Source organism: Enterococcus canis NBRC 100695 (genome assembly GCF_001544375.1).
Lineage (GTDB): Bacteria > Bacillota > Bacilli > Lactobacillales > Enterococcaceae > Enterococcus_H > Enterococcus_H canis.
Genome location: NZ_BCQJ01000011.1, coordinates 1 through 57,671, shown reverse-complemented (window position 1 = coordinate 57,671; position 57,671 = coordinate 1). Strand labels below are relative to the sequence as shown.

At 42.3% G+C, this 57,671-nt stretch carries 49 protein-coding genes, 1 pseudogene and 1 other annotated feature (1 of these 51 running past the window's edge); of the genes and pseudogenes, 32 read left to right on the top strand and 18 right to left on the bottom strand.

Translation table 11 applies throughout. The features are described from left to right. The 6 genes from ECA01S_RS12300 to kimA all read left to right on the top strand — a co-directional run. A protein-coding gene (locus tag ECA01S_RS12300; protein WP_067396011.1) for an ABC transporter substrate-binding protein crosses the window boundary here: on the top strand, positions 1–45 show its 3' portion. 1,248 nt of this gene lie to the left of the window's left edge; 45 of the gene's 1,293 nt are visible here — the last part of the coding sequence; its start codon lies off the left edge, out of view; its stop codon occupies positions 43–45. Between the two features lie 113 nt (positions 46–158). Further along, entirely contained in the window at positions 159–1,073 is a 915-nt protein-coding gene (locus tag ECA01S_RS12295; protein WP_067396008.1) for a carbohydrate ABC transporter permease, read from the top strand. 1 nt (position 1,074) lies between these two features. Next, a complete protein-coding gene (locus ECA01S_RS12290) occupies positions 1,075–1,920 on the top strand; it encodes a carbohydrate ABC transporter permease (RefSeq protein ID WP_067396006.1) in 846 nt (281 codons plus the stop codon). A 4-nt stretch (positions 1,921–1,924) separates the two neighbouring features. Beyond that, positions 1,925–4,027, top strand: a complete 2,103-nt coding sequence (locus ECA01S_RS14580; RefSeq protein WP_067396003.1) for a glycoside hydrolase family 36 protein — start codon at positions 1,925–1,927, stop codon at positions 4,025–4,027. 112 nt (positions 4,028–4,139) lie between these two features. Then, positions 4,140–5,798 carry a MutS-related protein gene (locus ECA01S_RS12280; protein WP_067396001.1) on the top strand — a complete coding sequence of 553 codons (1,659 nt, stop codon included), beginning with the start codon at positions 4,140–4,142 and terminating at the stop codon, positions 5,796–5,798. A 201-nt stretch (positions 5,799–5,999) separates the two neighbouring features. Then, entirely contained in the window at positions 6,000–7,832 is a 1,833-nt protein-coding gene (gene kimA, locus ECA01S_RS12275) for a potassium transporter KimA (RefSeq protein WP_067395999.1), read from the top strand. A 69-nt stretch (positions 7,833–7,901) separates the two neighbouring features. Here kimA and ECA01S_RS12270 read toward each other — a convergent pair whose 3' ends face one another. Next, a complete protein-coding gene (locus tag ECA01S_RS12270; protein ID WP_067395998.1) occupies positions 7,902–9,815 on the bottom strand; it encodes a BglG family transcription antiterminator in 1,914 nt (637 codons plus the stop codon). Positions 9,816–9,885: 70 nt separating this feature from the next. Continuing rightward, positions 9,886–11,802, bottom strand: a complete 1,917-nt coding sequence (locus ECA01S_RS12265) for a PTS fructose transporter subunit IIABC (RefSeq protein ID WP_067395994.1) — start codon at positions 11,800–11,802, stop codon at positions 9,886–9,888. 208 nt (positions 11,803–12,010) lie between these two features. Here ECA01S_RS12265 and ECA01S_RS12260 point away from each other — a divergent pair, with 208 nt between their 5' ends. After that, entirely contained in the window at positions 12,011–12,205 is a 195-nt protein-coding gene (locus ECA01S_RS12260; protein ID WP_067395991.1) for a hypothetical protein, read from the top strand. 63 nt (positions 12,206–12,268) lie between these two features. Here the strand turns inward: ECA01S_RS12260 and ECA01S_RS12255 are convergent, their stop codons facing one another. The 5 genes from ECA01S_RS12255 to ECA01S_RS12235 form a co-directional block, all read right to left on the bottom strand. Then, positions 12,269–12,922, bottom strand: a complete 654-nt coding sequence (locus ECA01S_RS12255) for an ABC transporter permease (protein ID WP_067396039.1) — start codon at positions 12,920–12,922, stop codon at positions 12,269–12,271. A gap of 14 nt (positions 12,923–12,936) precedes the next feature. Beyond that, positions 12,937–13,857, bottom strand: coding sequence for a glycine betaine ABC transporter substrate-binding protein (locus ECA01S_RS12250; protein WP_143139588.1), 921 nt, complete (start codon positions 13,855–13,857; stop codon positions 12,937–12,939). After that, positions 13,854–14,492 carry an ABC transporter permease gene (locus ECA01S_RS12245; protein ID WP_067395989.1) on the bottom strand — a complete coding sequence of 213 codons (639 nt, stop codon included), beginning with the start codon at positions 14,490–14,492 and terminating at the stop codon, positions 13,854–13,856. Before ECA01S_RS12245 ends, ECA01S_RS12250 begins: the two co-directional genes overlap by 4 nt. Positions 14,493–14,498: 6 nt before the next feature. After that, a complete protein-coding gene (locus ECA01S_RS12240; RefSeq protein ID WP_067395986.1) occupies positions 14,499–15,680 on the bottom strand; it encodes a betaine/proline/choline family ABC transporter ATP-binding protein in 1,182 nt (393 codons plus the stop codon). A 314-nt stretch (positions 15,681–15,994) separates the two neighbouring features. Continuing rightward, complete coding sequence (locus tag ECA01S_RS12235) at positions 15,995–16,885, bottom strand: VOC family protein (RefSeq protein WP_067395983.1); 891 nt, start codon at positions 16,883–16,885, stop codon at positions 15,995–15,997. Between the two features lie 135 nt (positions 16,886–17,020). Between ECA01S_RS12235 and queA the strand changes: the two genes are divergently transcribed. The 3 genes from queA (at position 17,021) to recQ (ending at position 23,233) form a co-directional block, all read left to right on the top strand. Next, positions 17,021–18,052, top strand: coding sequence for a tRNA preQ1(34) S-adenosylmethionine ribosyltransferase-isomerase QueA (queA, locus tag ECA01S_RS12230; protein ID WP_067395980.1), 1,032 nt, complete (start codon positions 17,021–17,023; stop codon positions 18,050–18,052). A gap of 673 nt (positions 18,053–18,725) precedes the next feature. Beyond that, the gene (locus tag ECA01S_RS12225; RefSeq protein ID WP_067395978.1) at positions 18,726–21,359 is read left to right on the top strand and encodes a cation-translocating P-type ATPase; all 2,634 of its coding nucleotides are present in this window, start codon (positions 18,726–18,728) and stop codon (positions 21,357–21,359) included. 128 nt (positions 21,360–21,487) lie between these two features. Then, positions 21,488–23,233, top strand: coding sequence for a DNA helicase RecQ (gene recQ, locus ECA01S_RS12220; protein WP_067395969.1), 1,746 nt, complete (start codon positions 21,488–21,490; stop codon positions 23,231–23,233). Between the two features lie 60 nt (positions 23,234–23,293). Here recQ and ECA01S_RS12215 read toward each other — a convergent pair whose 3' ends face one another. Beyond that, on the bottom strand, positions 23,294–23,998 hold the full coding sequence (locus ECA01S_RS12215) for a DUF975 family protein (protein ID WP_067395965.1): 705 nt from the start codon (positions 23,996–23,998) through the stop codon (positions 23,294–23,296). A 192-nt stretch (positions 23,999–24,190) separates the two neighbouring features. On the opposite strand from ECA01S_RS12215, the gene tgt reads away from it, so the two are divergent. From tgt to ECA01S_RS12195, 4 genes are all read left to right on the top strand, one after another. Then, positions 24,191–25,336, top strand: coding sequence for a tRNA guanosine(34) transglycosylase Tgt (tgt, locus tag ECA01S_RS12210; protein WP_067395962.1), 1,146 nt, complete (start codon positions 24,191–24,193; stop codon positions 25,334–25,336). 88 nt (positions 25,337–25,424) lie between these two features. Then, the gene (gene yajC, locus ECA01S_RS12205) at positions 25,425–25,766 is read left to right on the top strand and encodes a preprotein translocase subunit YajC (protein ID WP_067396034.1); all 342 of its coding nucleotides are present in this window, start codon (positions 25,425–25,427) and stop codon (positions 25,764–25,766) included. A gap of 351 nt (positions 25,767–26,117) precedes the next feature. After that, a complete protein-coding gene (adhE, locus tag ECA01S_RS12200) occupies positions 26,118–28,718 on the top strand; it encodes a bifunctional acetaldehyde-CoA/alcohol dehydrogenase (protein WP_067395960.1) in 2,601 nt (866 codons plus the stop codon). Between the two features lie 143 nt (positions 28,719–28,861). Next, positions 28,862–29,341 carry a hypothetical protein gene (locus ECA01S_RS12195; protein WP_067395957.1) on the top strand — a complete coding sequence of 160 codons (480 nt, stop codon included), beginning with the start codon at positions 28,862–28,864 and terminating at the stop codon, positions 29,339–29,341. An 83-nt stretch (positions 29,342–29,424) separates the two neighbouring features. Here the strand turns inward: ECA01S_RS12195 and ECA01S_RS12190 are convergent, their stop codons facing one another. Continuing rightward, on the bottom strand, positions 29,425–31,326 hold the full coding sequence (locus ECA01S_RS12190) for a PfkB family carbohydrate kinase (RefSeq protein ID WP_067395954.1): 1,902 nt from the start codon (positions 31,324–31,326) through the stop codon (positions 29,425–29,427). A 208-nt stretch (positions 31,327–31,534) separates the two neighbouring features. Here ECA01S_RS12190 and ECA01S_RS12185 point away from each other — a divergent pair, with 208 nt between their 5' ends. From ECA01S_RS12185 to ahpF, 9 genes are all read left to right on the top strand, one after another. After that, a complete protein-coding gene (locus ECA01S_RS12185; protein ID WP_067395951.1) occupies positions 31,535–32,167 on the top strand; it encodes an ECF transporter S component in 633 nt (210 codons plus the stop codon). Positions 32,168–32,172: 5 nt separating this feature from the next. Next, the gene (locus ECA01S_RS12180; RefSeq protein WP_067395949.1) at positions 32,173–32,937 is read left to right on the top strand and encodes an energy-coupling factor transporter transmembrane component T; all 765 of its coding nucleotides are present in this window, start codon (positions 32,173–32,175) and stop codon (positions 32,935–32,937) included. A gap of 17 nt (positions 32,938–32,954) precedes the next feature. After that, on the top strand, positions 32,955–33,821 hold the full coding sequence (locus ECA01S_RS12175) for an energy-coupling factor ABC transporter ATP-binding protein (protein ID WP_067395946.1): 867 nt from the start codon (positions 32,955–32,957) through the stop codon (positions 33,819–33,821). After that, the gene (locus ECA01S_RS12170) at positions 33,805–34,617 is read left to right on the top strand and encodes an energy-coupling factor ABC transporter ATP-binding protein (protein ID WP_067395944.1); all 813 of its coding nucleotides are present in this window, start codon (positions 33,805–33,807) and stop codon (positions 34,615–34,617) included. The genes ECA01S_RS12175 and ECA01S_RS12170 overlap by 17 nt, the downstream gene beginning before the upstream one ends. A 51-nt stretch (positions 34,618–34,668) precedes the next feature. Continuing rightward, a complete protein-coding gene (locus ECA01S_RS12165; protein ID WP_067395942.1) occupies positions 34,669–36,111 on the top strand; it encodes an MFS transporter in 1,443 nt (480 codons plus the stop codon). A 19-nt stretch (positions 36,112–36,130) separates the two neighbouring features. Next, positions 36,131–37,078: a nucleoside hydrolase gene (locus ECA01S_RS12160; RefSeq protein WP_067395939.1), complete on the top strand. Its 948-nt coding sequence runs from the start codon at positions 36,131–36,133 to the stop codon at positions 37,076–37,078. A gap of 51 nt (positions 37,079–37,129) precedes the next feature. Further along, the gene (rbsK, locus tag ECA01S_RS12155) at positions 37,130–38,053 is read left to right on the top strand and encodes a ribokinase (RefSeq protein ID WP_067395937.1); all 924 of its coding nucleotides are present in this window, start codon (positions 37,130–37,132) and stop codon (positions 38,051–38,053) included. 353 nt (positions 38,054–38,406) lie between these two features. Further along, a complete protein-coding gene (gene ahpC, locus ECA01S_RS12150) occupies positions 38,407–38,970 on the top strand; it encodes an alkyl hydroperoxide reductase subunit C (RefSeq protein WP_067395934.1) in 564 nt (187 codons plus the stop codon). A 12-nt stretch (positions 38,971–38,982) separates the two neighbouring features. Next, positions 38,983–40,515 carry an alkyl hydroperoxide reductase subunit F gene (ahpF, locus tag ECA01S_RS12145; RefSeq protein ID WP_067395932.1) on the top strand — a complete coding sequence of 511 codons (1,533 nt, stop codon included), beginning with the start codon at positions 38,983–38,985 and terminating at the stop codon, positions 40,513–40,515. A 62-nt stretch (positions 40,516–40,577) separates the two neighbouring features. On the opposite strand, the gene ECA01S_RS12140 is transcribed toward ahpF, so the two are convergent. From ECA01S_RS12140 to ECA01S_RS12110, 7 genes are read right to left on the bottom strand one after another with little or no spacing between them, the layout of a single operon-like run. After that, on the bottom strand, positions 40,578–41,090 hold the full coding sequence (locus tag ECA01S_RS12140) for a GNAT family N-acetyltransferase (RefSeq protein WP_067395929.1): 513 nt from the start codon (positions 41,088–41,090) through the stop codon (positions 40,578–40,580). A gap of 22 nt (positions 41,091–41,112) precedes the next feature. Further along, the gene (fni, locus tag ECA01S_RS12135) at positions 41,113–42,141 is read right to left on the bottom strand and encodes a type 2 isopentenyl-diphosphate Delta-isomerase (protein ID WP_067395927.1); all 1,029 of its coding nucleotides are present in this window, start codon (positions 42,139–42,141) and stop codon (positions 41,113–41,115) included. After that, positions 42,138–43,214 (bottom strand): phosphomevalonate kinase, encoded by a 1,077-nt coding sequence (locus ECA01S_RS12130; protein WP_067395924.1) that lies wholly within the window; start codon positions 43,212–43,214, stop codon positions 42,138–42,140. Before ECA01S_RS12130 ends, fni begins: the two co-directional genes overlap by 4 nt. Positions 43,215–43,216: 2 nt before the next feature. Continuing rightward, the gene (gene mvaD / locus ECA01S_RS12125; RefSeq protein WP_067395922.1) at positions 43,217–44,185 is read right to left on the bottom strand and encodes a diphosphomevalonate decarboxylase; all 969 of its coding nucleotides are present in this window, start codon (positions 44,183–44,185) and stop codon (positions 43,217–43,219) included. Next, positions 44,175–45,113, bottom strand: a complete 939-nt coding sequence (gene mvk, locus ECA01S_RS12120) for a mevalonate kinase (RefSeq protein ID WP_067395919.1) — start codon at positions 45,111–45,113, stop codon at positions 44,175–44,177. The genes mvaD and mvk overlap by 11 nt, the downstream gene beginning before the upstream one ends. A gap of 12 nt (positions 45,114–45,125) precedes the next feature. Beyond that, positions 45,126–46,478 carry a tripartite tricarboxylate transporter permease gene (locus ECA01S_RS12115; RefSeq protein ID WP_143139589.1) on the bottom strand — a complete coding sequence of 451 codons (1,353 nt, stop codon included), beginning with the start codon at positions 46,476–46,478 and terminating at the stop codon, positions 45,126–45,128. Continuing rightward, positions 46,479–46,703 carry a hypothetical protein gene (locus ECA01S_RS12110; protein WP_067395917.1) on the bottom strand — a complete coding sequence of 75 codons (225 nt, stop codon included), beginning with the start codon at positions 46,701–46,703 and terminating at the stop codon, positions 46,479–46,481. 282 nt (positions 46,704–46,985) lie between these two features. Here ECA01S_RS12110 and ECA01S_RS12105 point away from each other — a divergent pair, with 282 nt between their 5' ends. Then, positions 46,986–47,642: a deoxynucleoside kinase gene (locus ECA01S_RS12105; RefSeq protein WP_071858951.1), complete on the top strand. Its 657-nt coding sequence runs from the start codon at positions 46,986–46,988 to the stop codon at positions 47,640–47,642. A 178-nt stretch (positions 47,643–47,820) separates the two neighbouring features. Here ECA01S_RS12105 and ECA01S_RS12100 read toward each other — a convergent pair whose 3' ends face one another. After that, positions 47,821–48,453, bottom strand: coding sequence for a pentapeptide repeat-containing protein (locus tag ECA01S_RS12100; protein WP_067395912.1), 633 nt, complete (start codon positions 48,451–48,453; stop codon positions 47,821–47,823). Between the two features lie 49 nt (positions 48,454–48,502). Then, positions 48,503–49,537, bottom strand: a pseudogene (locus ECA01S_RS12095) (FUSC family protein). A gap of 288 nt (positions 49,538–49,825) precedes the next feature. Here ECA01S_RS12095 and infC point away from each other — a divergent pair. The 8 genes from infC to ECA01S_RS12055 all read left to right on the top strand — a co-directional run. Continuing rightward, positions 49,826–50,347: a translation initiation factor IF-3 gene (gene infC, locus ECA01S_RS12090; protein ID WP_067395910.1), complete on the top strand. Its 522-nt coding sequence runs from the start codon at positions 49,826–49,828 to the stop codon at positions 50,345–50,347. A 49-nt stretch (positions 50,348–50,396) separates the two neighbouring features. Further along, complete coding sequence (gene rpmI / locus ECA01S_RS12085) at positions 50,397–50,597, top strand: 50S ribosomal protein L35 (protein ID WP_067395907.1); 201 nt, start codon at positions 50,397–50,399, stop codon at positions 50,595–50,597. 75 nt (positions 50,598–50,672) lie between these two features. Then, complete coding sequence (rplT, locus tag ECA01S_RS12080) at positions 50,673–51,032, top strand: 50S ribosomal protein L20 (protein WP_067395905.1); 360 nt, start codon at positions 50,673–50,675, stop codon at positions 51,030–51,032. Positions 51,033–51,329: 297 nt separating this feature from the next. Next, positions 51,330–51,566 (top strand) — a binding site (T-box leader). Positions 51,567–51,610: 44 nt separating this feature from the next. Then, a complete protein-coding gene (locus ECA01S_RS12075; protein WP_067395903.1) occupies positions 51,611–52,459 on the top strand; it encodes an SAM hydrolase/SAM-dependent halogenase family protein in 849 nt (282 codons plus the stop codon). Next, on the top strand, positions 52,456–53,007 hold the full coding sequence (locus ECA01S_RS12070; protein WP_067395900.1) for an ECF-type riboflavin transporter substrate-binding protein: 552 nt from the start codon (positions 52,456–52,458) through the stop codon (positions 53,005–53,007). Before ECA01S_RS12075 ends, ECA01S_RS12070 begins: the two co-directional genes overlap by 4 nt. Positions 53,008–53,020: 13 nt before the next feature. Further along, the gene (locus ECA01S_RS12065; protein ID WP_067395898.1) at positions 53,021–54,724 is read left to right on the top strand and encodes an ABC transporter ATP-binding protein; all 1,704 of its coding nucleotides are present in this window, start codon (positions 53,021–53,023) and stop codon (positions 54,722–54,724) included. Then, positions 54,714–55,547, top strand: coding sequence for an energy-coupling factor transporter transmembrane component T family protein (locus tag ECA01S_RS12060; RefSeq protein WP_067395895.1), 834 nt, complete (start codon positions 54,714–54,716; stop codon positions 55,545–55,547). The genes ECA01S_RS12065 and ECA01S_RS12060 overlap by 11 nt, the downstream gene beginning before the upstream one ends. 183 nt (positions 55,548–55,730) lie before the next feature. Beyond that, positions 55,731–57,671 (top strand): glycoside hydrolase family 3 protein (locus ECA01S_RS12055; RefSeq protein ID WP_067395893.1); only part of this gene is annotated, 1,941 nt, incomplete at its 3' end.

Sequence of the window (57,671 nt, the reverse complement as noted above, 5' to 3'; positions counted from 1 at the left end):
AAAATCAATGAAGCCTTGAAAAATCAAGAGGTTCTTGGTGAGTAATTCGCTTTTAAATCAGGGGAATGTCGTAGCACTTAGGCATTCCCTTTTGATTAAAGCTGGACAAAAAGTTGTAGATATAGTCTGTAGCAACTAGAACAAATGGGGGATTAAAAATGGAAGCGAGTAGAAAACTCTCGAAAGAGACGGGAAATCGAATCAATTCATTAGTATATATGGCACCAGCCATCATCTTTATGATTTTTCTAATAGGCATCCCATTGATACAAGTTATTTGGGATAGTTTTCATGCGAAAAGCCTAACGAATCCAAATTTAAATGACTTTGTCGGTTTGGAGAATTTTAAGAAGGTATTTGCGGACGATTTATTTACTAATAATTTAAAGAATACAGTGGTTTGGACCGTCGTTTCAGTCATTGGCGAACTGATTTTAGGTTTGTTTGTAGGGATTGCTTTGAACCAAAAAATACGAGGTCGGGTAGCTTTCCGCAGCATGATTATTGTGCCTTGGATCGTTCCTATCGCAGTGGCAGGCTTGACATGGACATGGATGCTAAATCCGGATTACGGTATTTTCAACTATTTACTTGTAAAAACGGGTCTGATTGAGCAATCAGTTTATTGGTTGGGAAATAAAGCAACGGCACTTTTAACTGTAACTTTTATTAACATTTGGCGGACCTTTCCGTATTGGGTCATTAGTATTTTAGCGGGGCTGCAATCGATTCCAGACGATCTATATGAGGCAGCTTCTATAGATGGCGCCAATTTAGTCAGTCGGTTCTTTAATGTTACGCTGCCAGGAATCAAAAATGTGTTATCAACATTGATTTTCATGCACATTGTTTGGACGTCAGTCAACTTCGACTTTATCTGGATCACGACAGAAGGTGGGCCAAACTACGCATCAGAGACATTACCAATTATGATTTATCGTTATGCGATGAAAAATTATGATATCGGAAAATCATCTGCATTGTCGGTCATTATGATCGTTATACTATTGGCACTTTTTGCTATTATGCCAATTTATCGCATCATTCGTAAAAAAGCTAAGGGGGCACAATAAGATGATTAAAAGCAAAGGTGAAAAAATTTTTACTAAAACAGCAACCTATATCATTTTGATTGCTTGTTCAATCTTTTCATTTTTCCCGTTTTTATGGATGCTCTCCACTGCATTGAAACCAGACACAGAGATTTACTCGACTACGCCATCGTTTTGGTCCAATAATTTTAGTCTACAAAATTTCCAAGAAGTACTGCAGGAATCAGATTTTCTGATTTTCTTTAAAAATAGTTTCATTGTATCTCTGATTACTACCTTGATTGGATTAGTGATTGCAGTATTGGCTGGTTATGCCTTGAGCCGTTATGGCCGATATAAATCAATTAAAGTCGCGGGTATGTCACTGACAATCAGTCAGATGGTACCAGGTGTACTTTTATTGATTCCCATCTATATGATTTTTAAAGGAATGGGCTTGATTAATACCTACGCTGCTTTAATTCTGGCTTATTCAACCTTTGTAATTCCCTTAAGCACCTTCATGATGAAAGGCTTCTTCGACAGCGTACCTCTTTCACTAGAAGAGTCTGCCGAGTTAGATGGAGCTTCTCGTTTTAGAACCTTGGTGCAGATCATCCTCCCCGTTTCGATTCCTAGTTTAGTTTCGACAGGACTATACACCTTTGTCACCGCTTGGAATGAGTATATGTTCGGGTATGTATTGATTAATGACGTAGCACATCGCACATTAACACCAGGTATTACGCTGTTTAGAGGTCAATTTACAACGGACTGGGGTAATTTGATGGCGGCAAGTGTCTTGGCCGTAATACCTGTAACCATTATTTTTGTCTTCTTACAACGGTACTTGATTTCAGGGCTGATGTCAGGGGCAGTGAAAGGATAGCAAAATGAACGAACTAATTTATCACAAATTTACACTTGGACAGACTCAAATAGTTTTTGCGGAAACGCCACAAAAGCAGTTACGGTTACTACACATGGGACCTGATCAGTTTGATGAGACCGTCTCACTTGATCCAGAGTTTGTAGCTGCTAGTACATTAGTAGAAATACAAATAACAGGCCTCAATCAACCAGATCATAAAGGCAATAAATTGGGAAATACTTTGGTGGGTAGGAATCTTGTTTTAGATAAGTTGACTCAAAAAGGAAATATACTTGAGATTACACAGAGTTATCAGCAAGATAGTATCCAGCTAACGGTTGTGACGACCCTAATAAAAGACCCTAATGCTGAAGTGTTTACGTGGCAGCATGTTACAACCAATCAAGGAAAAGAGATTGGTTTAGAGTATGTAACGACATTGAACGTGATAGGTCTCAACAATGGCGCTATTTATCATCGTTATAGTGAGGATGTATTGTACATTCCACATAATTCTTGGCAAGGAGAATTACAGTGGCGTCATCAGACGCTAAAGGAGTATGGCCTAGAATATTGTCTAGATGGTGAAAAATTGCAAGATGCGACAAAAGTAGTGGAGGTTACGAATGAAACCTCTTGGTCCTGTTCACAATTTAGCCCAATGGGTGTAGTTTATTCGCCACATCTTGACCAAACAACATTTTGGCAGATTGAGCATAATGGGGAATGGCACTGGGAATTGACGGATGCGGGCTTTGGTAAATATTTGGCAATTCGTGCAGGTGGACCGACCGAACCAACTAATCATTGGTGGAAAAAGTTGCAAAATGGCGAGCAGTTTACTACAATCCCAGTAGCCTATGGGGTAATTAAAGGTAGTTTTGAACAAGCGATGCAACAGTTGACCACACATCGCCGTGATATTCGCCGCAACAATCAGGATAATCAAAAGTGTCCTGTTATCTTTAATGACTATATGAATAGTTTAATGGGGGATCCAACAACTGCTAAAGAATTACCAATGATTGATAAAGCAGCTCAGATTGGCTGTGAATATTACGTGGTAGATTGCGGGTGGTATTCGGACGGCTATTGGTGGGACAACGTTGGTGAGTGGTTACCTTCCAAAGAACGGTTTCCAGAAGGCATCGAATTTCTAATGAATTATATTCGTGATAAAGGCATGGTTCCAGGACTATGGTTAGAAATTGAAGTTATGGGAATCAATAGTGACTTTGCTAATTCACTACCAGATGAATGGTTCATTTGTCGCCACGGGGAACGAATTCGTGACCATAGCCGCTATCATTTAGATTTTAGACACCCAGATGTTCGTAGCTATGCCACGAGTGTAGTTAAACGCTTGGTTGATGAGTATAAAGTTGGCTATATCAAAATGGACTACAATACACCGACAGGAATTGGCAGTGATATTCAAACAGACAGCTTTAGTGATGCATTGCTGCAGCATAACCGAGCCTACCTAGCTTGGCTGGATGAAATTTTTACAGCATATCCTGAGTTGATTATCGAAAATTGTGGTAGTGGTGGGATGCGACATGATTATCAAATGTTAGCACGTCACAGTATCCAATCTGTAACAGACCAGACGGATTATTTACGTAACGGTGCCATTGCGGCAGTGTCAGCAACTGCGGTAACACCTGAACAAGCCGCAATTTGGAGTTATCCTTTACAGGATGGCGATACTGAGGAAGTTATTTATAATATGATCAATGCCATGCTTTTCCGTATCCATCAAAGCGGTCATTTGGCAGAATTATGTGACGAGCGCTTAGCACTGGTTGCAGAAGGAATTACCACATACAAAACTTTTCGAGAAGTGATTCCGACTAGTCAGCCTGTCTGGTATACTGGTCTACCGCATTTGGATGATGAATGGTTCACTTGTGGTTTAGAGACGTCAGAAGCGATTTACCTAGCAGTGTGGCGAACAAACAGCCTTCAAAATCATTTTGACATTCCTTTACCAACACCGATTACTTCAGTAAAATTGCTTTATCCGCAAAAGGACCAAAAAACACAATACCTGTATACAAGTCAGCAATTATCGGTTTATTTCCCAGATAATAAAATGGCACGATTGTATAAATTGCAGAAGTAGGGGTATAGCAGCTGTCCACTTATACAGAGGGCCGGCTGCTTTTCTGTTCTTGCTAAAATAACGTTGTCCTCTCCGTTAAACTAGCGTACACTGTCAGCAAGGAGTGTGGCAGATGGAACAACAATTATTTGTGATTGGTATTATTCTAGCGCTAGTTGTGATTATTTCAGGTTTAGAAAGTTGGAATCGTGTCCAGTTACGCAAGCGCGTCCGCAATGAGTGGGGCAGACCACCGCGGCAGGCTCGTTTTGGCGATAAAGAAGAGAGCTTGAAGGCAGCTTGGCAGTTGATGAAAAAAGCGCAGCCCACTGATGCCGAAATAGATGACTTAACGTGGTATGATTTGAAAATGTGGGAAGTTTTTCAGCAGATCAGTGCAACTTATTCTAGTGTGGGATCAGAAGCTTTGTATTATCGCCTGCGAAATTATGACTTTTCGTCAAAGCAGTTAACGCGTTTAGAGCAGTTGATGAACTACTACAGCCAGCACCCGCAAGTACGGGAGGAACTGCATTATCAATTTGCGCGTCTTGGTAAAAAAGATAACAATTATGTGCAAGATTATTTAATGAACAGTGAGCATCGCAAGCTAGGGCAATTGCCCTTTTACATTCTCTGCGGCTGTTTACCAATAGTGGGCATCCTTTTGCTGGTTTTAGGTCAGATGGTAGGAATTTTTGTTTTACTGGCGAGCGTCTTGTTTAATGCGGTTTACTATCAGACGAAAAAAGCGCGGCTAGAGCGGGAGCTGGCAAGTATGGGCTACTTAGTACAAACAGTGGCGGCCGCAAAGCGTATCAGCAAAAGTCAGACGCCGTTTCAAGCGGAACTGCAACAAAATTTGCGTCCTATTCAAAGTATCACCAAGTTTGCCTTTTCTTTTCAAGCTAAAACGGGCACGGATATGGAATGGGTGATGGATTATCTCAATATGATTTTCATGTTGCCGTTTATCTCTTATCATTTTGTGCTGAGTAAAATTCAGCATCACCAAAGTGAAGCATATGCTTTGTGGCAGTTATTAGGTGAATTAGAGGTGGGGATTGCGGTCTTGAATTATCGCCAATTTATGCCGGATTGGAGCCAACCTACGTTTACGAAAGCGATGACTATGCAGGGAATCGAGGCTTATCATCCGCTGGTATCAGAGGCTGTGGCCAATCCAGTTCTATGGCGCCGCAATACCTTAGTGACTGGATCAAATGCTTCGGGGAAATCCACTTATGTCAAAAGTGTCGCAATCAATGCTTTATTGGCACAAACCATCAATACTGCCCTGTGTCTGGAATTACAATTACCGCATAGTCAAATTCTGACTTCTATGGCGATTGAAGATGATGTTTTGGCAGGAGACAGCTATTTTATTGCCGAGATCAAATCTTTGAAACGGATCTTGACCGCATTGGCCCAAGGTAAGCCGTGTCTGTGTTTTATCGACGAAATTTTGAAAGGAACCAACACCATCGAACGGATTGCTGCTTCCGCCGCTTTTATCGACGATCTTAAGACACAACCGGTCTTAGCTTTTGTGGCGACTCACGATATTGAGTTGACGGAGATTTTAAAGCATAGCTGTGACAATGTCCATTTTGAAGAACAGGTGGATGATGCGGGCGTTCACTTTGATTATCTATTAAAAGAGGGACCGGCGACGAGCCGTAACGCCATCCGTTTATTGGAAGTTTTACAGTTTCCAAAAGCTATGACTGCTAAAGCCACGGCCGAGGCGGAAGATTTTGAAAATCAGAAACAGTGGCGTGTTTTTCCATAGAGCCTTTAGGGCTCTTTTTTGGTAGAATCAGAGGCTTTGTGGTTCAATAGAAATAGCGGGTTTCACGGGTTAAGAACCATTAAGAAAAACCTTTGAAAATTTCGCTGAAAGCTTATGAAAAGAAGGTTGACTTTCTTTCAGAATAAGCGTAGCATACTGTCTTGTTTATGATTGAATTTGATGGAGTGGAGAGTGAAAAAAATGGACTTTTTGAAGCGGTTTTTGTTAGGGCGTCCGCTGAAATCAGCCGAAAATGATGATCAAAAATTGAGCCGATTCGCTGCTTTGGCACTACTTTCGTCTGACGCATTGTCTTCGATTGCGTATGGGACCGAGCAGATTGTGGTGGTATTAGTGACGTTGTCAACTGCTGCTATCTGGTATTCATTGCCAATTGCTGCTTTTGTTATTATTCTATTGGTTTCTTTGACATTGTCGTATCGCCAGATTATCCACGCTTATCCCCATGGCGGTGGCGCTTATGTGGTAAGTAGTGAGAATCTCGGGAAAAATATGGGCTTGTTAGCTGGGGGCTCGCTATTGATTGACTACATGTTAACCGTAGCGGTATCTGTTTCAGCCGGGGCTGAAGCCATTACATCGGCGGTACCAGCCTTATATGGCTATCAAGTGCCCATTTCAATTGTGATTGTGTTGCTGATTATGTTGATGAATTTGCGTGGCTTACGGGAATCTGCTAGCTTTCTAATGCTGCCAGTCTACTGTTTTATCGCCATTATCACCTTGTTGATCGTGGTGGGCTTGGCAAAAATTGTAATGGGTGTCGTGCCATTTCACGCAGCGGCAGTCCCAGGAGCTGTTATACCAGGCGTCACCGTGGCATTATTACTGCGGGCCTTCTCATCAGGGTCATCTTCTTTAACTGGGGTGGAAGCTATCAGTAATGCGGTGCCTTTTTTCAAGAAACCACAAGCGAAAAATGCCGCTAGTACATTAGCTATGATGGCGGGTATTCTCGGTTTCTTCTTTGTAGGAATCACGTTTATCAACTACTGGTATGGGATTGTACCAGAAGCCGAAGTGACGGTTTTGTCTCAAATCGGGAAAGCTGTTTTTGGTCATAATATTTTATACTATGCCTTGCAATTTGCGACGGCCTTGATTTTAGCCGTAGCGGCTAATACGGGCTTCTCTGCTTTTCCAGTGTTGGCGTATAACTTAGCTAAAGATAAATTCATGCCTCATATGTACATGGACCGTGGTGACCGTTTAGGTTATTCTAATGGGATCATTACCTTGGCTTTGGGATCCATTGTCCTCTTGTTGATTTTCCAAGGTTCAACAGAACGTTTGATTCCACTATATTCCATCGGGGTCTTTATTCCTTTTGCCTTGTCACAAACCGGGATGGTTATCAAGTGGCGCAAAGAGTTCCCTAAAAAGTGGCTGAATAAGTCAGTTGCCAATATCGTGGGTGCCTTCATTTCTTACGCGATTGTGGGTATCTTGCTCGTCTATCGTTTAGGCGATATCTGGCCTTTCTTCATTATCATGCCGATTTTGATTTATGTTTTTTACCGGATTCACATTCACTACCGCAATGTTGCCGAACAACTACGTTTGGAATCGGATAAGGCGATTGAACTCCATGAATATGTGGGTAATACCGTGATCGTATTAGTAGGTAATGTGACCCAAGTAAATGTAGGGGCTTTGAACTACGCTCGCTCGATTGGGGATTATGTCATCGCAATGCACGTTTCCTTAGATGAGGATAAAGAGAAAGAAGAAGAGATCGAAAAAGAGTTCAAGAAATACTTCCCAGATATCCGCTTCTCTGTCGTACATTCTTCTTATCGCTCCATCGTGAACCCGACCATGCGTTATGTTGACTTAGTCAGTCGGCAAGCCAATAAACACAATTACACGACGACCGTGTTAGTACCACAATTTGTCCCAAACAAACGTTGGCAAAATATTCTCCATAACCAAACCAATCTCCGTTTACGCTTCCGTTTGTCTTGGCGTCAAAATATTATCGTCGCAACCTACAGCTACCATCTGAAGAAATAGAAGTAGGCTATGCAAAAGCGACCTGCTAGTACTAGATCATTGATCTAAGGCTAGCAGGTCGCTTTTTTGTTAATGATAGGTGGATAAGCGTTTTAGTAAATCAAGGGGATTGCGTTCACTTAACACAGCGGTTAAGGCAGTTTGATCTTCGACTAGATAATGAATCAGAGAAAAGAATTTTTTGACTTCTTCATTCCCTAAAGCATCCTTTTGTAAACCAATCAAAACTAAAAATTGGACTTGGCCGTAGCCCCAGTCTACTGGTTGGGCTAAGGTAGCAATCGCCAAAAATGAATGTTTGATCTCGGCTGGATCGCCGTGAGGCAAGGCAATCAGTGAGCCAACACGGGTACTAGCTTTAGCCTCTCTGGCTAAGACAGTGGCCAAATACTTGTCGGTCACATAATTTTTCTTACGCACGTTAGCCACCATGGCTTGTAAAACCTCAGCTTGACCGGTAAGGGGTAGCTGTGTTTGTACCAGAAAAGGATTAGTAAACTGGCTAATATCAAAATGGCGTGTGGCTTTTTCATGACTAGTGGCGAGATAGGCATTGAGCTTTTGCTGATCAGTACTTTCAAATAGTGGCGAAATCTCAAAAACAGGTAACTCGGTGGTTAAGGGCACGGTACTGAGGACGAAATCCAATTGTTCTGTTTCAGGAAAATAAGGGAATTCGTCGACTGCAAGCAAGGCTAAGGTCTCGATAGTAGGAAAGAGACGCTTGATTTTAGCCTCGATAAAGGCAGAAACGCCGATGCCATAGTTGCAGACGATTACGGTGCGGTAATGGCCGGTTTGTTGTTCTTGCAAGCGTTCAATGGCCCCTTGTAAATGCACGGTTAGATAGGCAATTTCTTCATCAGGAATCTGCCAACTAGGTTCTTTGAACTCTTCAGCAATGGATTGTACGATTAAAAAAAGCTGCGTATAGTTTTTCAAAATCTCGTCTTTGAGCGGATTGCTAATGTGAAAGCCGCTGGCGATCCGCGTGAAGGTAGCATTCAAATGCATCCGTAGATTCTCTTGCAGGCGTTCATCTGCTGATAGGTCATAGTCCATAATTAAGTGGACCTCCGTAATCAAAGCAGTGATCATTTCGTTGATATGCCGATCTGCTTCGTGGAGATAACTTGTTTGAGTGTCCTGTGGTGTGTAAAAAGCGGCGACGCGCAGGGCAAGGTAGCCAATTTCATCCTCGGGAAAACGCAAGCCCAGTTCTAAGGATAGCTGCTGGGCTAACTCGCGAGCGTAGTCTAAAGCCTTCGAGTGGCGAATCAGCTGCCACTCACTTTCACCTAATTGAATTGTTGCATGCTTACGTAAACGGGCCACCATAAAAAATAGATGGATCATGATGCTGTTGAAATCCGTTTGCTGCCGAAATCCATGGTTGGCTTCAAAGCTATTGACGACTAGTTGGATCACTTTCATTTCTCTTGGTGAGAAAAAGTCGGTCAGCAGAGTGGGCTGTTGTTCTTGTTGGAGCTTTTTCAACGTTTGCGCCAATAGTTCACGCTTGGCCCCTTCGCTGCCTTCTAAAAAGACCCCGGTCTTTGGTTTAATAGTAATGGTCAATCCTTGTTGGAAAAGCGGGATCTGCAAAGCCGACAGGTCTTCACGAATCATTTGGCGGTTGACAAAAAGCAGCTCAGCTAAGTCAGTCAGTGTCATGGGGCGGGTGGCCATTAAAAGATGGAACAATAATAGGTCCCGGCGTTCTGCAGTACCGTAAACATCCGTTTCTTGTAAAATCAAATCTTTCAGAATCTGAGCCTTCTGCGGGCTTTCAAAAGAAAGACCGACCCCCGGCTTTTTGGCTAAAGTAAACTGGTACTGGTCTGCGGTCAATAAGGCCTCAATTTTTACCAAATCATTGCGGATTGTGCGCTCAGAAGCCTGTAATTCACCTGCTAAGGCTTGAATCGTCCATGTATCACCATGCAATAGACGATGTAAAAGCTCTTTTTGTCGTTGATTCACCCTGATTTCTCCCTCCAACAAAACAAACACTCTGTCTGTATGTACAAACAGAGTGTAATGCTAATTCGACTTAATGTACAGTATCAAGTAAGGCCATCACTTCGGCTTTTTCTTGTGCTGCTAATAGTTTTTCGCGGAAGCCATTATCCATCAATTTGCGGGACAACATTTGCAAAATTTTCAAATGAGCATCTTCCTTATTATTTTCAGGAACGGCAATCATGAAGATCAATTTAGAAGGTTCGCCGTCTAAGCTATTCCAATCGATCCCGTTAGCCGCCCGACCGAAGACGACACTTGGTTCTTTGACTGCCGCAGATTTTCCGTGGGGAATCGCAACGGACATCCCGATTCCAGTGGTACTTTCCGCTTCCCGAGAATAGATCGCTTCTTCAAAAACAGGCAGTGAATCGATCTTGCCTAGGGAATCAAAAGTTTCTGCTAATTGGTGAATAGCGCCTTCTTTTGTTTCAGTTTCAAGGTCTAAAATGATACTTTCTTCTGATAGGATATCAGTTAGTTTAGTAAAGGCAGCGGGTGCTGGTGTCGCCGCAATGGTTGTTGCGGTAGGTGCTGCTTCAGTGACGGTTTCTGTGCTCACATTTTTCTTTAATAGATGTAAAAGCAGTACAGTTACAGTGATACCAGCTGCTACGGCTACGAAGAACATCAAGACATGATCGACAGCGCCTAAAACGGCTACAATAGGGCCACCATGAGCAACGTGGTCTGTGACATTGCCTAGCATAGCGATGACGCTACCAGTTATAGAACCTAAGACGATACTTGGAATCACACGTAGTGGGTCAGAAGAAGCAAAAGGAATTGCACCTTCAGTAATCCCGAATAGCCCCATAGCGAATGACGCTTTACCGGCTTCTTTTTCAGGCTTAGAAAATTTATTTTTTAACACAAAGGTAGCGACACCTAGTGCTAGTGGTGGGATACAGATAGCAACGGCGATGGGTCCCATGATACTGAAGTTTCCTTGGGCAATCATACCTGAACCAAATAGAAAGGCTACTTTGTTGAAAGGACCGCCCATATCAACGGCAATCATCGCACCTAAAACCATGGCTAAGACGATTTCGCTACCGCCTTGTAAGCCAGCTAAGAAGTTGGTTAGACCGGCAAATAGTGCAGCCACCGGTTGACCAATAACATAGATAAAAGAGAATCCAACGATTAATGAAGAGATGACTGGAATGACGATAATCGGCATAATTGATTGGATAGCTTTAGGTACAGGCAGTTTTTTCATGCCTAAAGCGACAAAACCAGCTAAGAAGCCGGCGATGATTCCGCCGATAAAGCCAGCATTTGCTTCACTCCCATAAAGAGAGCCATTTGCAGCAATCATCCCACCGATAAAACCAGGTACTAGACCCGGACGGTCAGCAATTCCTTGCGCGATAAAGGCAGATAAAATTGGTACCATCAAGCCCATGGCAACCCCGCCAATTGTGTTCATAGTGGCCCAGATACTACCTTCTGGGATTGCGATTCCGTTAGGGCCAGGTTGGCCGCCGATAGATAAAGCGATCGCAATCAATAAACCACCAGTTACCACAAACGGTACCATATAGGAGACACCATTCATTAAGCTCTTATAGGCACGTTTGCCAAGAGAATCTTGCGTAGCGGCACTCGCTTCAACCGCTGTTCCACTTTGTACGGGCGCTTCCTGTTTCAAGATGGTTTGGACCAGCTGATCTGCATGATGGATACCTTCTTGAACGCCAACTTGAATCAATTGTTTACCGGCAAAGCGGCTTTTATCAATTTGTGTATCTGCGGCAATAATGACACCAGCGGCTTGAGCGATTTCCTCAGAAGTTAAACTATTTTCAACGCCAATCGAACCGTGGGTTTCAACTTTGACTTTGACACCAACAGCAGCACCGGCTTTTTCTAAATTTTCGGCAGCCATATAAGTGTGGGCGATTCCCACTGGACATGAAGTGATGGCAACGATAAATTCTGACATATGTAAATCCTCCTTAAGTGTATGTTTGAACAAGATTGATTATAGCGGGAGGCGAACTGTTATTTAAGCAAAAGTTTTTGCCAGAGATGTGGCAAATGTGTGATTAATTGCTACAATTATCTGCCGGCAGATTGCCACAAACATATTTGAAAAGTTGTGCTAGTAAGCAAACGCTTTATTTATTATACTGTGGGAGGAGGCGAACTCAATGATTAAAAATGTGTTGTTGTTTTGCGCTAGTGTAGTGACGGCATTTAGCCTGATTGCGTTTACGCCTGCGCTGGTTTATCGGCTAAAGACGGGTTTCTTTGGCCTAGTAGATGTGTTGGTAATCGGCTTGATAGTTGCTGTGAATATTTTTCTGTGGCGTTGGTATGGGCAAGTTCGTAAACAAAACAAATAAACGACCACTGTCTAGTGTCCTTTGATGAAGGCGCGCTAGGCAGTGGTCGTTCTGATTTTTAAATTAATGGCTAGTACGGCTAGCTGGATCTAAGCGTCGTTCAATAATCCCCAGGACCCAGTCAGTGATGATGGCCATCAAGGCAGTCGGCAAAGCACCAGCTAAGATGATAGAGGCTCCATCTGTGGCGTTGGTTCCGCGGATAATAATATCCCCTAGACCACCAGCACCTACAAAGGCACCAATCGCTGTGATCCCAATCGCGACGACTAAAGCATTTCGAATCCCCGCCATAATAACGGAAACCGAAAGGGGCAGCTCAATCATATAAAGGCGTTGCCAAGCGGTCATCCCCATACCTTTCCCAACATCTAAAGCATTTTTATCCACTTGGATCATGCCGGTATAGGTATTTTTGATGATTGGTAAGAGGGAATAAAGGAAGACGGTCACAATAACCACATTGACCCCGAGACCTAAGCCAATCATTAAAATCGAAATCATCGCCAGTGAGGGAACCGTCTGAATGATATTAGCCAGACGAATGACCCAGTTAGCCAATTTGCGGCGGCGAGAAATCAAAATTCCAATAGGAATCCCCACAATCGCGGCAAAGACGACCCCGTAGATTGAAATAAGAAAGTGGCGCAAAAATTGTGAAAAGACATATCCGCCATTTTCTTGGAAATAGTAAATAAATTGTTGCAACAGATTCATGTGATTCACAAGGCTCACTTCCCTTCAAAATAATTATTGTCTTTTAAGAACTGCTCCGCCACTACGGAAGGTTCTACCAAATTATTATCTGCTTCATAGTTTAGCTTTTGCATTTTTTCGGTGGAAATCGTTCCTGCTAGTCTATCTAAAGCATCCTTCAATTTAGGCGTATCCTTCAAAGTCTGATTGGCTACAACGGGTGCAGCGTCATAAGGTGGGAAGAAGCTCAAGTCATCCTCTAACATCACCAAATCATAAGAAGCAATCCGACCATCAGTGGAATAACCTAATACGATGTCCATTTTACCAGCGTCAACGGCATCATAAACCAGCCCAATCTGCATCGGTAAAATTGATTCAAAGGCAAAGCCATAGGTTTCTTTAAAGCCATCATAGCCATCACCTTCACGGTTGATCCAAGAAGTATCGACACCAGCCACTAGTTCATCAGCGACATTTTTCAAATCACTGACTTTTTTCAAGTTGTATTTTTCAGCGGTATCTTTACGAACTAGGAAGACATAGGTATTTTCAAATCCGTAAGAAGGGAACCAAGTTTGATCATACCGTTTTTCAAATTCAGACTTAACCGTATCAAAGGCTTTCTTCGGATCTTTTTCCGGTGGCAGGCCTAAGGTCGTCGTCAAGTCAGTCCCAGTATAACGGGCTGCTGAAATGGAGGCATCACCGTTAATCATAGCTTGGTGATTGATGGTAGTGGTAGCTAAATTATTGATAATCGTCGTATTTTTATCGGTATAGTGTTCCACCATACCCGCTACGATACTCCCTAAAATCTGCGCCTCTGAGGTAATCCCACCAGTGATGGCAATCGTATCCTCATCAGAACTCGTGGCCAGCCCAGGCAAAGAACAGCTAGCCAGCAAAACAGCACTAGTCAGGAGCATTATAAGTTTTGTCAGTCGTTTCATCATTCATTCTCCCCCCTTAGTGCTTTTGGAGTGAGCTTATCTTCTAACAAGCCAAGTAGGAAATCTGCTAGTAGAGCTAAGATTGTTACTGGAATTGTTCCGGCAAAGATCAAAGCAGGAATATAGTTATTCAAACCACTAAAGATCATATCCCCCAGACCACCAGCGCCAATATAAGAGGCTAATGTTGCCCAAGCAATCACGTAGACCGCCCCTAAACGAATCCCCGCCATAATAGTCGGCATGGCGATGGGCACTTCCACCATCACGATGGATTGCAGATTGGTCATGCCCATGCCTTTGGCTACGTCGCGGTAATTGGCGTCAACGCCCTTCATCCCAATATAGGTATTACGCAAAATCGGTAAGAGTGAGTAGATAAAGAGGGCGATAATTGCTGGCGTTTTCCCAACCCCAAAGAACGGAATCATTAAGGCCAAGAGCGCAAGGGAAGGTACTGTCTGTAAAGCACTGGCAATGCCAATCACGACATTGGCTACTTTAGGAAGGCGCGTCAACAGGATCCCTAACGGAACAGCAATCACGATTCCTAAAAAGAGTGCTACTGCTGAAATATAAATGTGTTCGGCACTTTTAGTTAAAATTTCACTGCCGTATTCATTAAAAAAGCTTTCCATAATTTCCTAGACCTCCTTTGCAGGAGTTTCCGTCGGCTTCACAGCCTCAACTGCTTGGCTGACCGACTGCTCTTCGCCCCAGATCACGTCATAGACAATATCTACTAAGGATGCCCGGGTTAAGATACCCACCACCCGTTTTTGATCATCGACTACCGGCACATACTTCAAGCCGCGTTTTAGAATCCGTTGCAAAGTATCCCGTAATAAAGAAGATTGTTTTACGGAGAAAACATCGGGATTGATAATATCGCCAACGCTGGAAACCTTACCCCGTTTACGGTCAATCGTTTCAACGTCGATGTAGCCCTTCAAAATGTTGGAATTATCCGTCACTAATAACGTATCCACGCGTTTTTCCCGCATGAGCTTGATGGCTTCTTGTAGGGATTTTTCGGGTGTGATGGTAATCGCGGTTTTCAGCATCACTTCTTGAACAGTGGTGGTATCTGGTTTGGCTTGCAGCAAACGGTCTTCCCCAATCAGTTCTTCTACAAATTCATTGGCTGGGTGACGCAAGATATTTTCCGGCGTGTCGAACTGGATGACTTTCCCTTCACTCATGATGGCAATACGGTTGGCTAGTTTTAAGGCTTCGTCCATATCATGGGTTACGAAAACGATGGTCTTTCCTAGACGCTCCTGTAAATCCTTCACTAAATCTTGTAGGGCATCGCGCGTGATTGGGTCTAGTGCGCCAAAAGGTTCATCCATTAAAATAATGTCTTGGTTGGCAGCCAAGGCCCGTACCACACCAATCCGTTGTTGTTGTCCACCGGAAAGTTCATTTGGATAACGATCCAACATTTCTCGTGGCAATTCAACTAAGTCAATCATCTTCTCCGCCGTCTTATTCCGGGTATCTTCGTCGACTTTTAGCAGCTTTTGCACTAAGGTAATGTTTTCGCGAATGGTCATATGGGGCATCAAGCCGATATTTTGAATCACATACCCGATTTGGCGACGTAATTCTACCGGATTGATTTGTTGGATATCTTTCCCGTCAATCAAAATTTTTCCCTTAGTAGGGTCGGTCATGCGATTGATCATGCGCATCGAAGTGGTTTTTCCGCTCCCACTAGTACCGATGAAACAAATGAACTCCCCTTTATCGAAGGACAAGTTGATGTCATCAACGGCAATTTTGTTTCCTTTATAAATTTTTGATACATGCTGGAACTCAATCATGATTTCACCTCAAATTTTCATTTTTCTCTTCTGTATTAGTATCGCCTAAAACAGCAATTAAAACAAATCGAAGGTCTTGGAAAAGGCGGTTTTATGAGAAAATCATACTGCTAAAACAAATTTTAATAACAGGTACTTACCCAAGATGGATCGGTGGCAAGCGTCGGTAAGTGAGAGTGAATTTCATATTATCCTAGTTTTTTAGCGAAAATAATAAATAACGAAATATTTATTATAACGAAAAAATGTGGATTTACTCATAAAAAAACTGCCCTAATCAAAAGACTAGGACAGTCAGGAATGAACTGTTTTGTTTATTGTTCTTTGTAGATGTTTTGTTCAATTTCGGCCCGTTGATCCGCCAAAAATGGTGGTAAGGCAAAGCTTTCCCCTAAGGTTTCCAGGGGTTCGTCGATGGTGAAGCCAGGCGCCATGGTGGCGAATTCCACACGATTATCCCCAGGCTCACGAATATAAAGACTCTTGAAATAACCACGGCTGATAATCTTTTCCACATTCCAACCTTGGGCGATAGCCTTTTGATGTAAGGCTTCTAAAGTTTCATCATCTTTGATGGCAAAGGCGATATGGTCCATACTGCCACGTCCCATCCGGCTAACATCAGTGGTTTCGGTTTGGATAATATCCACAAAATCCGTTTCGTTCAGTTGAATCCGACCATCTTTTGTCGACCAACCTAATAACTGCTCAAAGAAATCACTGGTAGCTTGAGCGTCAGGCACATGGAATTCAGTGGAACGAATACCAATAAGTTGTTTATCCCCAGGAACATCATTTTGGGCTTGATGATCTTTCGGTAATGGATCAGCATCAATCTCACTAAGATAAATGGTCACGTCGTCGGGATCCTTAAAGATCAGCGTGTTTTCGTTTTTTTCGACGGTTACGCCAGCTTGTGTCAATCGATCTTGCCAGTAGTTTAACGAATTGCGGGGAACTTTCAAACCAATGGTGGCTAAAAAGTGATTTTGATCATAGCGATGTCCTAGTAACGGAACGATAAAGAAAGTAACAACCGTTCCGGGGGCGCCTTGATAATCGCCATAATAATAGTGCAGCATGCGATGATTTTCTTGATTCACAGTATTTTTAACAAAACGTAATCCTAAAAGTTGGGTATAAAACGCCACATTTTCTTGGCCGTGGCGTGTTAATAACGAGACATGATGGATAGGTGGGGTCATAAAAAGCAGTCCTTTCTTTTGAAAACTCTTACTAAAAGTAAGTATAGAAAGTTTTTCGTGAAATGACAAGTAATCTGTCTTCATAGCGAGGGAGGGGAAAACGTGCTAAAATAGGCGAGACAAGGAGTGGACAAGATGTTAACAACAGAAGACTTTGATTTTGATTTACCAGAAGAATTGATTGCCCAAACGCCACTGAAGGATCGCGATCAGTCCCGTTTATTGGTGTTGGACCATACCGCTGGGACGATGGAAGATAAACATTTCCACGATATTTTAGATGAACTGGCACCAGGGGATGCGTTAGTCATGAATGACACCCGCGTTTTACCCGCTCGTTTATATGGTGAAAAACCAGAAACAGGTGGTCATTTAGAGGTGTTGCTTTTAACGAATACCGAAGGCGATACTTGGGAGACCTTGATTAAGCCGGCACGCCGCGCTAAGGTTGGCACGGAGATTTCCTTTGGCGATGGTCGCTTGACGGCTGTGGTGGAGAAAGAACTAGAGCATGGTGGCCGCATTGTGACGTTCCACTATGATGGCATCTTTTTGGAGATATTAGAATCCCTAGGTGAAATGCCTTTGCCACCTTATATCAAGGAACGTTTAGAAGATCCCGATCGTTATCAAACCGTCTATGCCAAAGAAAATGGTTCAGCAGCGGCCCCAACTGCGGGCTTGCACTTCACAAAAGAATTATTAACGGCTATTGAAGCCAAAGGTGTAAAATTGGTTTATTTGACGCTGCATGTGGGGCTAGGAACCTTCCGGCCAGTCAGTGTAGATAATATCGCAGAACATGAGATGCATAGTGAGTTTTATCGTTTAACCGAAGAAGCGGCGCAAACATTACGAGAAGTCAAAGCACAAGGTGGGCGCATCGTAGCAGTCGGCACGACGTCAATCCGCACATTGGAAACCATTGGCACCAAGTTTGCAGGTGAAATTCAAGCAGACAGCGGTTGGACGGATATCTTCATTACCCCTGGCTATCAATTCAAAGTAGTGGACGCTTTTTCCACCAACTTCCACTTGCCTAAATCAACCTTGGTGATGTTAGTCAGCGCTTTTGCTGGGCGGGAACTAGTATTAGCTGCCTATCAACACGCAATTGAAGAAGGTTATCGCTTCTTTAGTTTTGGCGACGCCATGTTTGTTAAGTAATCCTAATATAGCGAGGCCAGAGGTTGCTTTTGCTTCCACCATTTATTCGGACAGGAAGGGTCTGGGAGATAACTTTTTGAGTTAGGTTCCAGGCTCTTTTTTGCGCAAAAAAAGAGCCAAGCTCTCGACGACTTGGCTCTCTGTTTCTTGGAAGGACTCAGATCTATTAAGTATGATGGTTCTTTACATTATACATGTAAAGTAATGTTCGAATTTCTGTTTCAATAAACAAATTTTGTTTTAGTTACAGTTTCAACGCTATTTAATTTTTAATCTTTTTTCTTACGTACCGTGTTACTTCTATTCTTTTCGTGTTTCGATAAAGCTTTTTGTACGCATTCACTATTTATTTTAAAGATGTTTTGTTTCGTTTACTTCACACGTATAACTCGTTTAACGAAAGGTGAATCTGGTACTTCTAACAACTTTGTGTTTACTACGTTCTACTCGAGAAATTCTACTTAATGATCTGTGTTATCCTCCTTCCTTGTACTCATAATATACCATGTTTTGTAATCGTTTTCAATAGAAAAGCTCGGAATAATTTGTCAAAAATTATGAGGATTTTTCGAAAAATATCCGAATATCAGCAGATTTCTTGAGATTGATAAAAAATTCATGTTATGGTTATAAAGGAAGGCTATGTGTATTATAAAAAAATTGGGGGGATAGGATGGATAACTATCAAAAAACAATCGAAGAGGTAGTCCAGGAATACCAAACAGATCCAAATGAAGGGCTAGCCACTGCCACTGTGGAGGAGCGCGTCAAACGAGACGGGCCTAATGAATTTGAAGAGGCAAAAAAGGAACCTGTTTATAAGAAGTTTCTACGGAGTTTATCGGATTTTACGACTATCATCTTATTAGTTGCAGCGGCAATTTCCTTTTATACAGCCATCGCAACGGATCATGGAGATTATTTTGAGGGTATTTTGATTATTGCTATCGTCATTATCAATGCCGTTTTAGCTATTGTTCAAGAAGGAAATGCGGAGAAATCGCTGGATGCTTTGAAAGATATGAACCAGCAAACGAGCAAGGTTTTGCGTAATGGCAAGCCTCAGAAGATTCTTTCTTCGGAAATCGTTGTGGGGGATATTTTGATCTTAGAGTCTGGAGATTTAATTGGCGCAGATGCTCGGGTAATCCAAGCATCACAATTGCGGGTAGAGGAATCAGCTTTGACTGGCGAAAGTGAACCGGTGGAAAAAGATCCTGAATTTGTGGCAACTGATAAGGAAGGTCTGGGGGACCAGATTAACATGGTCTTTAAAGGCTGTTCGGTGGCGAATGGCCGCGGCCGAGCGGTAGTAACAGCGATTGGGATGCAGACGGAGATGGGTAAAATTGCCGGTATGCTGAACAACGAGACGCAAGAAAGCACCCCTCTGCAACAACGTTTGAACAAGCTAGGAAAAAAAATCAGTATTTTAGCCTTAGTGGCGGCAGCAATCGTCTTTATTATTGGGGAGTTGCAAGGCGAACCAATGCTAGATATGTTTATGACGGCCGTTTCATTAGCAGTAGCAGCTGTACCGGAAACGTTGACGGTGATTGTGACCTTGACGCTAGCCTATGGGGTTCAAAAAATGGCCAAACGCCATGCCATCATCCGCAAATTGCCAGCGGTGGAAACGTTAGGGACTGCCAACGTTATTTGTTCCGACAAAACCGGAACCTTGACCCAAAATAAGATGCGGGTACGCCGTGTTTGGACCCGTGGCGACGAAGTAACCGATACAGAAGAGGGTATGACTGATTCCGCCATGGAAGTTTTGAAAATGGCTTCACTTTGTACCGATGTGGTGGTGGACCATGACGAGGATGATGAATTAGTCGTTAAAGGTAATCCCACTGAAGCGGCTATTGTGCGAGCGGTAGAAGAAAATTATCATACAAAAGCTGAGTTAGAAGAGAAATATCCGCGTATCGGCGAAATTCCTTTCGATTCTGAACGAAAAATGATGACCACTGTCCATAAGATGGGGAAAAAATACATATCCATCACTAAAGGGGCTTTTGATGTTTTAGTGACGCGTTTCCGTTATGGCGATGTTGAGCAAGCGGCCGTGGTCAACGACCGTTTTGGGAAAAAAGCCTTACGGGTCATTGCAGTTGGCTTTGCTGTTTATGATGAAGAGCCGCAAGAGATTACCAGTGCGGCTTTGGAAAAGAACTTGCGCTTACTAGGCTTGGTGGGGATGATTGATCCGCCACGTCCAGAAAGTAAGGGCGCCATCAAACGGGCGAAAAAAGCAGGGATTAAAACCGTGATGATCACCGGCGACCATGTGGTAACAGCTGGTGCCATTGCCAAAGAATTAGGCATTTTGAAGGACCGTAAGGAAGCCTTGACTGGTTCTGAGCTACATGAAATGACTGATGAAGAGCTAGACAGCCGCGTCAAAGAATTGTCCGTTTATGCGCGGGTGACGCCAGAAGATAAAATCAGAATCGTAAAAGCGTGGCAAAGGACGGGAGCGGTTGTCGCCATGACTGGTGACGGTGTTAACGATGCACCGGCCTTGAAAGCAAGTGACGTTGGCTGTGCCATGGGGATTACTGGGACGGATGTTGCTCAAGGCGCTGCCGATATGATTTTGACGGATGATAATTTTGCCACCATTGTGGATGCCGTGGCGCAAGGCCGTTCCGTTTACCGAAATATCCGCAAGGCCATTAACTTCTTGTTAAGTTGTAATATTTCGGAAATTTTTATCGTACTGATTGCGATGTTATTAGGCTGGGGGGCACCGTTTACAGCGGTCCAACTATTGTTTGTCAATGTGGTTGCTGACGGTTTGCCAGGATTCGCTTTATCCAAGGAACCGATTGAAAAAGGCATCATGGATGAGCCGCCGATTCCCCATAACGAAGGGATTTTTGCCCGCGGTTTAGGCAAAAAAATTGCCATCAATGCGGGAACCTTTACGGTTATTACTTTATTTGGTTACTACATTGCCGGGTTTGTCGATGGTGTTTCCCATTGGGTACCGGCTAGTCAAGAAGTTGCCCAAACCGTGGCTTTCTTGATTCTAGCCTTCTCTTCAATCCTGCATGTATTCAATGTCCGCAGTGATAACTCGATTTTCCATGTGAAGCTTTCCCGGAACAAAACCTTGTTTGAGATGGCTGTTTTGGCGATTTTAATCACTACGGTCATTGCGTTATTACCAGTCACTCAAGAGCTATTCAATTTGGTACCGATTGGCTTGACCCACTGGGCTTTAGCGATTGCCTTATCTATTGTGCCAATTTTTGTCAATGAAATGATCAAGTTCCATTTTTCACCTGAAGAAGAATAGCCAACAACTCATCACAACAGTCGTAAATGACTCTTGTGGTGAGTTTTTTCGTCACTTTTTTCAAAGGAGATTCCGTGTTAAGATAGACGGATGGTAAAGTCCAAAAGTTAGAGAAAAGAGGACGTATTTTGAACCGTTTGGAACAGTTACTAAAGGAAAAATTCGGCTATGACCAGTTTCGTCCTGGTCAGTTAGATCTGATTCAACATGTGATGCAAGCTGAAAGCACCCTAGGCATCATGCCGACAGGTGGAGGGAAATCAATTTGTTACCAATTGCCAGCTCTGTTACTAGATGGCTTAACATTAGTGGTTTCACCTTTGATTTCACTTATGAAAGACCAAGTGGATGCCTTGGGAGAAATGGGGATTCCGGCAACATATATTAATAGTAGTTTAAGTCAAAATGAAGTGGCTTCACGCTTACGATTAGCTGCTCAGGGCGCCTATAAATTAGTTTACGTTGCCCCAGAGCGTTTTGAAATGTTTGCCTTCAAACAGCTTTTACAGCAAGAAAAAATCAGCTTGATAGCGGTAGATGAGGCTCACTGTATTTCGCAATGGGGACATGATTTCCGCCCTAGCTATCTGCAATTAGCGCAAGTAATTATGGAACTGCCACAGCGTCCCGCGATTATTGCACTAACGGCGACGGCTACCCCACAGGTTGCAGCGGATATTTGTGAGAACTTACAAATTTCGCCAGAAAATCAAGTGAAAACCGGCTTTGCCCGCGATAATCTCGCCTTTCAAGTGGTTAAAGATGCCAAAGACAGTTACTTGCTGGAATACCTAAAAGTTAACCACGACCAAGCCGGGATTATTTACGCCAGCACCCGTAAGGAAGTGGAGCGTTTGTATCATCTCTTAAAAAGCAAAGGCATTAAAGCTGGTTATTATCATGGTGGGCTGACTGAAGAAATCCGTTCGGCAAATCAAGAGGCTTTTCTATTTGATGAACTGAAGGTGATGGTCGCTACTAATGCTTTTGGAATGGGGATCAATAAAAGCAACGTTCGCTTTGTTATCCATGCGCAAACGCCTGGGAATATCGAGTCTTATTATCAAGAGGCAGGACGTGCCGGCCGGGATGGTTTACCTAGTGAAGCGCTTTTGATGTTTGCACCGCAGGACTTACAGGTGCAGCAATTTTTCATCGATAACTCTGAACGAACGTTGGATTATAAGCAGAAAGAATACTTGAAACTACGAGAAATGAGTCAATATGCTCATACAGAGATGTGTCTGCAACGCTATATTTTGCGCTATTTTGGAGAAGATGGACCAGACTGCGGACGTTGCAGTAATTGTTTAGACGAACGAATCGCTGAAGATATTACCATCGATGCCCAAAAAGTCTTGTCCTGCGTGATGCGTATGGGGGAACGTTTTGGAAAAGCCTTAGTCAGCAAAGTTTTGACTGGCTCAAAGGATCAAAAAATCAGTCAATGGCATTTTGAAGAACTATCGACCTACGGCTTGATGAAGGAGTGGAGTCAAAAGGATGTCAGTCAACTGATTGATTTTCTGACAGCATCAGGCTATCTGACCCCGACAGAAGGGCAGTTTCCTTTATTGCAGGTTTCTGATACAGGGAAACAAGTTCTTTTAGGTCAAGTGACCGTGACCCGCCGTCAGAAAGTGGTGAAAAAACTAGCACCAGATAATGCTTTATTTGAACAACTCAGACAGTTGCGACTAGACCTCGCCACTGAACAAAACTTACCACCATATGTGATTTTTTCGGATAAAACATTATTGGAATTGGCTGAAGTCCGCCCACAAACTACGCTTGAGATGCTCCAAATCAAGGGTGTTGGCGAAAATAAATTGCAAAAATATGGTGCGGCCTTTTTAGAGATTCTGAAAACATAAGAACAAAATTGCAAAAAAAACGGACGCTCTGTCAAAAAAACAGGGCGTCCGTTTTGATTACTAGCTCATACGAGTTTCGGCTAAATCTTTGTAGAAAGCAGCCTTAGTAGCGCTAATGTATGGGTTCAACCATAGATAGCCGATCCCGGCAGTCATCATGGCTAGAATATGCCAACCAATAAAACTTAAATCAAGCCAGAATAAACGACCTTTAGAACCATCCATCAGCCGACGACTAGTGGTAATGGTATCTAAGATCTTCAACTTTTCTCCCGTTGCATTCAAATGGTCGTAATAGATAAAGTAGCTTTGGGCGTAAGAATAGCCTTTAACAATCCCAGGGATAATCAAAAGCAGTGTCCATAAGGAAATAAAGATAGCCGTTACGACTGCTAGTAAGATCACACCGCCAAGAAAGAGACCATTGAAGGCCCGAAAAGCATCGTAGAAAGGCGCGATACGGTCCCGAGTTCCTCGCAATAAATCCAAATAGGTCCAAGAAATTCCACTCATAAATAAGGCGCTAATGACGGAGGAAATGATCCCACCACCGCTGGAGGCTGCAGAATTGCTGGCTTGGTCGGCCATGGTTGAAGTACTGCTACCACCATCAGTGACGAATACTAGGGTGATGACTGGCACTAAAATAATCAATGCGAAAATAATAGCAATCAAAGTTGGGACGAGATTCAATAGTACCGCTTGCCCCCAGCGACCACGTAAGACAGCTTTTGCTTCCATTTTTAATTCTTTTGACGTTTTCATTTTTATCACATCCTTTTTCTAATAATCTAAGTATAACAAAGAGTATCCTTAAAGCAGAGAAAGACGCACTTGTCTTTTCAATTATTGTAGATTAAATAAACGTTACAAGACTGGAGAAACCTTGCAAAAGCACTAGAAAACCAGTATTATGGATAAAGTTATGGAATTAAATCATAGAAAGTAGGATGTCGCTTGACACAACCAGCTATTCAATACCGATTAATTAAAAAAGAAAAGCATACCGGCGCGCGTTTAGGTGAAATTATCACGCCGCACGGTACTTTCCCAACACCGATGTTTATGCCAGTAGGCACATTGGCAACGGTTAAAACCATGTCGCCAGAAGAATTAAAAGAGATGGGCGCGGGTATTATTTTAAGTAACACTTATCATTTGTGGCTCCGCCCCGGAGAAGACCTAGTAGCAGAAGCTGGTGGGTTGCACAAATTTATGAATTGGGATCAACCAATTTTGACTGATTCCGGCGGTTTCCAAGTATTTTCTTTAAGCGATATGCGGAATATCACGGAAGAAGGCGTCCACTTCAAGAACCACTTAAACGGCTCTAAGATGTTTTTATCACCTGAAAAAGCCATTGATATCCAAAACAAATTAGGCTCTGATATCATGATGAGCTTTGATGAATGTCCGCCATTTGATGAAAGCTATGATTATGTGAAAAAATCTGTGGAACGCACTTCTCGTTGGGCAGAACGTGGCTTGAAAGCTCATGCCAATCCAGATCGTCAAGGGCTGTTTGGGATTATCCAAGGAGCGGGCTTTGAGGACTTGCGTAAACAAAGCGCTCGCGATTTAGTAAGTATGGACTTCCCTGGTTATTCCATTGGTGGGTTGTCTGTTGGCGAACCAAAGGACGAAATGAATCGGGTCTTGGACTTCACCACACCATTGATTCCTGAAAATAAACCTCGTTACTTGATGGGAGTAGGGGCCGCTGATTCACTCATTGATGGTGTGATTCGCGGGATTGACATGTTTGACTGTGTGTTGCCAACGCGAATTGCTCGTAATGGAACTTGTATGACATCAAAAGGTCGCTTAGTGGTGAAAAATGCTCAATATGCTCGGGATTTCCGCCCATTAGATGAAAATTGTGATTGCCATGTTTGCCAAAATTATACCCGTGCTTACATCCGTCATTTGATTAAATGCGATGAAACGTTTGGGATTCGCCTTACTTCTTATCATAACCTCTACTTCTTAGTGAATTTGATGAAACAAGTTCGGCAAGCGATTATGGATGATAATTTGCTGGAATTCCGCCAATCATTCTTTGAAGAATACGGCTTTAATCAAGCAAATGCGAAGAATTTTTGATTTTTTGGCAAATCAATAGAATCATCCTATGATTTTTGGTATAGTGTTTTTGATGACGAAAGATTGAGGTGAAAAATAAGTGTTAACAATGATCTTACCTTTAGTGGCGTTAGTTGCAATGTGGTTCTTTTTATCACGTTCACAAAAGAAACAACAGCAAGAACGTCAAAGTTTGTTAGATTCAATGTCAGTTGGCTCTGATGTCGTGACCATTGGTGGCTTACATGGTGTGATCTCTGAGATCAACACCGAAAAAAGTACCATTACATTGGATTGCGAAGGCATTTTCTTAGAATTTGACCGTTCGGCGATTCGGACAGTTAAACCTGGTACAGTCGTTGCAAATGACGATGCTGTAACCGAAGTTGAAGTAAAAGATATCGAACAAACAACTGAAACATCTGACGAAAATTCTGAAACAAAAGAATAGTCAACTGAGATCCCGTCCTAGTGACAGGATCTTTTTTAGTATATAAAGTGAAATGGTGATCAATGTAGCTAAATTTAGTAACGTCAGTTATCTGAAATACGCTGTAAAAATAACCGATTATCTAGAATAAAAAATATCAAGAAAACGAATTCATTTTAGGTTTTTATTACTAATTGTTATATATAATCCTTCGGAATACTGTTAAAAAAGAATTTTTGGTATAATATATTGTAATAAAATAAACTGTGAAAAATATCACAAAAACTATTTACAAGCATAAAAAAATATTGTATGATGTGTATGTGAAAAAGTTAACAAAATAAATTTGATGACTATTTTAGGAGGATCACAATGGTTAAAACATTGGAAAAAGAAGTGAAAGTAATCGATACAGATGCAGTGATTGATGAGTTGGCAGCAAAAGCTAACGAAGCTGCTAAACAAATGGAGAACTTTACACAAGAACAAGTAGATAAAATCGTTCATGAAATGGCGATGGCTGCCTTAGACAAACATATGCCTTTAGCAAAAATGGCAGTTGAAGAAACTGGCCGTGGTATCGTCGAAGACAAAGCCATCAAAAATATGTACGCATCAGAATATATCTGGAATTCAATTAAACACGATAAAACTGTCGGTATCATCGGTGAAGACAAGCAAAAAGGCTTGATTGAAGTTGCGGGACCTGTCGGTGTTGTTGCAGCAGTTGTTCCAACAACTAATCCAACTTCTACAACAATCTTTAAAGCAATGATCTCATTGAAAACAGCGAATGCCGTTATCTTCTCATTCCACCCATCTGCGCAGGAATGTTCAAAAGAAGCTGCTCGCATCGTGCGTGACGCAGCAATTGCAGCTGGTGCACCTGAAAACTGTATTCAATGGATTGAAAAAGAACATTCTTCTATTGAAGCAACGCAAAAATTAATGAACCATCCTGGTGTTGCGATTGTTTTAGCAACAGGTGGACCTGGCATGGTTAAGTCAGCTTACTCAACTGGTAAACCAGCTTTAGGTGTTGGGGCCGGTAACGTACCAGCTTACATCGAAAAAACAGCGAAAATCAAACGCGCCGTTAATGACGTGATTATTTCTAAAACATTTGATAACGGCATGATTTGTGCCTCTGAACAAGGTGTAATCGTAGATAAAGAAATCTACGCTGCCGTTAAAGCTGAATTTGAAGCACATCAATGTTACGTTGTGAAAAAATCAGAATTGAAAAAATTAGAAGATGCCGTCATGAACGAAGGTAAATATGCCGTTAACGCAGCCATCGTAGGTCATCCCGCAACTGAAATCGCGAAATTAGCTGGCATCAAAGTTCCAGAAGGAACAAAAATGCTGATTGCTGAATTAGATGGTGTTGGCGCAGATTATCCACTATCTCGCGAAAAATTATCACCAGTTTTAGCTATGATGAAAGCTGAAAGTACTGAACACGGTTTTGAATTAGCGCAAGGCATGTTGGAATTAGGCGGATTGGGCCATACAGCCGTTATCCACACTGAAAATGAAGACTTACAATTACAATACGGCTTGAAAATGAAAGCTTGTCGTGTGTTGGTAAACTCACCATCTGCTGAAGGTGGTATCGGGAATATCTATAACGAAATGATTCCTTCATTGACTTTAGGTTGTGGCTCTTACGGTCGTAACTCTGTATCTAAGAACGTATCTGCGATCAACTTAATCAACGTTAAAACTATCGCGAAACGGAGAAATAACATGCAATGGTTCAAACTACCTTCAAAAATTTACTTTGAAAAGAACTCTTTATTGTACTTGGAAAAAATGGAAAATGTTGAACGCGTTATGATCGTCTGCGACCCAGGTATGGTGCAATTCGGTTACGCTGACACTGTTCGGGAAGTATTAGCTCGTCGTACAAACGATGTGAAAATCGAAATATTCTCAGATGTTGAACCTAACCCTTCAACTAACACGGTTTACAAAGGTCTTGAAGTCTTTAATGCTTTCCAACCGGATACAGTAATCGCTCTTGGTGGTGGTTCAGCAATGGATGCGGCCAAAGGTATGTGGATGTTCTTTGAACACCCAGACACTTCATTCTTCGGCGCGAAACAAAAATTCTTGGATATCCGCAAACGGACTTACAAGATTGGCAAACCTGAAAAAACACAATTTGTATGTATCCCAACCACTTCAGGTACTGGTTCAGAAGTAACACCATTCGCCGTTATTACAGACAGCGATACTCACGTGAAATATCCATTAGCTGACTACGCATTGACACCAGATGTTGCTATCGTGGATCCTCAATTCGTGATGTCAGTACCAGCTGGGGTAACTGCTGATACCGGGATGGACGTCTTAACTCACGCTATCGAATCTTATGTATCTGTTATGGCATCTGACTACACACGTGGTTTGAGCTTACAAGCAATCAAATTAGTCTTTGACTACTTAGAAAAATCAGTGAAAACACCGGATATGGAATCTCGTGAAAAAATGCATAATGCCTCAACCATGGCAGGTATGGCCTTCGCGAATGCTTTCTTAGGAATTTGTCACTCAATCGCCCATAAAATTGGGGGCGAATATGGTATTCCTCACGGACGTACAAATGCGATTTTATTACCGCACATTATCCGTTACAATGCCAAAGACCCACAAAAACACGCAATGTTCCCTAAATATGATTACTTCCGGGCTGACACAGACTATGCTGACATTGCAAAATTCTTAGGCCTAAAAGGTGAAACTACTCAAGAATTAGTAGATGCTTTAGCAACTGCTGTTTACGAATTAGGGAAATCTGTTGGTATCGACATGAACTTGAAAGCGCAAGGTGTTACTCAAGAAGTGTTAGATTCAACAGTTGATTACATGGCTGAATTAGCTTATGAAGACCAATGTACAACAGCTAATCCAAAAGAACCATTGATCAGTGAATTGAAACAAATCATCATTGACGCTTACAAGGGTTAATTCCTCTTATAAGAACATAGGTGCCGCCATCACTTATGTTTCAGACAGCCGCTAACAACTAGCGGCTGTCTTTTTCTTGTTCCTTGAAAACCATTCCATAAAAAGGTAAACTGAGGCTAAATCAAGGAAGGTAGTGACCACCAATGGATACTTTTGCACTGATTCAAGATTTGAAAAACTCTTCAGAGAGCTTACTTTTATTCGCCAGAGGTAACCAAAGCAGCGAAGAAACCATTCAGCAATTTTTATTCGATCTAACCGATTATGCGGAAGGCTTTTCGGTAGTCACCCAGTTAATGGATGAACCGGCACAACCTCGCCCGCTAACTGCTAATGAGCTAAGTAATGTCTTAGGTGAACAGCGCCAGCGCTTAGACCAACTGATTCCACTCTTAAAGGAACAACTACATACAACTGAAGCAACTGAGACCACCTTTCTTAAACAAAACACTGGCGGACTGCGGCGTATTATCAGCAGTTTGAACGGCCTGGTTGAACTAAACAGTCTGATGTTACAAGACAATCGGCAATTTCAACAGCAAGTCAAACAAAATCCGCTAGAGGCACCAGTAAAAGAAGTAGAGAAACCTAAAGGATTCTTTGGGAAATTATTTGGGAAATAAAACAAACCACTTTCGAATTTTTTCGAAAGTGGTTTGTTTTTCTGTGGACTGGTAAAGTGTACGGCATAAGTATAAAAAGGTGATTATTCAGATTGAAAGGCGGTAAGTAATTCGGGCTCTTTTTTTGAAAGATAACTTTCCAGAGTTGTTTTATCTACAAGTGAATTTAAAACGCCATCTCGAGAGACAGAAAACCCCGCTGCATGTGTTGCGATTTGGATAGCTTTTGGCAATTGGTATCCTCGTAGCAGATAAACAGATAAGGCACTGATGAAAGCGTCACTAGCACCAGTTGTATCTACTGCAGAGAAATCCGAAGCAGGGAAGTAGGTTGACGTAGTTGCGTTTTTTAGAAAGCAACCACGGTTTCCTAAAGTAACAATTACGTTTTTTACACCTTTATCCAAAAGATATTCTGCCTTGGATTCTAAATCCTCAAAGTCTTCACATAGTGTTGTCAATTCATCTTCGTTTGGTAAGAGGTAGTCAATTAGAGACAAGATACTATCAGGTATTTTCTTTGAAGCAGCCGGCTTTAGAAAAATAATCAATCCTTTATTTTTTGCGATTTTACAAGTAGCTTCAACAGTTGCTAACGGCAATTCAGTCTGAATCAAACAGTATTTTGCATCTGAAAATAGTTCTAGATTTTTTTCAATCATGGCAGGAGCTAACTGATGATTCGCGCCTGGTAAAACAGAGATCATAGAATCGCCTCCAGATTCGACAAATACATAGGCTTGACCAGTATCTACAAGTGAAGAACGTTGAATACCAATAGTATCTACATCATTTCTTTCTAGTTCTTGGAAGATAGAATTTGAATATGTATCTGATCCTACACAGCCTAATAAGCGAACCGGTTGGTGTAATCGGGCGATGCCGACTGATTGGTTGAAACCTTTTCCACCAGGAAGTTTTGTAGTAGTGGTTAAGAAATTTGTGGCGCCACTATGGGGAAGTTGAGCAGAATAAAGATAGGTATCCATGTTGATACTGCCAACAACTAAAATTTTCGAATTTTCTTTTTCATATGGAAAGCTGACTGTTTCGGGATTGTCTAGTTTCAGAGATGAGTGATATTCGCTTGCATCTGTATCATCAATTCGTGCAATCAATATTTCACCTAAGTATGCCCCAAACCTCTCGGTATCTAAAGTCACAGTGGATAACTTAGAAGAATTCGCTAAAATAGCTCTATCATGAGCATTTGATAATGAAATTAGAGAATAGTCTTTCGGTGCATAGAGTCCACTTCGTTCTGTTAGTAATTCTAATTCGATGGCTAAAGACAGGCGTAATGAAATAATGCCCGTTGCGCGTCTGCTGACAATAAAATCTGCTAATTGTCTATCAATTTTAGTGAAGATCAATTCTTCTTGATAAGGTAGATTATGATCAAAAAGTGCTTGTTTATATCCAGAAATAAATGCTTCAGACGCAAAGGTATCATCTATCAGGCAAGCAATATTTTGATGCTTTTTTTCAATTAATTGAACAGCTAGGAAGTAACCCGAATGTTTATAGGGAAGGTCATATGATTCGCTATTGGAAACAGCTCCCGTTAAAACAAAAGGGATACCTTGTTCATCAAAGTAATGTCGATTTTTTAGGCTTTCTTTGTTGAGTGGTTCCCAGATAAGTCCATCTATATTTTTACTCACGAGATTGCTGATATTTTTCAATTCTTGCTCAGGATTACCATAGCTATTAAGGATCATAGTGCTAAAACCTGCGTGCTGTACTTGTTTCATAATACCATTTAGACAAGAATCAGCGGAAATTGCTGAGTTTATTAACACGCCTATGATACCGGAGTTAGGCGATTTTTTTGTGGAAGAATAGGGAATATAATTATATTCTCTGACGATTTTTAGTACCCGTTCTCGAGTTTCTTGGCTGATACTTTGATCTTTTTTATTTACAATCTTAGAAACAGTGGATACGGATACGCCAGACAATTTTGCGATATCTTTTATATTCATTTTTGGCTCCTTATTTGTCTTTTCTTCATCATACGCTTGATTTTTGGATACGGTCAAGGCTGATGAGAGAATTTGTAGGACTTTTTATTTTGTTGAAAAATCTGTTGACATTTATATTGAGCGATGATAATCTTTGGTCTAGGAAAACACTTTCGGAAAACATTTTCTTAAAAAGTTTACCATACTTTATATCGCGAGGGAAATAAGAATGGAAAAAACAAAAATGCAATATTTTATTCAACGTCATTTTCCAACTAGAGCATTAGTCCTAATTCCGATTGCAGTAGGTATCAACTTGATCGGCGGCACACTATGTTCAACCTTAAAGTTGCCTCTTTTTTTGGATATGATTGGAACCGTTTTAATTGCCTGGTTATCGGGTGCGTGGGTTGCAGCTCTTTGTGGACTTGTTACAAATCTATTTTTAGCAATTGTCACTAATCCTGTTTTTTTACCATATTCAATTGTAAGCGTATTATGTGGACTGGTTACAGGTTATTTAGTCAAAATCGGTCTATTTCGAAAAGGCTTTGGTCTTATTGCTATATGGTTAGCTATTACTTTGACAAATACAATCAGTGCATCATTGATTACCATCTTCGTTTATGGGGGAGCCACAGGGATTAATAGCAGTTCTTTAGTAACGGCTGCGTTTATTGCTACCACAAAAGAGATTGTGCTTTCTGTTTTTTCTACTTCAATGTTGGAAAATTTGGTGGATAAAGGGTTAGTGATTTTAATTGCTTATTGGTTGATTAAAAAAATACCATTACATTTTGCAAATCAATACGCACCACTAGACAATGATCCCGTATTAAAAAAAGATGTAGGAGACGAGTGAGTGATATGGCTACTTCTTCAAAGATGAAAAGATTCGTCAGAAAACTGAATCCACTGACAAAACTATTAATAGTTTTGTCACTTGTTGCTAGCTGCGTTCTTTATCCATCTGTCTTAATATGCTATGCATTGTTGTTCGTTTTAGTTGTCTTATCACTCCTTTTAACACTTTTTCAACCGGTCATGAAATTAGTAGTGGGATTTGGTGTACCGGCGACGCTCATGCTGCTATTCATTCAAGGACTGTATAGTCCGAAAAATAAGACATTTATCGCTGATTTAGGATTTGCGCAGCTTGGCTTGGAAGGAACCCTCTATGCCTTGAAAGTATCAGGAACTGTACTTGTCTGCCTGGTATCATTTTACCTATTTTTACAAATGACCAAGAATTCTGAAACTGTCGCAGCTTTAATACTGATCGGCGTAAGTCCCAAAATAGGCTATCTTGTATTAGCTAGTTTGAATGTTGTACCTCAAATGCAGCAAAAAATAAAAACAATTCGTGAGGCTCAAGAATCAAGGGGTGTTGAGACAACCGGTTCTATCTTGACTAGAATGAAAGCCTTTTTGCCATTATTGGGACCTATCGTTTTGTCATCACTTACTGACGCGCAAGAACGCGGCATGACATTGGAGACGAGGGGATTTGGCATAAACAATAGTAAACCAACTAGTTATCTTAGTATTCAAACAACGTTCTATGATTATTGTTTAATATCGATATCGTTCATTTTTCTGTTTATAGGTTGTATCATCCGTATTTTGAATTAGAAGAGGAGAGAAAATCATTGGAACCTTTAATAGAAATTAAAAATCTCTCTTTCCGTTATAACAGAGAACCAGATGTTGTTCTTGATGACATTAACGTCTCAGTTTTAAAAGGAGAATTTGTGGCAGTAATTGGGTCTAATGGGGCAGGAAAGTCGACTTTTTGCAATGTCCTAATGGGGTTGATTCCCCATTATTTTGTTGGCCATATGCAAGGATTGGTAATCGTAGATGGTCAAAATACTGAGCAAGTGACAATTGGAGATCTTTCTAAACATATTGGTCTAGTTTTTCAAAATCCTTTTAACCAACTTTCCTATACAGCGGATACAGTCGAGGAAGAACTAGCATATGGATTGAGTAATCGTGGTGTATCTCAAGAAGATATGAGAGAAAAAGTGGCAACTATAGCAGAAGAAATGGATTTAAAAGAGCTGTTAGATAAAAATCCATTAGAACTTTCTGGAGGCCAAACTCAACGTGTTGCTTTAGCCTCAGCTCTTATCCTTGAACCCAAGATTTTAGTTTTGGATGAATGTACCACGCAATTAGATCCTATGAGCAGTCAAAAAATGATGAATATTGTGCAAAAGTTGAGTCAACAGGGAACGACTGTTGTTATGGTAGATCATGATATGGAGAGGGTTGCTGAGTTAGCAGATCGTATACTTGTGTTACACAATGGAAAGCTAGTGTTGGCAGGTACACCAGACACTGTCTTTGATTCTCCTCAACTAGTTGACTATGGGCTAACACCACCAGATTATTACGAAATCACGAAAAAAATGATTGATGGAAAAACAACAAGTGAAAATGATTTCGCTTTAACAGAATGTGAGGCAATCAAGCTGTTACAGGAGGTATTAATCAATGGAAATAACTCTTAAAGAACTGCGACATCAATATCCCTCGGGCGAAACCGCATTACGGGGTGTTGATGCCACCTTCTCCGGGAATGAAGCAATCGCAATTATTGGGCAGAACGGTGCAGGAAAATCAACCTTGGTTAAACATTTAAATGGTCTGTTGCGACCAACATCAGGCGAGGTCCAAATTGATGGGGAAACTATCAATGATCATACAACCGCCTACTGGTCACGAAAAGTCGGATATGTTTTTCAGAATCCAGATAACCAACTTTTTCTAGAGTCAGTACGTAAAGAGTTAGAGTTTGGTCCCAAGCAACAAGGCCAGTCCAAAGAAGAAATAGAAAGGCGATTAAGCAAAATACTACCCATGATTGGTTTAGGAGACTATCTGGAAACACATCCATTTGATTTAAACGGAGCAGATAAAAAATTTTGTGCGATAGGTTCGGTTATGATGATGAACCCAGAAGTTATTATTTTTGATGAGCCTACCTGTGGACAAGATGGAAAAGGTAATCAGCGATTACGTGAAATTATTACTTACTTACAGAATCAAGGTGTGCTCTGCATTACTATTACCCATGATATGAAATTTGTGGTTAAAAATTTTACACGAATTATGCTCATGGCTAGAGGTGAAATTTTAGCCTTTGGAACTCCTGCGGAGATTTTTAGTAATAAGCTAGCGTTGGAAAAAAGTTTTGTGACAGCACCGCCAATTACGAGAGTAGGACAAGCACTAGGATTTGATCACTTGGTTTTTGAAAAAGAAGAGTTTCAACAAACCTTTCGACAACAGCAAAAGTTTAATTAGGTAAATAGGCAAGGTTGCCTTTTATAGATAATTTGAGAGTGAGGATGAAAGATGGAAAACACAAAAGATCTGGTAAAAGTGACGGGAGTCCCTATTCCGCAAGAAGGGACACAAGAATTCGAGCGAATGAATAAGATGGCTAAAAAAGCCATCCCACTGATTTTATTAATTTTTACATTTGGAATTTTAGAGCAACAAGCATTTGGTATGATTTTTGTTAATATTGGTCAACAATTAGGTGCTGCAAACCTAGCGCCTTTGATTACTTCGATTCCAGGGATTGTACTGGGTATTGTGTGTGTCATTTACGGGGCATTGGGTGATTTTGTATCGTTGAAAAAAATGACGATGTTGGGTGTTTCGATTTTTATTGCAGGCTCAGCAATTGGGTTTGCATTCGGTCCGGTTAGTATCTGGGCAGTCGTTATCGCGCGTGTTCTTCAGTCAGCTGGAGGGCAAGTTGCTGGTTCAGTTTTTCTAGTTTTAGTTTCCAAATATATCGCAAAAGAAAACCGTGTTATCTATTATGGTATTTTTGTTGCAATTTTTCGTTTCTCTGCAGCATTAGGCGTAGTTGCAGCCGGCTACATTACGAAGGTTGATTGGCGTTGGTTATTTGCAGTACCATTGCTATCTGCATTTTTTATTCCCTCTTTGGCAAAAAATTTGCCAGATGAGCACGCAGAAGGGGCGAATATAGACTGGGCTGGATTTGCTTTGATTGGTGCCTTTGCAGGCGCAATGACAATGTTTTTCACAGATATGAATTTATTCTGGGGTATTTCTTCAATTGTTACACTTGTAGCGTTTGGTGTTTATATCCATAAAGCTAAAAATCCGTTTATTACCCCTCAGTTTTTAAAAAATCCTGCATTGATTGCGACTATGACAGTAATTTTTATTGGTTATTTCTTCAGCTATACATTAAATGCTGGGGTCAACGCAATTGGGTTAAATGTGTTTGGCATTGATTCTGCAGAAGTATCTTTACTGTTGGTTTGGTCTATTCTATTAGCTGCAGTTCTAGGTTTTGTCTGCGGTCCAGTAGTGAAAAAAATTGGCCGATCTGCGGCAATCATTATGGCTCTTTTATTTATGGGCTTAGGTCTGCTGGCAGTTGCTTTTGCCATTCCTTATGGAAAAGTAATGGCGTTAGCGGTCGCACCATGTTTGTACTATTTTGGGACGTCATTCTTCTATTCGCCGATTGTCGATACAGCAACCTTAACAGTAACGCCGGAAGAATCTGGACGGGTACTTGGAGTCAATGACTTAGTTCAAGCAATTACCGGTTCAGTCGGAGTAGCAGTTTTCGGTGGGATGATGTCTTCAGGCGTAATGTCTGGTGGTAGTGTAGTGGGATCGGATACAGGCCTTGCTTCAACATATGCAAATGTGTTCTTAATCGGGGGTGGCATTATTTTAGCCGCTTTAGTGATTTTTATTGTGACTAAGAAGATGATTTACTCTAGTGCAAAAGAAGTTCAAAAATAGAAATTTTGGGGGAAATAAAATGGTAAAGAAAGTTATTTTAGATTGTGATCCAGGGCATGATGATGCGCTAGCCTTATTGATGGCAATTGCTTCAGAAGAAATTGATTTATTAGCAGTAACGACCTCCGCAGGAAATCAACTTCCAGAAAAAACCTATTTAAATGCTAAGCGTCTGTTAACTTTGGCGAACAGAGAAGATATTCCTGTTGCAAGTGGTGCTAAAAAACCATTACGGAGAGATTTGATTATCGCTGATGATGTCCATGGGGAATCTGGAATAGATGGAGCAGAATTACCTGAAACTAACATTGCTGATTTAGACATTACAGCCAATGATTTGATTGCTAAGATTCTCCGAGAATCTGATGACAAAGTGACCCTAATTGCAACGGGTCCACTTACGAATATTGCAATATTCTTATTATCACATCCAGAACTGAAAGAAAAAATAGAGTTGATTTCGTTCATGGGTGGTGCATGTTTTGGCGGTAATATTACACCGCATGCGGAATTTAATATTTATGTCGATCCAGAAGCAGCAGATATTGTAGTCAAGTCAGGTGTGCCTGTTGCAATGTTTGGTCTAGATGTTACGCTAAAAGCACAAATTTTTGAAGAGGATATCCATGAAATTCGCCAAATTGACAACAAAGTTGCAAATACACTTGCCGATTTACTTGATTTCTTCAACTTGACGACAACGCGACCATTCTGGGCTGATGAAGACCATGTAGAAGGAATCCATATGCATGATCCTTGTGCAGTCGCATATGTTATTGATCCGACTATGTTTACTGTTTATCCGATGAATGTTCAAGTTGAAACAAGTAGTACCTTGTCGTTAGGTAGTACAGTTGTAGATTATGACGATGTGTATAAAAAAACGAAAAATGTTTCCGTTGCGTTTGATCTAGATTTAGCTAAATTTAAAAAATTAACAATGGATACCATGCAATATTTTTCATAGCATTAGCTATCTTAGAAAAAGCGACTTAAAGATTGATGGAGTGAAAGAAGAATGAATAAAATTACAATTATCGGCAGTATCAATCTTGATACGACTGTTCGGACGCAACAATTACCTAAACCGGGAGAAACGGTTCATTCTAAGGAACTATTTACTAGCGGAGGCGGTAAGGGAGCAAATCAAGCAATTGCTGCTGCAAGAAATGATGCGAAGGTCAATTTTATAGGCGCTGTTGGAAAAGATAGCAATGGTGAGATGATGTTGGATCTGTTGCAACAAGACGGTATTTGTCTAGAAGGAGTCGCTAAAATTGAAAATGCACGATCAGGAAGTGCTTATGTATTAGTAGAAGATAGCGGAGAAAATTCCATCATTATCTATGGTGGTGCTAATCAACTGATAGAAGAAACTCAAGTTGTTACACATCGAGACTTGATTGAGTCGAGTGATTTTTTAGTGGCGCAATTTGAAACAAATCTGAGTAGTGTGCTTACTGCTTTTGAGATTGCAAAAGAAAGTGATGTAATAACTGTTTTGAACCCAGCGCCAGCGCGTGAAGATATTCCTAAAGAATTGATTGCTTTAACGGATATTATGATTCCAAATGAGACAGAATTAGAAACTATCACAGGAATCACAATTAATAGTCAAACGGATCTTCTAACTGCAATCGCAAAAGTCCATGAGCTAGGAGTTCAAACAGTTATTGTAACTTTGGGTAGTAAAGGTGCCTTCTATTCGATTAAAAATGGTAAGTCTGGTGCAATTCCTGCATTCAAAGTTACGGCGGTAGATACAACAGCTGCGGGAGATACGTTTATTGGTGCGATGGTAACAAAGTTACAACGGAATTTACTAAACATTGAAGAAGCAATTGTTTATGGTAGTAAAGCTTCTTCATTGACAGTACAGCGGTATGGGGCTCAGCCTGCTATTCCTTATAGTCATGAATTGTTAGCAGAGGCGACTAATTAAAGCTGTAAAATTTAAAGTAATCAAATGTAACTTAATAATAGTCAAATTACGTGTTATAACGGCTGGAGCTTGTTCATGAGCTCCAGCCGTTTTTTAGCATAGGCAAAACTCTATTCAAAAAAATTCTAATGGTCTGTAATTATAGGATTGTTCAAATGGTTCAAGATATTAAAATAGAAAATCAATATTTTTTCAATTAGAGAAATTAATTGAGAAAATCAAAAATCTATAAAAAAGGATTGTTAATTGAACAAAAACAGTGTTGGATTAAAATTCCATTGACTTTTGCCGAGCTTCTGCAATAATAAATATGTGAGTTAAATAATAATATTTATTAACTAGGAGGAATTTTAATGTCATTAATTGGAAAAGAAATCGAAGCGTTTGAAGCAAAAGCTTTTCAACAGGGGAAAGATTTTTTTGATATTTCTTCTGAAGACTTGAAGGGTCATTGGAGTGTCGTTTGTTTTTATCCAGCGGATTTCTCTTTTGTCTGTCCGACAGAGTTAGAAGACCTGCAAGAACAATACCCAGCGCTGCAAAAATTAGGCGTAGAAGTTTATTCGGTTTCTACGGATACCCATTTCGTACACAAAGCCTGGCATGATCATTCTGAAGCTATTAATAAAATCCAATATATCATGATTGGGGATCCTTCTCATCAAATTTCTACTAGTTTTGATGTTTTAGATGCAGAAGGGTTATCACAACGTGGTACCTTTATCATTGATCCAGATGGTATCGTCCAAAGTTTGGAAATCAATGCTGATGGGATTGGCCGTGATGCTAGCACACTGATTGACAAAATCAAAGCAGCGCAATACGTTCGTTCTCATCCCGGTGAAGTTTGTCCGGCGAAATGGAAAGAAGGCGCGGAAACTTTGAAACCAAGCTTGGACTTAGTTGGTAAGATTTAAGGAGGGAAATCATTGGTTTTAGATACAGAAATCAAAGAGCAGTTGAATCAATATCTAGCCTTGCTTGAAAATGACTTAGAGCTGACCCTATCTTTAGACCAAAGCGAAAATGCTGAAAAAATGGCAGCTTTTGTCAAAGAACTAGCTGATTTATCGCCTAAATTACAAGTAATCAAAGGTGACTTGGCTAAGACTCCTAGCTTTGGGTTAGCCCCTGTGGGCGAAGCACCGCGGGTCATTTTTGCCGGTATTCCTTTAGGTCATGAATTTAATTCCTTAGTGTTGGCGCTATTACAAGTAGGTGGGCGGGCGCCTAAGATTGACGATGCGGTAAAAAAACAAATCGCTGCGATTCCCGGGACAATTCATTTTGAAACATACGTCAGCTTAACTTGTCATAATTGCCCCGATGTGGTGCAAGCATTGAACATTATGAGTGTGTTAAATCCTAAAATTTCCCACACTATGATTGATGGGGCTTTCTTCCAAGAAGAAGTTGAGAATAAAGAAATCATGGCTGTACCAGCTTTGTTTGCTAATGGCGAATTCTTTGCTAGTGGCCGAACTTCTTTAGAAGAGATGCTCCAGCAAATTTCAGAAGAGGTAGATGATAAAGAAGTCTATGATGCGAAGGAACCTTACGAAGTTTTAGTGGTAGGGGGCGGTCCGGCTGGTGCTAGTGCAGCAATCTATGCTGCGCGTAAAGGAATTCGGACGGGACTGGTTGCCGATAAATTTGGCGGGCAAGTCTTAGAAACCTTAGGAATTGAAAACCTGATTGGCACGAAATACACAGAAGGACCTAAGCTGATGGCTGCGGTGGAAGAACATGTCAATGAATATGACGTAGATGTGATGAAACTGCAACAGGTAACAGGAATTGCTAAAAAGGAACTTGTCGAAGTGACTTTAGCCAATGGTGCCGTTTTAAAAAGTAAGACAGCGGTCGTTGCCACGGGTGCTCGCTGGCGTAGTATTGGTGTACCGGGCGAGCAAGAATTTAAAACAAAAGGTGTCGCTTATTGTCCTCATTGTGATGGTCCGCTATTTGCTGGCAAAAAAGTGGCCGTAGTCGGTGGTGGTAACTCTGGTATTGAAGCAGCTATTGACTTAGCTGGAGTGGTAGAACACGTGACGGTGCTAGAATTCTTACCGGAATTGAAGGCTGATAAAGTCTTACAGGAACGGTTGCACAGCTTGCCAAATGTGACGGTGCTGACTAATGTTCAAACAACTGAAATCACTGGAGACACGAAGGTAAACGGCGTAACTTATCAAGACCGAAATACTGGGGCCGAACATCATCTTGATTTAGCTGGAATCTTTATTCTGATTGGCTTGATGCCAAATACAGAGTGGGCTCAAGGCTCATTAGAATTAACGCCGCGTGGCGAGATTGTAGTAGACAAGAGTGGTGCGACTAGCATGGACGGAGTATATGCTGCTGGTGACTGTACCGACAGTTTATACAAGCAGATCATTATTTCCATGGGCTCGGGTGCAACAGCTGCCTTAGGGGCATTTGACTATTTAATTCGACATTAATAAAAACCTCACGTAATGAAGTGACCGCAGCAAGGCTGATGGCATTCATTATGTGAGGTTTTTTAGGCATCAAAAGCCTGGTTATAACGGATAATTCCTGCCGGCAGTGGTTCTAGCTGTAAACTTTTGATTAAAAAAGCTTCTCTTGGTACTTCAAACGGTGCTTGAATCCCTAAAGGATGGGCGGTCTGATAGCCGAATTTCATATAATAGTCAGGGTCTCCTAAAATGCTGATGAAAGGATAGCCATTCGTTTGAGCGCGTTGTTCTAATTTCAATAATAGCGCGCTACCAACGCCACCATTTTGCACTTCTGGTGCCACTGCTAATGGGGCTAACACTAGACCTGTCAAAGGTTGATCGCCGGTAATTACAGCCTCGCTTAGTAAACCATGACCGATAATGTGGTCGTTCACTGCGACAACTTCTAGGTCTGGTAAATAACTAGGTAATTGTCGAATTTTAGCGACTAATTCTGCTTCTTGCTGATAGCCATATTTGCTCTGTTGAAAAGCAGTTTTGATCAGTTCGGCTACTGCTGGATAATCTTGTTTTTGGACAGTTCGTAATTTCATAAGGTCGGCCTCCCAATGTGAGCTAGCGCGCCCAAGGTTGGATGGAAATTTCGCGGGCATCACAGAAATCTTTCGTGTTGCCACTGATGACTAGCTTAGCTTTTTGTAGTTGCTGCAGATCTTTGGCACCTAACATTGTCATGATTAATTGGATTTCTTGTAGCCATTGTTGGATCATTAGAACTAATGCATCTTCGCCGTGGGACAACAGCTCTTGCAAGAACGTAGCGGCAACCCCAACAGCTGAAGCCCCCAAAGCTAGAGCTTTAACGACATCTAAAGGCTGGCGCACGCCACCTGACGCTAGGCGTGTGATTGGGAGCCCCGCTGTATCTAATAAGCTTTCAGTGGTAGAAAGTCCCCAGCCTAATAAGTCAGTTAGTTCCCGCTGTGGTCGGCGCGCATTTTCGATTTGAATAAAATCTGTGCCGCCACTACCGCCAAGGTCAACAAAAGTGACGCCAGCGGACATGAGTTGCGTAACGGTTTCGCGACTCATGCCGAAGCCAACTTCTTTTACGATTACAGGTACGGATAACTTTGCTGTAATGGCAGCAATTTCTGCTAACCAGCCGCGAAAGTCACGGTCACCTTCAGGCATCACTAGTTCCTGTGGCGCGTTTAGGTGGATTTGTAAGGCGTCAGCCGCTAACAGTTCTACCGCTTGCTGGGCGTCACCTAAGGTCTTACCAGCTCCGATATTTGCTAGAACCACACCGGTGGGATTCGTTTCCCGCACAATAGTGAAGGTGTCTGCTAGCGTGGGATCTTTCAAAGCCGCCGAAACCGAACCTGTGGCCATCATTAATCCGGTTCTTTTGGCAGCAGATGCCAGCTGTTGATTGATTTTTTTAGTTTTCTCACTACCACCGGTCATGGCATTAAGATAGATAGGTGGCATTTTTCGCTGAAACAGGGAGGTCTCAATTGTGGTTTCGCTAACGGTAATTTCTGGTAAAGAACGATGGATGAAACGCAAGTCGTCAAAGCCATTTGAGGTAGGTTTATGGAACGCGCGGGCTAAGGAGACATGCTCGTCTTTTCGGTTCATAGGTCATCCTCCTTCCGGTCATACACGTGTAGCGGCAACGGCGTGATACCGCTTTTTTCCCAAGCTGAAATTAAGGGCAAGACGCCAGATTTTTGTTTGAAAATCACAATGCCACAGTCGCCACCGCCAGCTCCTGAAGATTTAGCAGCTCCTTCATAGGTTTCTGCTAATTCGCAAAGCTTCGTCAAGGCAGGTGTCTCAATGGCGACACCAGTGATGCGACTGAGGGCTTGCAATAAGTGTCGATTTTCACGGATTTTTGTCTGGATCAAGGCTAAATCATTTGCGTGAAAGCCTTGGATCATCGCCTCGACACAAAGCTGACTGGCTTGAAGAAATTGCTGATAATCTTTAGCTACGTGGGCTCGTTGTTGATGAACTTCATCCACCAAGAGCGAGGTAGAGGCTGGGGAACCTGTCCAGCCAATCAAAAGACGTAAATCTTCAGGTGGCGTCAGCGGTTGAATTGAGAGCTTAGGCCAATCTTTTTGTAATAATTCTCCAATAGTTCCCTTTTGAGCGTGAACCCAAGCGGCATCAAAGGTAGTGAAAGCCAACCAGCCACCATAGACACTAGCGGCGATATCGCCACATGAACCGTTAGCTTTAACCCGCAAGTGGGCTAGAGCAGCTAACTTAAATTGCTCAAGCTTGGATAACGTCAACCCGTAAAACTTAGCTAAAGCCTGGACTGTCGCAACCGTTACGGCCCCACTGGAACCTAATCCATACTTCCGGCCATTGGCATTGTCTAATTCGCTCGTTACGATAAGATCAAAAAAGCGTAAAGCTTTACCTTGTTCCTGAGCGTAGGCTTCAACAACATGGATGGCAGCCAATAAATAGTGAAACGGATTTTCGCGAATATCCAGCACCAATTCATTATTCTGCCGGGTCCAACGTACGGGGAAATCGCTATATTGTTCGGATAGCAGACTACCTGCTTGTTTAGCAGGCGCAATTTTAACTGTAATAAATTGATCAATCGCGACTAAAATTGCTGGGTGGCCGGCTTCAACGACGGCATATTCACCGGCGATAAATAATTTGCCAGGGGCGGTAGCTTCAATCATCTTTACTCCTCCTTCCACATCTCAATACCGGGACCAGCCGTAGCTGTTACCAGCTGTTCTTGTGTATAAAAATTACGTAGATAGTCTAACACGGCGGCTTGATTTTTCTTTTCTACTAAGACTTTGACATTAGGGCCGGCATCCATAGTGAAGTAGCAAGGAAAGCCTTGTTCCCGCAGCTGCTGAACATGGGCCATGGCCGTAACGGTCTCGCCATTCCAGTAGGTAAAAGGTGGGACGGCTGCCAACGTCGTGCCATGCATTTTCAACGTGCTGGCCTCAGTAATTTCCCCAAGACGCTGAAAGTCTTTTTTCGCAATGGCAGCTTTCATAGCGACTAAATCTGTGGCGGAGCTAGTGATCCATGCGGGATAAAAGGCGGAGGTTTCGACTGTGCGCTTCATGCCAACGCGACTGCTGACTTTTTTCTCCGTGGCATCTAAGAGGATAAAAATCATCGCTAGGTCATTATGCCAGCCATCATCCGCAACAGGACGGGCATAAGAAGTTTGGTCATCCCCCATGGTCCATTCAGCAAAGCCGCCGTAAATACTACGGCAGGCCGAACCTGAGCCACGGCGCGTCAGGCGTGATAATTCACTGGTGGTAAGCGCCAAATCAAAATACATATTCAAGGCTCCCGCTAAAGCGGCTAGGCCGCTGGCGGAAGAAGCTAGACCCGCGGCAGTTGGCACAAAGTTCGTGCTTTCGATTTTAAGCGGCTGGGTGGACCCGGCTAATTCTCGGAAAAGATCGGCAAATTTTTGCACTTTATTTGTTGCGGAAGCATCTTGCAACTGACCATTTAAAAAGAATTGCTCTGTTTCAGCCGCTGTAACACTGGTTTCTGTATAGAAAGCGTCTAGCGTTAAGGACAAGCTGCTAGTAGTAGGTAAAATCAACTCATCATCCGTTTTACCCCAATATTTAATCAGGGCGATATTCGTATATGCACGCGCCTTACCCTTCATGGGTGTCGCCTCCTAGGTTAAATTGCCAAGTAGCCGCAGCTTTGGTGGCTAGAGCTTGTTGAATTTTGTCGGCAGTCTGTTGGTCTGGGGCGAGGGCAATCATGCAACCACCGCGACCGCCACCGGTTAATTTGGCCCCTAACGCGCCTTGTACTTTGGCAGTAGCAACTAATTCATCAAGCGACTGGTTGCTGACAGTCAATTGTTTTAATAGAGTTTGTGCTTGATCCATCGTAGCTCCTAGCGCGTCTAAGTCATCCGCTAAAATCGCTTCGCGGCTAGCTTTAGCCAAGTGGCCTAAAGTCGTGATGGCTTGAGCCGTCGCTTTTTTTGTTGTTTCAAAAAGGTGGGCAACGTCCTTAACCGCCCCGCGAGTCTGTCCTTTGATCCCTGTATCTGCCACCACTAGGATGCCGTGGGATAAATTCATGGGAAAAGCGGTTAAAGGTTCCCCTTTGATAAAGTAAATTGGGTTAAGACCGCTAGTAGCTGCCGCATCGATACCACTGGGGTTGCCATGGGCAATTTTTTCCGCAATAGCGACCCATTTTTGTAGTTCCGTGGTGGTTAAGGCGTGGCCAACAGCATCGGCTAAAGCGCGAGTGACTGCCACCGCCGTCGCGGCACTGGAACCCATGCCTCGTTCTGGTGGGATTGTACTGGTAATTTTAATCGTTAACGGCGTTAAGTGCCAAGCCGCCGCTAATTCTTGCACAAGTTGTTTGATATTTTCAAGGTGGTGAGGTGCATCAGCTAAAAGCCCTTGGTGATAAACGGAATCAATTTGCCAAGCTTGACTCGCCGTGACCTCGGCTGATAGCTGTACAGCAGAAAAAGGCAGAGCAATCGCAGGTTCTCCGTAGACAACCGCGTGCTCTCCCATTAAAATGATTTTTCCGTTAGCTGCACCGAATCCTGTAGCATTCATGTGGTAGCTCCTTTACATCAGATGAGTCGTGATCCAAGGGGCTGCGTACAAAATCATAAATTGTACACCATAGTTGACCCCCATCTTATTTAATGTACCGCAAACGACGCCAACTAACAAGACGCCAAAGACATTGATCAAGCCCGCATCCATATAAGCTAATAGCAGAATAAAGGCCATAAAGAGACCCAGGATGGCTTCATGGGGAATCTTTTTCAGCACGAAAGCAGTCAAACGACTAGCGTACTTCATGGCAATGACATAAGTAATCGCGGAGGCAATAATGGCCGCAAATAAAATGGCAAAGACAAATTCACCGCGAGATAACAAGTGATGCAAGTTATGATCTAAACTAAAAACCGGTGGTGCGTTAAATAAAGCGTTAGCCGGTCCAACAGCTACTGGAGACAGTGGTAAACCTAAAGCAATCAACGGAATAATCACGCCGGATAAATAAGTAGCATGAGACAAGGCGCTCATGGAGGTAATTGCCATACCGGCCTTTTTAACAGGATCCTTTTCCCGACCAGCGACAGCTTCTCCAAAGAGGATCGTCAAGCCCACTGGACTTAAGAAAAAGAGGAAGTTTGAAAAAAGTGAAACGATGGCACTAGTACCAGCCTCTTTTTTACTAATAGAATGGAAGGGATGCTTTAAGGCCGTTTTTTCATCGACTGTTTGAATCTCAATCGTTTTAGTCTGCAGCTTAGGTAGCTTTTCCCGTTTGTTTTTATTTAATAGGGAAAGAAGGGACAAAATTAACGGTCCAATCGTGATACCTAAGAAGAAAGAAGTGGTGACCGTTTTTTCCTGCGGTACCACGCCGATGCCCCAATAAAGATAGCGTAAGCCTTGGAACAGTAAGGCTAGTGGAATAATGGAAACCAGCGCTAAAATTTTATTCTTTCCAATCAGTGACAGGAAGATAGCGCCAATTACAAATAATAGCGAAGCATAGTCTTTTACGACTTCCGAGAAGGGTGCTAGGATATTTGCCAATAAGAGACTGACAGGAATAGCCACAATAGTTCCGATGATGGAGCCAGTCGCCATTTTACGAATACTGATGGCTGCTAAGCCTTTTTCTTTTAAAAAGAGCGCATGCTCAATCATTGGCGTAGACATGACGCCGCCAGGTAGACCTACTAAAGCGGTCGGAATGGCATTCATTAAATTAAGAGTAACAATAGCAGAAATGAAAAATGCCAAGACAACGATAGGTTGAACGCCTGATAGCACGACGGCTAATGTGATAGGCATCAAGACAGATGTTTCATCAGTACCAGGAACGAATCCGATAAAGCTGTACAAAACGACCGCCGCTAACACGGCGATGAGCATTTGACCTAGTAACGCAAAATCCACCTATTCCGCCTCCTTCTCGACTACATGACGTTTGGGCTTAATGAAAACCGCCGCTAAGATAAAGCCAACTACGGCGCCGCCTAAGCCGAAAAATAATTGTTTAGTGGTATCCCCGGCTGGTGCAATAAAGTAGGCACCCATAGTGGGGACTACACAGAACAGGATAGCGCGAATCAAGTCTTTCAATGAGACTGCGTCACCCCAGATTTCGATATTGTCTTTCATGTTGTTTCCTCCTTGTATTGAGAGTAATTCTCACTCAACTATTGTACTGAAAAGCTTCCTTGGAAACAATTCTTCGCGCTTAATATGTGAATCTTTAATGAATTTTTTAAGAAATAACAGTTGATTTTTTAAAAAAGTGGAGAATTGAAGAGAAAGAAATAACCAAAAAAAATATGCGCAAATAGTTTAAAAAACTTTTGTTTGACACCCCAATATGTGGGGGGTATAGTAGCCTATGTGATTATTTTATACAATATTTAGTGAGAATGTGAGTTGGAGGGTATGAGCGTGATTGTATTAGCGGGCACGATTGGTGCGGGAAAATCAAGCTTAACAGAAATGTTGGCGGACCATTTAGGTAGCCAAGCATTTTATGAAGCAATCGATGATAATGAAGTTTTACCAAAGTTTTATGCAGACCCAGAGAAATATGCGTTTTTATTGCAAATTTACTTTTTGAATAAACGCTTTGCTAGTATCAAACAAGCGATGCAGGATGATGATAATGTCTTGGACCGCTCGATTTATGAGGATTCACTGTTGTTCCATTTAAATGCTGACCTTGGTCGGGCTAGTGACGTCGAGGTTCGGACCTATGATGCGCTATTAGCGAACATGATGGAAGAGTTGCCCTACGCAGCGCATAAAAAACATCCAGATTTGTTAGTGCATATCCGGGTTTCCTTTGAGACCATGTTGGAACGGATTCAAAAACGTGGCCGGGAATACGAACAATTAGAAGTTGACCCCAGCTTATACGACTATTATAAAGAATTAAACAAACGCTATGATGCTTGGTTTGAGGCGTACAATGAAAGTCCTAAGATTCAGATCGACGGCGACCGTCATAACTTTGTGGAAGATCCATTAGCACGAGACTATGTCTTAGGCGTGATTGATGAAAAATTAGCAGAAATCCGTTCAGGGGTAACGGCTTAAAAGAGAGTCTGGAACATAACTCAAAAAGTTATGCTCCAGACTCTTCTTTCTATCCGAATAAACGGTGGAAGCAGAAGCAACTCCTTCGGAAATAAGCTGGACTACACAAAAATTTGAAGAGCAATTTCCGTGTAGTCCTTCTTATTTCTCGGAGTTAGACGCTTCTGTCCCAACCTCTTTAATCTTCAATTTGAATTCCTAAGCCAGCCGCAATAATCAACGCCTGTTCTTGATTCACCTTAAGTCCTTTTAATAATTCCTGAGAAAAGGCGATTTGCTCAAAAGAATTTCTCGTGAAATCTAAACCAGCCAGCTTCGTGCGAAACCAGTTAGAGCCAGTCAATTCGCAACCAGCCAAGTTCAAATTTTGCCATTTCAACTCATAGAACTCGCTTTCTGGTAGTTGGCAGTCTTGAAAAGCTACCGCCTTTAGATTTGTCATACTAAAAGAAGCTAAATTGCCTAAACAATCTTCAAAACGGACATCCCGCAAGAAGCTTTCAGCGAAATTAGTACCCACCAACTTACATTGCTTAAAGACAACCTGGTGAAAGCTGGCCCCAATCCATTCGAGATTAGACAGGTCGCATTTTTCAAAAATGACATTACTGCATTCAAAACGTTCTAAGCGACTGTGGCCCCAGAAAACTTGTTTCAAATGGCTTTCACGAATCACTAAATTGGTGTAATGGCTATAAGAATAATCTTGTTGTTGCAACAAGGTTTGTTCAATCAAGGTCTCGTCCTTCAAAGTTACCGGCAACTCTTCTAAGCTGGGCAACAGTGGTTCTTTGATTTTTGTTTTCTTCATGAGACACCTCCTATTTGATTATAGCAAGTGTCCCCAGTGGATAAAAGAATTAGTCAGAATCTTGCTCGAAAGTTTCATGCAGATGGAAAGCGCGGTTGTAGAAACGTAAAACAGTTGTCATGAGCCAAGCGGCTAAAAGACCTAGGAGACTTCCTAATACAATACCCAAAAAACGATATTGCACGAGGGAATAGAGATACTGCTGCTTAGCCAACATAGCTAACATTAGCGCCATTGGTGTGGAAAAGAAATTGGCGACGGCATAGTTTCTTTTGACGAAAAATTCCACGGTGACAAAGAACAAGGTAATCATCAAAATCATGACGATTGTTGGCAATGGCAGACTAAGCAATAAAGCCGCAATGATGAGTCCAATGGTGGTACCAAAAATGCGTTGGTTGTTACGGGCTAGCATATGGCGTAAATTATCACCTTGTAGGATGGCGGCACAGGAAACCGTGAGCCAGTAAGGATTATGCAGGTGGAAACTTTGACTAAGATAGACAGCGAAGAATAGGATAGCCCCGTAAAATAGGGCATCGAGTAAAGCAGCGGGGTCATGATTCAACTGTTCTTTGAAGGAAAAAGCTGGTAAGGCTTGTGTCGAGCTAGGGAGGCAGCAGGCGACACCGATTGCAATTAGAATGCCGAAAGCAACGGCTAAGCTAGTGGCGGGCAGTTGACTGAGGGGGATCTGAGTGCTGCTCCCCATAGCCGTGACCATTACAATGAAAAAGGGACCTGGCTTACGAATCTCCGCTAAACGGAAAAGCAAACGGCTAAGAAAGGCAATCATGCCAACCACTAAAGGAACGGCTCATTGCCAATGCGTCGCCAGCATACCTAAGAGGTGGCCCATTAAAAGAGCTGCCCCAATCAAGCTAAGTCGCTGTAATTGCTGCTTTTTAGGTAGCGGCTGATAATAAAGGAAAGTAAAAATTCCCAGCGAGGCAAAACTAGCGAAAGCCATATCATGTAAGAAAAAACCGGTCAATAACACAGTCAGCATACAACAACCGGCGCCGATTAGTTGGTACCAGTTGGTTTTTGTTTGATGGAAAAGCCAAAGATCTTGTAGATGCATAGAAACACTCCTTTCTTATAGGGTAACACCAAAACTTGGAAATAAGCAAAAGAAATTTTCAGAAAACAGCGTGAAGCAAAGGGTTGACAAGAACTTTTAAACAAGGTATACTGTTAAAGTTGAGAAATGAAAGCAGAAGCACCCGCTTCTCGCCTTAGCTGACCATCGTCGCTGGGCTAGATAATGGATTCCTTATGGTATCATTGCGGGTTCTGTGTAAGCAGAACTTTTTTTGTGCCTTGGATTCCACCGTTTCCGCTCTTTCTCGCTTAAAAAACTTGGAGGTGAATGACCATAGCAAAGGATATGATGGTGAACGACGGCATTCGTGCACGCGAATTGCGTTTGATCGGACAAGACGGTGAACAATTAGGTGTTAAATCTAAAGTTGAAGCTTTAAAAATCGCAGAACAAGCGAATTTAGACTTGGTTTTAGTCGCACCAACAGCGAAACCGCCAGTTGCGCGAATCATGGATTACGGGAAATTCCGTTTTGAACAACAGAAGAAAACTCGTGAAGCACGCAAAAAACAAAAAGTGATCAATATTAAAGAAGTTCGTTTAAGTCCAACGATTGACGTAAATGACTTTAATACAAAACTTCGCAATGCACGTAAATTCTTGGAAAAAGGGGATAAAGTGAAAGCTTCGATCCGTTTCAAAGGCCGTGCCATTACCCACAAAGAAATTGGTCAGAAAGTCCTTGATCGCTTGGCTGAAGAAACAGCTGACATTGCAACTGTGGAACAAAAAGCGAAAATGGACGGTCGTAGCATGTTTTTGACGCTCGCACCGAAAAACGACAAGTAAGCTAAGCTGAATAGTTCAGTGAACAAAGATTTTGAGGAGGAAATTAGTCATGCCAAAACAAAAAACACACCGCGGATCAGCAAAACGTTTCAAACGTACTGGTGGCGGCGGATTAAAAAGAGGTCGCGCGTTTACAAGTCACCGTTTCCACGGGAAAACGAAGAAACAACGCCGTCAATTGCGTAAAGCAAGCATGGTATCAGCTGGCGATTTTAAACGTATTCGTCAACAACTTTCTCAAATGCGCTAATCAGCGTCATTTGACCCGCACAGCTTTGCTGGCGTAATTGAAACTTTAATTTGAAAATCTTAGGAGGAATTAAACATGGCACGTGTTAAAGGTGGAACAGTAACCCGCAAACGTCGTAAAAAGATCCTTAAATTAGCAAAAGGATACTACGGTTCAAAACATACCCTATTTAAAACAGCAAAAGAACAAGTAATGAATTCATACAACTACGCATATCGCGATCGTCGCCAAAAGAAACGCGACTTCCGTAAATTGTGGATCGCACGTATCAACGCTGCGGCTCGTATGAATGGCTTAAGCTATTCTAAATTGATGCATGGTTTGAAATTGGCAGAGATCGATATCAACCGCAAAATGTTAGCTGACTTAGCAGTTAACGATGCAGCTGCATTTACTATGCTTGCTGACCAAGCAAAAGACGCTTTAGCTAAATAAGCTTAAACGTTGATTATGCAATAGTAACCCCGCTCATATTGAGTGGGGTTTTTCTTTTGGTCTAAATTTCTTTCTTGGTAGTAGTGGAAAAATCAAAATTTACTTTTAGCTCAATTTATAAAATAGCCAAGTACATTACTCGTTAGAGACGTTCTATTTTAATAAATGTCGTTTTTATAAAAATAGAACAAAGTCGCGAAAGGGCAGTTTATGGATGACTCCTAGATAACTTGCTATTTTCGAGGATAACCCCCGTTGACAAGTTTGAAATTTTCTGATAAATTTATGAAAATCATACGAAACGCGATGAGAAAGAAAGTAAAGTGAACAGGTCATGCTAAGAGAGTCCCAGTTGGTGAGAAGGGATGATGATTGTTGATTTGAAAATGGCTTTTGAGCGGATTTCCTGAATAATGAAGGAAATACGGATGCCCCGTTAACAGGCAGCAGTCTCCGACTTTCGGGTACTGGCAGAGGTAAGGTTCGCGAGGATCTTACGAACAAAGGTGGTCACGCATTCTTAATGCCCTTAGCAAATTACGCTAGGGGCATTTTTTATTTGTAAAGGAGGAAAAAGAATGGCGAGTTTTTTAGTGGTACAAACGGATTTTGGGTTACAAGATGGGGCGGTCAATGCCATGTATGGGGTGGCTTATCAAGTAGAGCCGGAGTTGACGATTACGAATTTAACCCATGAGATTGAGCCGTATAATATTCATGATGCCAGTTATCGCTTGTTTCAAAGTGCGATGTATTGGCCGGCGGGGACTGTGTTTGTTTCTGTAGTGGATCCTGGGGTGGGTTCAGAGCGCCGCAGTATTGTCGCAAAATTAGCTGGTGGGCAATATATTATCACGCCGGATAATGGCACCTTGACTTATCTAGCTACCTATACTGGTATCGAATCGGTTCGTCAAATTGATGAAGCGACGCAGCGTTTAGCTGGTTCCAGTGAAAGTCATACCTTCCACGGTCGTGATGTCTATATGTATAATGGCGCCCGTTTGGCTAGTGGCAAAGTATCTTTTGAGGAACTGGGAGCAGAACTATTGCTAGATGAAGTGACGCGCTTCCCATTAGTGGAGCCAACCCAAACGCCAGACAAAATTAGCGGTTCTATCGATATTTTAGATGTTCGTTTTGGCTCATTGTGGACCAACATTCCGTTAGCCTTTTTCAAGGAATGGCAAGTGGCCTACGGGGATCGTTTCTTGGTGAAAATCTATGAAGGTGAAGTTTTACGCTATGAAGATCGAGTGACTTTCGGCCGTTCTTTTGCACAGGTGGCCGAAAAAGAAGCCGTACTCTATATCAATTCATTACTGAATGTTGGACTAGGCATCAACTTAGGTTCATTTGCAGAAACTTATAAAATTGGTACCGGAACTGCTTGGAAAATCATCATTACGAAGGAGAGAGAAGCATGAGAAAATTTACTGTAAAACATATTGTAGCGATTGGGATTGGGGCCGCGGTCTTTTTCATTTTGAAACGTTTCGTAACGATCCCCACGGGTATTCCTAATACGGACATTGCCACTGCTTATCCATTTTTAGCGCTATTAGGCGTTATTTATGGTCCGGTGGTTGCGGGACTGGCTGGTTTTATTGGGCATGCGATTGGTGATTTGACGACTTATGGCGCTTGGTGGTCTTGGATTATCGCCTCTGGTATTTTAGGTGTCTTCTTCGGATTACTGGCAAAACGGATTCCTATCAACGAAGGCATCTTCGGTAAAAAAGAAATCGTGACTTTCTTAGTCGGTGAAACGATTGCCAATCTGGTGGTATGGATTTTGATCGCGCCTATTGGGGATATCTTAATCTATGCGGAAGCCCCTAGCAAAGTATTTACGCAAGGCGTCGTGGCGGGATTGACCAATGCGATTGTGACTGGGATAATTGGGGTTATCTTGTTGAAGGCGTATGCTCAAACAAAAACCAAAAAGGGCAGCTTAACCAAGGAATCTGATTAAAGAATGTGAGCAAATGAAGAAAATAATCGAATTCAATAATTTTAGTTTTCAATATGACGCGCAAGCCGAGCCAACATTGAAACAAATCAATTTAACGATTCATGAAGGAGAAAAAATCCTCATCGTCGGTGCCAGTGGCTCGGGAAAATCGACCTTGGGTAAATGCCTAAATGGTATCATTCCCCAAAATGATCAAGGAACCTTTACCGGCTCTTTGGTAATCAATGGAAAAAACTTCAGTGAAGCGTCAATTTATGATCTCTCCTTAGAAGTCGGCACGGTGTTGCAGGACACCGATAGCCAGTTTGTAGGCTTGACGGTGAAGGAAGATATTGCTTTTTCATTGGAAAATGAAGCGGTGGATCAAACGACAATGCAACGAGCAGTCAAACATTGGGCGGAGCAGACCGCGATTGCCAGTCAGTTGGAAAAGCGTCCCCAAGAGTTGTCTGGCGGGCAAAAACAGCGGGTGACGATTGCGGGGGTCTTGATTGATGAAACGCCAATCCTATTGTTTGATGAACCATTGGCTAATCTTGATCCACAAGCAGGCTATGACTCGATTCAACTGATTGACCGTCTATATCAAAGTAGTGCTTTCACTACAATCATTATTGAACACCGCTTAGAGGAAGTCTTGCAAGCGCCGGTAGACCGCATCATTTTAATGGACGAAGGCCAGATTATCGCTGATTTACCGCCAAGTGAATTGTTACGTCAAAATCTTTTACAGGAATATGGGATTCGCGAACCACTGTATTTAACGGCTTTGAAAGAAGCGGGCGTGGATTTAACCCATTATCCAGATTTGACTAAGGTTTCAGCGCTAGTCTCGCCGGAGATTGCCAAGGACCTGTCGCAACATTTCGTAGAAGCGGTGGCACCAATTGCACCCATCCAAGAGCCGCTTTTAGAATTACGTCAGCTAAGCTTTGGGTATCGGCCAGGACAAGCCATTATTGATCAGCTGGATCTGACCATCCAACGAGGGGAAATGATTAGCTTGGTGGGGCATAATGGTGCCGGCAAATCAACCTTATCCAATTTGATTACGGGCTTTTATGCACCTACCTCTGGGGATATCCTGTGGAAAGGTCAAAGTATTCTAAAGGATTCCATCAAGGAGCGGGCGGAAAAAATCGGCTATGTTTTGCAGAATAGTAATCAAATGCTGTCGAAAACCCAACTTTATGATGAAGTAGCTTTAGGTTTGCGTAACCGGCAAGTTGCGGAAGAAGAGATTGCGGTCAGAGTCGACCAAACCTTAAAAGTTTGCGGCTTGTATCCGTTTCGGAATTGGCCTTTATCGGCCCTAAGTCACGGTCAGAAACGCCGCGTGGCCATTGCTGCGATCCTAGTATTAGAACCAGAAATGATTATTTTAGATGAACCAACGGCGGGGCAAGATCATCGGCATTATAGCGAGATGATGGATTTTCTGCAACAATTGAATCAACAGGGAATCACTATTTTAATGATTACCCATGATATGCATTTGATGCTGGAATATACTCACCGTACATTAGTATTAAAGGGTGGCCGCTTGTTAGCGGACCGCTTGCCTGCTGCCGTTCTATCATCGGAATCCTTAACGCAAGAGGCGAGTCTGCGGGCTACTAGTCTTTATTACTTGGCCCATAATAATCAATTGCCCGATGCAGCAGGCTTTGTTGAAGCGTTTATTGAAAAGGAAAGGCGGGAAGCTTATGGAAAATAGTCATTTGATTGGCTATACGCAAAAGGACACGCCGATTCATGATCTAAGTGGCTTTGCCAAATTAGTCTGCTTCTTGCTAATCTCGGTTATCGGCATGGTCTCTTACGATACGCGCTTTTTATTGGGCTTAGCCGTCTTTTCAATTCTTATTTTCCGCTTAGCAAAGATTCGTTATCGGGAAATCTCCTTTGTCTTAAAATTCATCGCGGCCTTTTCATTATTGAACCTTTTGGCGGTCTACGTTTTTGCACCGGAATATGGGGTCGAAATTTACGGCACGCGTCATGTGATTTTTGAAGGTATTGGTCGCTTTACCTTGACCCAAGAACAGCTTTTTTATGAACTGAATCTATTGATCAAATATTTCGTGACGATTCCACCTGGCTTGATTTTTCTCATGACCACCAATCCTAGTGAGCTAGCTGCTAGTTTGAATCGCATTGGCCTGTCCTATAAGATTGCCTATGCTTTTGCTTTGGCATTACGCTATATTCCCGATATTCAAGAAGACTTTCGTACGATTTCTAAAGCGCAGCAAGCGCGAGGTAATGAAATTTCCAGCAAGGCGCCTCTGCTGAAACGCGTACGGGGCAATCTTGCTATTGCGTTGCCGCTGATTTTTTCAAGTCTTGAACGAATCGATACGATTTCTTCAGCGATGGAGTTGCGCCGTTTTGGGAAAAAGGCCACCCGCAGCTGGTATATGAGTCGTCCGTTGAACCGACAAGATAAATTGGCAATTATCGTAGTGCTGGGCATCACGCTAATTGGTGTTAGTTTGCTTTATCTCAACCAAGGCCGCTTTTACAATCCTTTTCACTAAATAGTTGAAGCAGGTGTCATTGTCTCGCTAGTAGCGGACAGTGGTGCCTGTCTTTTTTTAAATATTTAAATAACGCAAGTGATATGGATATTTTGTTAATTCACCTTGAAACCTCTCCTTGAAACACGTAAACTGAAAATGAAAACGCACACAAAAAATAACTAAGATAACAGAGGAGTTCTTATGACGTATAAAGTAACTACCCATGAACAGTTTTATGTTGTGGAAAATGAAGGCGGCGCAACCTTGACCTATGGCCGTAATAGCGGTGTTGCCTTATTAGAAGTCGATGGCTTTGCTTTTAAAGATCTCAATAAAAATGGCAAGCTGGACCCATATGAAGATTGGCGGCTACCGCAAGCTGAGAGAATTAAAGATTTAGTCAGTCAGCTATCCATCGAAGATATCGGGGGCTTGATGCTTTACAGTAAGCATTTGGCTGTTTCCAGCAAACAGGATGCTTTTTCTAAACAGTTTGGTGGTACCTATGAAGGGAAACCTTTAGCGGAAAGTGAGGCGCAAGTCTGGCAGCTGACGGATCAGCAGCAGGCCATCATTAAAGAAGACCGTATTCGTCATCTTTTGTTAACCGTAGTGGATGATGCTGTTACGGCGGCAAAATGGAACAATGAAGTTCAGGCTTTTTGTGAAGGCAATGGCTTGGGAATACCTGCCAATATTAGTTCAGATCCACGGCATGGTGTTTCTGGAGAAAGCGAGTTTGATGCCGGCGCAGGTGCAGATATTTCCAAGTGGCCCGATTCAGTGGGAATCGCTGCAACCTTTGATCCTGAGCTGGCGGCCGAATATGGTCAAATCGTGGCAGAAGAATACCGGGCGCTAGGCATTGCAACGGCACTTTCACCGCAAATCGATTTAGCCACTGATCCCCGCTGGATGCGGTTTTCCGGTTGTTTTAGTGAACACACCGCCTTAGCAACTGATATGGCCAAGGCCTTTTGTGACGGTTTGCAAACGACAACAGCAGTCGGTTGGGGCCAACAGTCGGTGAATGCGATGGTGAAGCACTGGCCGGGAGGTGGTACAGGTGAAGCTGGTCGCGATGCCCATTATGCGTACGGCAAGTTTGCTGTTTATCCAGAGAATCAATTTCAAGAACACCTGAAGCCCTTTACGGAAGGTGCGTTTGCTTTAACTGGCGGCACTGAAAAAGCGGCGGCTGTTATGCCCTACTATACGATTTCATACGAGCAAACTGCTGAAAACGTAGGGAATGGTTTCAACAAGACAATTATCACTGATCTATTACGGGAACGTTATGATTATGATGGCGTAGTCTGCACTGATTGGGGCATTACAGGCGATGTGGAACGGATGGACAGCTTTATCGGTGGCAAATGCTGGGGTGTCGAAGAGCTGTCGGTAGATGATCGTCACTATAAAGCTTTATTGGCAGGTGTTGACCAATTTGGTGGCAACAATGACTTGGCGCCTGTTTTAGCTGCTTATGAAAAAGGTCGTCAAGAATTAGGCGAGGCAGCAATTCGGGCCCGCTTTGAGGCCAGTGCCACGCGGCTTTTACGAAATGTTTTTCAATGTGGTCTTTTTGAAAATCCTTATACCGATCCTAAAGTGACGCAAGCAACAGTTGCGAAAAAAGAATTTGTCGAAAAAGGCTACCAAGCACAGCAGAAATCGGTGGTCTTATTGAAAAATAATGGTGTCTTACCATTAGCCAAGGGCACCAAAGTTTATGTGCCTAACCGCCGCATTGACGCAACGCAAAACTGGTTTGGTCAAACAATTCCGGCTCATGAAGTCAAACCGTTATCAAAAACATTAGTGAATCAATTCTTTACGTTCTGTGACGATCCGGCTGACGCGGAGGTCGCCTTGATTTGTATCGAGTCTCCTCATACAGAAGGCTACGATCATGCTGGCTACAAGCCAATCTCACTGCAATACACCTCGTATCGGGCGGAGTTAGCACGAGCAAGTAGTATTGGGCAAGACCCTCATGATGAAATTGTCGACCGGACGTATCGCCATCAGGAAAATCAGCCCTCTAACCATGCGGATTTAACCATCATTGAGGAAACGGCCGTAGCTATGCCAGGGAAACCGATTATTGTGGCAGTTATGACCAAGAATCCCTTTGTGCCG

What these genes read in the sequence shown, in the direction of transcription:
- ECA01S_RS12295 (WP_067396008.1), top strand. Translation starts at nt 159, where the DNA reads ATGGAAGCGAGTAGAAAACTCTCGAAAGAGACGGGAAATCGAATCAAT.
- ECA01S_RS12290 (WP_067396006.1), top strand. Translation starts at nt 1,075, where the DNA reads ATGATTAAAAGCAAAGGTGAAAAAATTTTTACTAAAACAGCAACCTAT.
- ECA01S_RS14580 (WP_067396003.1), top strand. Translation starts at nt 1,925, where the DNA reads ATGAACGAACTAATTTATCACAAATTTACACTTGGACAGACTCAAATA.
- ECA01S_RS12280 (WP_067396001.1), top strand. Translation starts at nt 4,140, where the DNA reads ATGGAACAACAATTATTTGTGATTGGTATTATTCTAGCGCTAGTTGTG.
- kimA (WP_067395999.1), top strand. Translation starts at nt 6,000, where the DNA reads ATGGACTTTTTGAAGCGGTTTTTGTTAGGGCGTCCGCTGAAATCAGCC.
- ECA01S_RS12265 (WP_067395994.1), bottom strand. Translation starts at nt 11,802, where the DNA reads ATGTCAGAATTTATCGTTGCCATCACTTCATGTCCAGTGGGAATCGCC.
- ECA01S_RS12260 (WP_067395991.1), top strand. Translation starts at nt 12,011, where the DNA reads ATGATTAAAAATGTGTTGTTGTTTTGCGCTAGTGTAGTGACGGCATTT.
- ECA01S_RS12255 (WP_067396039.1), bottom strand. Translation starts at nt 12,922, where the DNA reads ATGAATCTGTTGCAACAATTTATTTACTATTTCCAAGAAAATGGCGGA.
- ECA01S_RS12250 (WP_143139588.1), bottom strand. Translation starts at nt 13,857, where the DNA reads ATGATGAAACGACTGACAAAACTTATAATGCTCCTGACTAGTGCTGTT.
- ECA01S_RS12245 (WP_067395989.1), bottom strand. Translation starts at nt 14,492, where the DNA reads ATGGAAAGCTTTTTTAATGAATACGGCAGTGAAATTTTAACTAAAAGT.
- ECA01S_RS12240 (WP_067395986.1), bottom strand. Translation starts at nt 15,680, where the DNA reads ATGATTGAGTTCCAGCATGTATCAAAAATTTATAAAGGAAACAAAATT.
- ECA01S_RS12235 (WP_067395983.1), bottom strand. Translation starts at nt 16,885, where the DNA reads ATGACCCCACCTATCCATCATGTCTCGTTATTAACACGCCACGGCCAA.
- queA (WP_067395980.1), top strand. Translation starts at nt 17,021, where the DNA reads ATGTTAACAACAGAAGACTTTGATTTTGATTTACCAGAAGAATTGATT.
- ECA01S_RS12225 (WP_067395978.1), top strand. Translation starts at nt 18,726, where the DNA reads ATGGATAACTATCAAAAAACAATCGAAGAGGTAGTCCAGGAATACCAA.
- ECA01S_RS12215 (WP_067395965.1), bottom strand. Translation starts at nt 23,998, where the DNA reads ATGAAAACGTCAAAAGAATTAAAAATGGAAGCAAAAGCTGTCTTACGT.
- yajC (WP_067396034.1), top strand. Translation starts at nt 25,425, where the DNA reads ATGATCTTACCTTTAGTGGCGTTAGTTGCAATGTGGTTCTTTTTATCA.
- adhE (WP_067395960.1), top strand. Translation starts at nt 26,118, where the DNA reads ATGGTTAAAACATTGGAAAAAGAAGTGAAAGTAATCGATACAGATGCA.
- ECA01S_RS12195 (WP_067395957.1), top strand. Translation starts at nt 28,862, where the DNA reads ATGGATACTTTTGCACTGATTCAAGATTTGAAAAACTCTTCAGAGAGC.
- ECA01S_RS12190 (WP_067395954.1), bottom strand. Translation starts at nt 31,326, where the DNA reads ATGAATATAAAAGATATCGCAAAATTGTCTGGCGTATCCGTATCCACT.
- ECA01S_RS12185 (WP_067395951.1), top strand. Translation starts at nt 31,535, where the DNA reads ATGGAAAAAACAAAAATGCAATATTTTATTCAACGTCATTTTCCAACT.
- ECA01S_RS12180 (WP_067395949.1), top strand. Translation starts at nt 32,173, where the DNA reads ATGGCTACTTCTTCAAAGATGAAAAGATTCGTCAGAAAACTGAATCCA.
- ECA01S_RS12170 (WP_067395944.1), top strand. Translation starts at nt 33,805, where the DNA reads ATGGAAATAACTCTTAAAGAACTGCGACATCAATATCCCTCGGGCGAA.
- ECA01S_RS12165 (WP_067395942.1), top strand. Translation starts at nt 34,669, where the DNA reads ATGGAAAACACAAAAGATCTGGTAAAAGTGACGGGAGTCCCTATTCCG.
- ECA01S_RS12160 (WP_067395939.1), top strand. Translation starts at nt 36,131, where the DNA reads ATGGTAAAGAAAGTTATTTTAGATTGTGATCCAGGGCATGATGATGCG.
- rbsK (WP_067395937.1), top strand. Translation starts at nt 37,130, where the DNA reads ATGAATAAAATTACAATTATCGGCAGTATCAATCTTGATACGACTGTT.
- ahpC (WP_067395934.1), top strand. Translation starts at nt 38,407, where the DNA reads ATGTCATTAATTGGAAAAGAAATCGAAGCGTTTGAAGCAAAAGCTTTT.
- ECA01S_RS12140 (WP_067395929.1), bottom strand. Translation starts at nt 41,090, where the DNA reads ATGAAATTACGAACTGTCCAAAAACAAGATTATCCAGCAGTAGCCGAA.
- fni (WP_067395927.1), bottom strand. Translation starts at nt 42,141, where the DNA reads ATGAACCGAAAAGACGAGCATGTCTCCTTAGCCCGCGCGTTCCATAAA.
- ECA01S_RS12130 (WP_067395924.1), bottom strand. Translation starts at nt 43,214, where the DNA reads ATGATTGAAGCTACCGCCCCTGGCAAATTATTTATCGCCGGTGAATAT.
- mvaD (WP_067395922.1), bottom strand. Translation starts at nt 44,185, where the DNA reads ATGAAGGGTAAGGCGCGTGCATATACGAATATCGCCCTGATTAAATAT.
- mvk (WP_067395919.1), bottom strand. Translation starts at nt 45,113, where the DNA reads ATGAATGCTACAGGATTCGGTGCAGCTAACGGAAAAATCATTTTAATG.
- ECA01S_RS12110 (WP_067395917.1), bottom strand. Translation starts at nt 46,703, where the DNA reads ATGAAAGACAATATCGAAATCTGGGGTGACGCAGTCTCATTGAAAGAC.
- ECA01S_RS12105 (WP_071858951.1), top strand. Translation starts at nt 46,986, where the DNA reads ATGAGCGTGATTGTATTAGCGGGCACGATTGGTGCGGGAAAATCAAGC.
- ECA01S_RS12100 (WP_067395912.1), bottom strand. Translation starts at nt 48,453, where the DNA reads ATGAAGAAAACAAAAATCAAAGAACCACTGTTGCCCAGCTTAGAAGAG.
- infC (WP_067395910.1), top strand. Translation starts at nt 49,826, where the DNA reads ATGACCATAGCAAAGGATATGATGGTGAACGACGGCATTCGTGCACGC.
- rpmI (WP_067395907.1), top strand. Translation starts at nt 50,397, where the DNA reads ATGCCAAAACAAAAAACACACCGCGGATCAGCAAAACGTTTCAAACGT.
- rplT (WP_067395905.1), top strand. Translation starts at nt 50,673, where the DNA reads ATGGCACGTGTTAAAGGTGGAACAGTAACCCGCAAACGTCGTAAAAAG.
- ECA01S_RS12075 (WP_067395903.1), top strand. Translation starts at nt 51,611, where the DNA reads ATGGCGAGTTTTTTAGTGGTACAAACGGATTTTGGGTTACAAGATGGG.
- ECA01S_RS12070 (WP_067395900.1), top strand. Translation starts at nt 52,456, where the DNA reads ATGAGAAAATTTACTGTAAAACATATTGTAGCGATTGGGATTGGGGCC.
- ECA01S_RS12065 (WP_067395898.1), top strand. Translation starts at nt 53,021, where the DNA reads ATGAAGAAAATAATCGAATTCAATAATTTTAGTTTTCAATATGACGCG.
- ECA01S_RS12060 (WP_067395895.1), top strand. Translation starts at nt 54,714, where the DNA reads ATGGAAAATAGTCATTTGATTGGCTATACGCAAAAGGACACGCCGATT.